The organism is Streptomyces sp. NPDC052043, assembly GCF_044548235.1.
Taxonomy (GTDB): Bacteria; Actinomycetota; Actinomycetes; order Streptomycetales; family Streptomycetaceae; genus Streptomyces.
Window position 1 is genome coordinate 572,968 of sequence record NZ_JBIUBT010000003.1, and the last position, 54,702, is coordinate 627,669.

General features: G+C 70.2%; 60 protein-coding genes (2 of these 60 cut by a window edge). 11 read left to right on the forward strand and 49 right to left on the reverse strand.

Features of this window, described 5'->3' with window-relative positions; all coding sequences use genetic code 11:
* Window positions 1-9 carry the final stretch of a S66 peptidase family protein gene (locus ACIHCX_RS10490; RefSeq protein WP_400028505.1) on the forward strand. The gene continues 1,038 nt to the left of window position 1, outside the view, so 9 of the gene's 1,047 nt are visible here — the last part of the coding sequence; its start codon lies beyond the left edge, outside the window; the stop codon is at window positions 7-9.
* 83 nt (window positions 10-92) lie between these two features.
* On the opposite strand, the gene ACIHCX_RS10495 is transcribed toward ACIHCX_RS10490, so the two are convergent.
* From ACIHCX_RS10495 to ACIHCX_RS10510, 4 genes are all read right to left on the reverse strand, one after another.
* A complete protein-coding gene (locus ACIHCX_RS10495) occupies window positions 93-1,727 on the reverse strand; it encodes an ABC-F family ATP-binding cassette domain-containing protein (RefSeq protein WP_400028506.1) in 1,635 nt (544 codons plus the stop codon).
* A 14-nt stretch (window positions 1,728-1,741) separates the two neighbouring features.
* A complete protein-coding gene (locus ACIHCX_RS10500) occupies window positions 1,742-1,939 on the reverse strand; it encodes a hypothetical protein (protein ID WP_400028507.1) in 198 nt (65 codons plus the stop codon).
* A 94-nt stretch (window positions 1,940-2,033) separates the two neighbouring features.
* Window positions 2,034-2,729, reverse strand: a complete 696-nt coding sequence (locus ACIHCX_RS10505; protein ID WP_400028508.1) for an alpha/beta fold hydrolase — start codon at window positions 2,727-2,729, stop codon at window positions 2,034-2,036.
* A 45-nt stretch (window positions 2,730-2,774) separates the two neighbouring features.
* On the reverse strand, window positions 2,775-4,379 hold the full coding sequence (locus ACIHCX_RS10510; protein WP_400028509.1) for a purine-cytosine permease family protein: 1,605 nt from the start codon (window positions 4,377-4,379) through the stop codon (window positions 2,775-2,777).
* 548 nt (window positions 4,380-4,927) lie between these two features.
* Here ACIHCX_RS10510 and ACIHCX_RS10515 point away from each other — a divergent pair.
* Together ACIHCX_RS10515 and ACIHCX_RS10520 are read left to right on the forward strand one after the other, a co-directional pair.
* On the forward strand, window positions 4,928-5,341 hold the full coding sequence (locus tag ACIHCX_RS10515) for a subtilase-type protease inhibitor (protein WP_400028510.1): 414 nt from the start codon (window positions 4,928-4,930) through the stop codon (window positions 5,339-5,341).
* A gap of 246 nt (window positions 5,342-5,587) precedes the next feature.
* Window positions 5,588-6,115 (forward strand): SRPBCC family protein, encoded by a 528-nt coding sequence (locus ACIHCX_RS10520; RefSeq protein ID WP_400028511.1) that lies wholly within the window; start codon window positions 5,588-5,590, stop codon window positions 6,113-6,115.
* A 97-nt stretch (window positions 6,116-6,212) separates the two neighbouring features.
* Here ACIHCX_RS10520 and ACIHCX_RS10525 read toward each other — a convergent pair whose 3' ends face one another.
* From ACIHCX_RS10525 to ACIHCX_RS10540, 4 genes are all read right to left on the reverse strand, one after another.
* Window positions 6,213-9,029 carry an NHLP bacteriocin export ABC transporter permease/ATPase subunit gene (locus ACIHCX_RS10525; RefSeq protein WP_400028512.1) on the reverse strand — a complete coding sequence of 939 codons (2,817 nt, stop codon included), beginning with the start codon at window positions 9,027-9,029 and terminating at the stop codon, window positions 6,213-6,215.
* 1 nt (window position 9,030) lies between these two features.
* Window positions 9,031-11,253, reverse strand: a complete 2,223-nt coding sequence (locus tag ACIHCX_RS10530; RefSeq protein WP_400028513.1) for an NHLP family bacteriocin export ABC transporter peptidase/permease/ATPase subunit — start codon at window positions 11,251-11,253, stop codon at window positions 9,031-9,033.
* Complete coding sequence (locus ACIHCX_RS10535; RefSeq protein WP_400028514.1) at window positions 11,250-12,056, reverse strand: HlyD family efflux transporter periplasmic adaptor subunit; 807 nt, start codon at window positions 12,054-12,056, stop codon at window positions 11,250-11,252. The genes ACIHCX_RS10530 and ACIHCX_RS10535 overlap by 4 nt, the downstream gene beginning before the upstream one ends.
* A gap of 75 nt (window positions 12,057-12,131) precedes the next feature.
* Window positions 12,132-12,347 carry a type A2 lantipeptide gene (locus tag ACIHCX_RS10540; protein WP_400028515.1) on the reverse strand — a complete coding sequence of 72 codons (216 nt, stop codon included), beginning with the start codon at window positions 12,345-12,347 and terminating at the stop codon, window positions 12,132-12,134.
* A 615-nt stretch (window positions 12,348-12,962) separates the two neighbouring features.
* On the opposite strand from ACIHCX_RS10540, the gene ACIHCX_RS10545 reads away from it, so the two are divergent.
* The 4 genes from ACIHCX_RS10545 (at window position 12,963) to ACIHCX_RS10560 (ending at window position 18,845) form a co-directional block, all read left to right on the forward strand.
* Window positions 12,963-14,228 carry a S1 family peptidase gene (locus tag ACIHCX_RS10545; RefSeq protein WP_400028516.1) on the forward strand — a complete coding sequence of 422 codons (1,266 nt, stop codon included), beginning with the start codon at window positions 12,963-12,965 and terminating at the stop codon, window positions 14,226-14,228.
* Window positions 14,229-14,457: 229 nt separating this feature from the next.
* Window positions 14,458-16,905, forward strand: coding sequence for a SpoIIE family protein phosphatase (locus tag ACIHCX_RS10550; protein ID WP_400028517.1), 2,448 nt, complete (start codon window positions 14,458-14,460; stop codon window positions 16,903-16,905).
* Window positions 16,906-17,004: 99 nt separating this feature from the next.
* A complete protein-coding gene (locus tag ACIHCX_RS10555; RefSeq protein ID WP_400028518.1) occupies window positions 17,005-17,322 on the forward strand; it encodes a hypothetical protein in 318 nt (105 codons plus the stop codon).
* A complete protein-coding gene (locus ACIHCX_RS10560) occupies window positions 17,319-18,845 on the forward strand; it encodes a cytochrome bc complex cytochrome b subunit (protein ID WP_400028519.1) in 1,527 nt (508 codons plus the stop codon). The genes ACIHCX_RS10555 and ACIHCX_RS10560 overlap by 4 nt, the downstream gene beginning before the upstream one ends.
* Here the strand turns inward: ACIHCX_RS10560 and ACIHCX_RS10565 are convergent.
* Both ACIHCX_RS10565 and ctaD read right to left on the reverse strand, forming a co-directional pair.
* Window positions 18,775-19,164: a cytochrome c oxidase subunit 4 gene (locus ACIHCX_RS10565; RefSeq protein WP_400028520.1), complete on the reverse strand. Its 390-nt coding sequence runs from the start codon at window positions 19,162-19,164 to the stop codon at window positions 18,775-18,777. The genes ACIHCX_RS10560 and ACIHCX_RS10565 overlap by 71 nt on opposite strands.
* A complete protein-coding gene (gene ctaD / locus ACIHCX_RS10570; RefSeq protein ID WP_400028682.1) occupies window positions 19,161-20,828 on the reverse strand; it encodes a cytochrome c oxidase subunit I in 1,668 nt (555 codons plus the stop codon). Before ctaD ends, ACIHCX_RS10565 begins: the two co-directional genes overlap by 4 nt.
* Before the next feature lie 236 nt (window positions 20,829-21,064).
* Between ctaD and ACIHCX_RS10575 the strand changes: the two genes are divergently transcribed.
* Window positions 21,065-21,256: a hypothetical protein gene (locus tag ACIHCX_RS10575; RefSeq protein WP_400028521.1), complete on the forward strand. Its 192-nt coding sequence runs from the start codon at window positions 21,065-21,067 to the stop codon at window positions 21,254-21,256.
* 87 nt (window positions 21,257-21,343) lie between these two features.
* On the opposite strand, the gene ACIHCX_RS10580 is transcribed toward ACIHCX_RS10575, so the two are convergent.
* The 5 genes from ACIHCX_RS10580 to ACIHCX_RS10600 form a co-directional block, all read right to left on the reverse strand.
* Entirely contained in the window at window positions 21,344-21,931 is a 588-nt protein-coding gene (locus tag ACIHCX_RS10580; protein ID WP_400028522.1) for a hydrolase, read from the reverse strand.
* 49 nt (window positions 21,932-21,980) lie between these two features.
* Window positions 21,981-22,442 (reverse strand): MarR family winged helix-turn-helix transcriptional regulator, encoded by a 462-nt coding sequence (locus ACIHCX_RS10585; protein WP_400028523.1) that lies wholly within the window; start codon window positions 22,440-22,442, stop codon window positions 21,981-21,983.
* A gap of 443 nt (window positions 22,443-22,885) precedes the next feature.
* Window positions 22,886-23,254 carry an ASCH domain-containing protein gene (locus ACIHCX_RS10590; RefSeq protein ID WP_400028524.1) on the reverse strand — a complete coding sequence of 123 codons (369 nt, stop codon included), beginning with the start codon at window positions 23,252-23,254 and terminating at the stop codon, window positions 22,886-22,888.
* A gap of 350 nt (window positions 23,255-23,604) precedes the next feature.
* Window positions 23,605-23,949, reverse strand: a complete 345-nt coding sequence (locus ACIHCX_RS10595) for a hypothetical protein (RefSeq protein ID WP_400028525.1) — start codon at window positions 23,947-23,949, stop codon at window positions 23,605-23,607.
* Window positions 23,946-24,185 (reverse strand): hypothetical protein, encoded by a 240-nt coding sequence (locus ACIHCX_RS10600; RefSeq protein WP_400028526.1) that lies wholly within the window; start codon window positions 24,183-24,185, stop codon window positions 23,946-23,948. The genes ACIHCX_RS10595 and ACIHCX_RS10600 overlap by 4 nt, the downstream gene beginning before the upstream one ends.
* 104 nt (window positions 24,186-24,289) lie before the next feature.
* Between ACIHCX_RS10600 and ACIHCX_RS10605 the strand changes: the two genes are divergently transcribed.
* The gene (locus ACIHCX_RS10605) at window positions 24,290-25,042 is read left to right on the forward strand and encodes a GntR family transcriptional regulator (protein ID WP_400028527.1); all 753 of its coding nucleotides are present in this window, start codon (window positions 24,290-24,292) and stop codon (window positions 25,040-25,042) included.
* 60 nt (window positions 25,043-25,102) lie between these two features.
* Here ACIHCX_RS10605 and ACIHCX_RS10610 read toward each other — a convergent pair whose 3' ends face one another.
* The 26 genes from ACIHCX_RS10610 to ACIHCX_RS10735 form a co-directional block, all read right to left on the reverse strand.
* Window positions 25,103-25,729 carry a collagen-like protein gene (locus ACIHCX_RS10610; protein WP_400028528.1) on the reverse strand — a complete coding sequence of 209 codons (627 nt, stop codon included), beginning with the start codon at window positions 25,727-25,729 and terminating at the stop codon, window positions 25,103-25,105.
* 59 nt (window positions 25,730-25,788) lie between these two features.
* On the reverse strand, window positions 25,789-26,121 hold the full coding sequence (locus ACIHCX_RS10615; protein ID WP_400028529.1) for a hypothetical protein: 333 nt from the start codon (window positions 26,119-26,121) through the stop codon (window positions 25,789-25,791).
* Between the two features lie 53 nt (window positions 26,122-26,174).
* A complete protein-coding gene (locus ACIHCX_RS10620) occupies window positions 26,175-26,492 on the reverse strand; it encodes a hypothetical protein (protein ID WP_400028530.1) in 318 nt (105 codons plus the stop codon).
* Window positions 26,493-26,553: 61 nt separating this feature from the next.
* Window positions 26,554-27,360 (reverse strand): CHAP domain-containing protein, encoded by an 807-nt coding sequence (locus ACIHCX_RS10625; RefSeq protein ID WP_400028531.1) that lies wholly within the window; start codon window positions 27,358-27,360, stop codon window positions 26,554-26,556.
* Window positions 27,357-27,623 (reverse strand): hypothetical protein, encoded by a 267-nt coding sequence (locus ACIHCX_RS10630; protein WP_400028532.1) that lies wholly within the window; start codon window positions 27,621-27,623, stop codon window positions 27,357-27,359. The genes ACIHCX_RS10625 and ACIHCX_RS10630 overlap by 4 nt, the downstream gene beginning before the upstream one ends.
* Before the next feature lie 70 nt (window positions 27,624-27,693).
* On the reverse strand, window positions 27,694-29,583 hold the full coding sequence (locus ACIHCX_RS10635) for a hypothetical protein (protein WP_400028533.1): 1,890 nt from the start codon (window positions 29,581-29,583) through the stop codon (window positions 27,694-27,696).
* Entirely contained in the window at window positions 29,583-30,521 is a 939-nt protein-coding gene (locus ACIHCX_RS10640; RefSeq protein ID WP_400028534.1) for a hypothetical protein, read from the reverse strand. The genes ACIHCX_RS10635 and ACIHCX_RS10640 overlap by 1 nt, the downstream gene beginning before the upstream one ends.
* Before the next feature lie 11 nt (window positions 30,522-30,532).
* Window positions 30,533-31,693, reverse strand: a complete 1,161-nt coding sequence (locus tag ACIHCX_RS10645; RefSeq protein WP_400028535.1) for a siphovirus ReqiPepy6 Gp37-like family protein — start codon at window positions 31,691-31,693, stop codon at window positions 30,533-30,535.
* A gap of 12 nt (window positions 31,694-31,705) precedes the next feature.
* Complete coding sequence (locus ACIHCX_RS10650) at window positions 31,706-32,521, reverse strand: phage tail protein (protein WP_400028536.1); 816 nt, start codon at window positions 32,519-32,521, stop codon at window positions 31,706-31,708.
* Between the two features lie 183 nt (window positions 32,522-32,704).
* The gene (locus ACIHCX_RS10655; RefSeq protein WP_400028537.1) at window positions 32,705-37,048 is read right to left on the reverse strand and encodes a phage tail tape measure protein; all 4,344 of its coding nucleotides are present in this window, start codon (window positions 37,046-37,048) and stop codon (window positions 32,705-32,707) included.
* A 6-nt stretch (window positions 37,049-37,054) separates the two neighbouring features.
* Entirely contained in the window at window positions 37,055-37,633 is a 579-nt protein-coding gene (locus ACIHCX_RS10660) for a hypothetical protein (RefSeq protein ID WP_400028538.1), read from the reverse strand.
* Window positions 37,519-37,842, reverse strand: coding sequence for a hypothetical protein (locus ACIHCX_RS10665; RefSeq protein WP_400028539.1), 324 nt, complete (start codon window positions 37,840-37,842; stop codon window positions 37,519-37,521). Before ACIHCX_RS10665 ends, ACIHCX_RS10660 begins: the two co-directional genes overlap by 115 nt.
* Before the next feature lie 101 nt (window positions 37,843-37,943).
* Window positions 37,944-38,597, reverse strand: coding sequence for a phage tail protein (locus ACIHCX_RS10670; RefSeq protein ID WP_400028540.1), 654 nt, complete (start codon window positions 38,595-38,597; stop codon window positions 37,944-37,946).
* Between the two features lie 78 nt (window positions 38,598-38,675).
* The gene (locus tag ACIHCX_RS10675; protein WP_400028541.1) at window positions 38,676-39,080 is read right to left on the reverse strand and encodes a hypothetical protein; all 405 of its coding nucleotides are present in this window, start codon (window positions 39,078-39,080) and stop codon (window positions 38,676-38,678) included.
* Window positions 39,080-39,340: a hypothetical protein gene (locus ACIHCX_RS10680; protein ID WP_400028542.1), complete on the reverse strand. Its 261-nt coding sequence runs from the start codon at window positions 39,338-39,340 to the stop codon at window positions 39,080-39,082. Before ACIHCX_RS10680 ends, ACIHCX_RS10675 begins: the two co-directional genes overlap by 1 nt.
* Window positions 39,341-39,364: 24 nt before the next feature.
* Window positions 39,365-39,709 carry a hypothetical protein gene (locus ACIHCX_RS10685; RefSeq protein WP_400028543.1) on the reverse strand — a complete coding sequence of 115 codons (345 nt, stop codon included), beginning with the start codon at window positions 39,707-39,709 and terminating at the stop codon, window positions 39,365-39,367.
* Window positions 39,710-39,720: 11 nt separating this feature from the next.
* Window positions 39,721-40,167: a hypothetical protein gene (locus ACIHCX_RS10690; RefSeq protein WP_400028544.1), complete on the reverse strand. Its 447-nt coding sequence runs from the start codon at window positions 40,165-40,167 to the stop codon at window positions 39,721-39,723.
* Window positions 40,168-40,171: 4 nt separating this feature from the next.
* Window positions 40,172-40,507, reverse strand: coding sequence for a hypothetical protein (locus tag ACIHCX_RS10695; RefSeq protein ID WP_400028545.1), 336 nt, complete (start codon window positions 40,505-40,507; stop codon window positions 40,172-40,174).
* Window positions 40,507-41,562: a major capsid protein gene (locus ACIHCX_RS10700; RefSeq protein ID WP_400028546.1), complete on the reverse strand. Its 1,056-nt coding sequence runs from the start codon at window positions 41,560-41,562 to the stop codon at window positions 40,507-40,509. Before ACIHCX_RS10700 ends, ACIHCX_RS10695 begins: the two co-directional genes overlap by 1 nt.
* Before the next feature lie 17 nt (window positions 41,563-41,579).
* Window positions 41,580-41,969: a head decoration protein gene (locus ACIHCX_RS10705; RefSeq protein ID WP_400028547.1), complete on the reverse strand. Its 390-nt coding sequence runs from the start codon at window positions 41,967-41,969 to the stop codon at window positions 41,580-41,582.
* Between the two features lie 21 nt (window positions 41,970-41,990).
* Complete coding sequence (locus tag ACIHCX_RS10710; RefSeq protein ID WP_400028548.1) at window positions 41,991-42,752, reverse strand: hypothetical protein; 762 nt, start codon at window positions 42,750-42,752, stop codon at window positions 41,991-41,993.
* A gap of 118 nt (window positions 42,753-42,870) precedes the next feature.
* Window positions 42,871-43,668, reverse strand: a complete 798-nt coding sequence (locus tag ACIHCX_RS10715; RefSeq protein ID WP_400028549.1) for a hypothetical protein — start codon at window positions 43,666-43,668, stop codon at window positions 42,871-42,873.
* Window positions 43,661-45,091, reverse strand: coding sequence for a phage portal protein (locus ACIHCX_RS10720; protein ID WP_400028550.1), 1,431 nt, complete (start codon window positions 45,089-45,091; stop codon window positions 43,661-43,663). Before ACIHCX_RS10720 ends, ACIHCX_RS10715 begins: the two co-directional genes overlap by 8 nt.
* A 16-nt stretch (window positions 45,092-45,107) precedes the next feature.
* Entirely contained in the window at window positions 45,108-46,784 is a 1,677-nt protein-coding gene (locus ACIHCX_RS10725; protein WP_400028551.1) for a terminase, read from the reverse strand.
* Between the two features lie 13 nt (window positions 46,785-46,797).
* Window positions 46,798-47,277 carry a hypothetical protein gene (locus ACIHCX_RS10730; protein WP_400028552.1) on the reverse strand — a complete coding sequence of 160 codons (480 nt, stop codon included), beginning with the start codon at window positions 47,275-47,277 and terminating at the stop codon, window positions 46,798-46,800.
* 59 nt (window positions 47,278-47,336) lie between these two features.
* Complete coding sequence (locus ACIHCX_RS10735; protein WP_400028553.1) at window positions 47,337-47,783, reverse strand: hypothetical protein; 447 nt, start codon at window positions 47,781-47,783, stop codon at window positions 47,337-47,339.
* 174 nt (window positions 47,784-47,957) lie between these two features.
* Between ACIHCX_RS10735 and ACIHCX_RS10740 the strand changes: the two genes are divergently transcribed.
* On the forward strand, window positions 47,958-48,494 hold the full coding sequence (locus ACIHCX_RS10740; protein WP_400028554.1) for a hypothetical protein: 537 nt from the start codon (window positions 47,958-47,960) through the stop codon (window positions 48,492-48,494).
* Here ACIHCX_RS10740 and ACIHCX_RS10745 read toward each other — a convergent pair.
* The 7 genes from ACIHCX_RS10745 to ACIHCX_RS10775 form a co-directional block, all read right to left on the reverse strand.
* Window positions 48,475-49,065, reverse strand: coding sequence for a bifunctional DNA primase/polymerase (locus ACIHCX_RS10745; RefSeq protein WP_400028555.1), 591 nt, complete (start codon window positions 49,063-49,065; stop codon window positions 48,475-48,477). The genes ACIHCX_RS10740 and ACIHCX_RS10745 overlap by 20 nt on opposite strands.
* A gap of 287 nt (window positions 49,066-49,352) precedes the next feature.
* Window positions 49,353-49,652 (reverse strand): HNH endonuclease, encoded by a 300-nt coding sequence (locus tag ACIHCX_RS10750; protein ID WP_400028556.1) that lies wholly within the window; start codon window positions 49,650-49,652, stop codon window positions 49,353-49,355.
* Window positions 49,649-49,903: a hypothetical protein gene (locus ACIHCX_RS10755; protein ID WP_400028557.1), complete on the reverse strand. Its 255-nt coding sequence runs from the start codon at window positions 49,901-49,903 to the stop codon at window positions 49,649-49,651. Before ACIHCX_RS10755 ends, ACIHCX_RS10750 begins: the two co-directional genes overlap by 4 nt.
* A gap of 134 nt (window positions 49,904-50,037) precedes the next feature.
* Entirely contained in the window at window positions 50,038-50,409 is a 372-nt protein-coding gene (locus tag ACIHCX_RS10760) for a hypothetical protein (RefSeq protein ID WP_400028558.1), read from the reverse strand.
* Window positions 50,410-51,449: 1,040 nt separating this feature from the next.
* Window positions 51,450-52,817: a hypothetical protein gene (locus tag ACIHCX_RS10765; RefSeq protein ID WP_400028559.1), complete on the reverse strand. Its 1,368-nt coding sequence runs from the start codon at window positions 52,815-52,817 to the stop codon at window positions 51,450-51,452.
* Between the two features lie 174 nt (window positions 52,818-52,991).
* Window positions 52,992-53,195, reverse strand: coding sequence for a hypothetical protein (locus ACIHCX_RS10770; RefSeq protein ID WP_400028560.1), 204 nt, complete (start codon window positions 53,193-53,195; stop codon window positions 52,992-52,994).
* Window positions 53,196-53,264: 69 nt separating this feature from the next.
* Window positions 53,265-53,519, reverse strand: coding sequence for a hypothetical protein (locus ACIHCX_RS10775; protein WP_400028561.1), 255 nt, complete (start codon window positions 53,517-53,519; stop codon window positions 53,265-53,267).
* A 160-nt stretch (window positions 53,520-53,679) separates the two neighbouring features.
* On the opposite strand from ACIHCX_RS10775, the gene ACIHCX_RS10780 reads away from it, so the two are divergent.
* Window positions 53,680-54,555, forward strand: a complete 876-nt coding sequence (locus tag ACIHCX_RS10780; protein WP_400028562.1) for a hypothetical protein — start codon at window positions 53,680-53,682, stop codon at window positions 54,553-54,555.
* A 9-nt stretch (window positions 54,556-54,564) separates the two neighbouring features.
* Here the strand turns inward: ACIHCX_RS10780 and ACIHCX_RS10785 are convergent, their stop codons facing one another.
* A protein-coding gene (locus ACIHCX_RS10785; RefSeq protein ID WP_400028563.1) for a hypothetical protein crosses the window boundary here: on the reverse strand, window positions 54,565-54,702 show its end. 330 nt of this gene lie beyond the right edge of the window; the window shows 138 of its 468 coding nt (coding positions 331-468); the start codon falls outside the window, past its right edge; it ends in the stop codon at window positions 54,565-54,567.

Genomic DNA, 54,702 nt, shown 5'->3' on the forward strand with positions numbered 1-54,702 from the left:
ACGTACTGACAGCTCCCGGCAGCACTTCGGCCGTGTGGAGCGTCACCGCCGAGTTGAACGTCCGGGTCGCCAGAAGTCGGCGCGGCAGCAGCTCACGGTTGCCGGTAGTCGCTGACGTGGAGGGTGCGGTCGACGCGGACGGCGTCGGCCAGGCGCCGATCGTGTGTCACCAGCAGCAGTGTGCCGGCGAACGAGGTCAAGGCCTGTTCGAGCTGTTCCACCGCTTCGATGTCCAGGTGGTTGGTGGGCTCGTCGAGGACGAGACAGTTGACACCGCGTGCCTGCAGCAGTGCGAGTCCGGCTCGGGTGCGTTCACCGGGGGACAGCAACGATGCCGGTCGCAGGGCAAGGTCCTTGCCGAGTCGGAACTTGGCCAGCAGGGTGCGGGCCTGGGCGGTTTCCATGTCGGCTGCCTCGCCGACGATGTCGGCGGTGGACCGCTCGGAGTCCAGCAGGGCCCGTGTCTGGTCCACCTCGCCCAGTTGCGCAGCGGCGCTGGTGTGCTGCCTGCCCTGGGCAAGCGGCAGGCGGCCGAGCAGGGCGCTCAGCAGCGTGGTCTTGCCGCTGCCGTTGGGGCCGGCGATCCGCACACGTTCACCGAAGCCGACCTCGAGATCCAAGGGCCCGAGGTGACACGATCCGCGCCGCACGACTGCCCCGTGCAGGGAGAGTGCCGTACCGGACGGGGTGCCGGCCTCAGCGATCGTGAACTGCAGCCGCCACGCTTCCCTTACCTGCTCGGGGGCCGCGGCATCAAGGCGGTGCACGGCACGCTCTGCCTTGGCGGCAGCTGCACCCGTGTTCTGCGCGCCGGCGAGCCGCGAGGCTTTGCGGAACTTGTCCCCGTCGGGCTGCCGGCGCGGATTGACGGCGCGGGCCGCACCCTGACGCGCCCACTCCCGCTGGGCCCGGGCCGTATGGGTCAGCTGCTGCCGGGTGGTCTCGTAGGTGGCATAGGCGTCCACTGCGCGCTGCCGGGCGGCGGCGCGCTCGACGACGAAACTGTCCCAGCCGCCGCCGTACTCGCTGGTGCGGCGGGTGAACTCGTCCAGTTCCACGATCGTGTCCACCGTCGCCGCCAGGAAGGCGCGGTCGTGGCTGATCAGCGCGATACCTGCCCGACTGTGCGTGACATGGTGTTCCAGCCGGGCCAGACCGTCGTCGTCAAGGTCGTTGGTCGGCTCGTCCAGCAGCAGGATGTCCGGCTGCGCCAACAGCACGGCGGCAAGCGCCAGCCGTGCGTGTTGCCCGCCGGACAGCTCCGCGGTGGCTCGGGCATCCAGCCGTAACCCCAGGTCGGCCGCCACATCGGCGGCACGCTCGGGAAGGTCGGCACCACCCAACGCGAGCCACCTGTCCCACGCTTCGGCATAGGCGTCGTCCGCGCCGGGCAGCTGCCGCTCCAGCAACCGGGTGGCGGCGTCGAGCTCCTGCTGCGCCCGCGCGACGCCGGTGCGGCGGGCGAGGTAGTCGCCTACCGCCTCGCCGTCGTGCGAGTCCCGTTCCTGGGCCAGGCGGACAACGGTGGTGGACACCGGTGCGCGGGTCACGGTCCCGCTGTCCGGCAGCAGGTCACCGCCGGCTATCCGCAGCAGGGTCGACTTTCCCGTTCCATTCGGGGCGACGATGCCCACGCGTTCTCCGGCCGAGATCGACAGATCCGCACCGTCCAGAACGGTGAGACTGCCGTACGCGTAAGCGATATCGGTACAGCGAAGCTGAGCCACGTCCTGGGCGCTCCTCACGAAGTAGCGGTCAGTGCCGACTGGTCGAGGCGGTCCTTCACCGTGGGCAGATGGGTTGAGGGTGCCAGCACGCAGCGATCCGCGAAACTCATTTCGTGCGCCATGCCGAAGCGGTGAGGCTCTCCGGCCGCAGCGGCAGCACTCGGCCATGAACCAGCGATCTCGTACTGGAAGTCCGCCCAGTGCTTTGCCATCCGTACGCTCCCGAAGTCGTTCGTCCCGCGCGTCACCCGACGACACTGGCCGGTAGGCGCGGGTCGGCACCTCCGGGAGCGGACGGCCGGCTCGTCAGTCCTGGGCCGCGGCCTCGACCAGGACCTGGGCCAGTTCGCGGGGCCGGGAGAACATCGGCCAGTGGCCGGTGTCCATGTCGACCAGCTCCCAGTGCTCGCTCTTCAGCACTTCGGCCACGGCGGGCATTGGCTCGGTCCCGTCCAGCAGGCACTTGACGTACGTCGCCGGCAGCTCGCCCAGCGGGCGTTCGAGCACGGCCGGTTCGGTGAGCGAGGCGCCGGGGTGCGGGGTGCCCTCGGTGAGGATGCGCTGGATCTGCTCGTCGGTCAGCTCCTGGCCGGCGTACTCGTCCGGGGGCAGGGGCGGCCAGGAGCCGTTGTTCGCGGCGAGCTCCCGCCGGACGTGGTCGCCGCCGATGCCCGACACGAACGCCTCGCCGTCCACCGGGATGTTGGAATCGACGAACACCACACGCCGCAGCCGGCCGCCGATCCGCTCGGCCGCCTGGCCGATCGGGATGCCCGAGTAGCTGTGCCCGACCAGGACGACGTCCCGCAGGTCGTGGCGCTCCACGTGGCCGACGATGTCCTCGACGTGCGTCTGCTGCCCGGCCGGCAGGTCCTTCTTCTCTGCGAGGCCGCTGAGGGTGAGGGGGTGGACGTCGTGCCCGGCCTCCCGCAGGGCCGGCGTCACCTCGTCCCACGCCCACGCACCCAGCCACGCGCCCGCCACCATTACGAAGTTGGTCATGCCGCCAACGTAGCGGTGGGGTCTGACAACGCCGCGGCCGTCGGCTCAGCCGGCCTTCGCGGGCACCGCCGCCGCACCGCCGTCCCGCACGCCCGGTCCGGTGACCGGGGGCACCGGGACGTCGACCGCTCGGGCCAGCCGCGGCCCTTCGGGACCGTAGACCGCCCGGGGCTCCGGGAACAGCCACAGCAGCGCCAGGAACAGCACCGCGGCCGACGCCAGGGACAGCGGCAGGCTGATGTCGACGCCGTTCGCCAGGTCGCCCAGGGGGCCGACGAACTGCCCCGGGATGTTGGTGAACAGCACCCCGACGAGCGCCGACACCCACCAGGCGGTCAGGCCGCGCCAGTTCCAGCCGTGGGTGAACCAGTACCGGCCGCCGCGCTGACGCCGGTTGAAGACCTGGAGTGCGTCCGGGTCGTACCAGCCGCGGCGGGTGTAGAAGCCGAGCATCATCACGACCATCCACGGCGTGGTGCAGGTGACGATCATCGTGGCGAACGTCGAGATCGACTGCACCAGGTTCAGCGCGAACCGCCCGACGAAGATGAACGCGAAGGCCAGCAGGCCGACCAGCACGGTCGCCCGCACCCGGGACAGCCACGGGACCACCGAGGCGAAGTCAAGTCCGGTGCCGTACAGGGAGGTCGTGCCGGTCGACATGCCGCCGATCAGCGCGAGCAGGCACACCGGCAGGAAGAACCAGCTCGGCGAGATCGCGAGCAGCCCGCCCACGAAGTCGGGGGCCGCGGGGTCGACGTACGCGGGGGCCTTGGTGGCGATGATGCTGGCCGCCGCCAGACCGAACACGAACGGCAGCAGGGTGGCGATCTGCGCGAGGAACGCGGCGCCCACCACCCGGCGGCGCGGGGCGTCGGCCGGGATGTAGCGCGACCAGTCGCCGAGGAACGCGCCGAAGGACACCGGGTTGGACAGCACGATCAGGGCCGCGCCGATGAACGACGGCCAGAACATGGACCGCGTGGCCGCGTCCGCCGAGGCGGTGAACACACCGGCGTACCCCGGGTCGAAGTCACCGGCGAACGCGATCGCGCCGAGCAGGAACAGCACGCTCGCCGAGGTCACCGCGATCTTGTTGACGAACAGCATGAAGCGGAAGCCGTAGACGCAGACCACGAGGACCAGCGCGGCGAACAGCGCGTAGGCGACGGCGTACGACGCGGTGCCGCGCGGCAGGCCGAAGAGCCGGTGCGCGCCGCCGACCAGGGCGTCGCCTGAGCTCCACACCGAGATGGAGAAGAACGCGGTGGCGGTCAGCAGCGACAGGAACGAGCCGACCACACGGCCGTGGACACCCAGGTGCGCCGAGGACGAGACCGCGTTGTTGGTGCCGTTGACGGGCCCGAACACCGCCATCGGGCACAGGATCAGCGCGCCCGCGACCACCCCGAGGACGGTGGCCGTGAGGCCCTGCCAGAAGGAGAGGCCGAACAGGATCGGGAAGGCGCCCAGGACGCAGGTGGCGAAGGTGTTCGCGCCGCCGAAGGCGATGCGGAACAGGTCCAGGGGCCGGGCGGAGCGGTCGGCGTCGGGGATGCGCTCGATGCCGTGGGTCTCGACCTCGGTGAGGGACGGCGCGGCGGAGGAGGGGGCGGGCGGCTGGGCCTGCGGTGACTGCTGCGGGGACATGGGGGCTCCATCGGAGGACGGCGGTGGAGCGCGTGGTGGCGCGGCGGGTGGACGGGGGCTCGCCGGCGCGGGGTGTGCGGCGGGAAGGGCACCGTCCTCGGGGGTTCGCTGACGCTAAGGCGCCGCGCGTGCACCGCACCAGAGGACGGTTCGTCCATCTTTGACGTCAGCGGTGGATGAATCCTCCATCCTCCGCCCAGCCCTTCCCGCCTTCCCGGCGGGAGTGGAGCGGAGTGGGCGGGAGTGGAGTGGAGTGGGAGGGGAACGGGAGTGTTTCAGGACGATCGACGAGCGCGGGAAACAGGCCATTCGGCCGGATTCGATGATCGGCAGGCCCGTGGGAAAAGGGTTGTAGCCACTGCCTTCTGTGACTTCACGCCACTGATTCAATACGCAAGGTTACCGAAACCCGCGGGTTCGACGTGAGTTTCCGTCGCGGACTCGGCAGACTCCCGCACGGGCTCCGGCACCGAACCGGCCGGTCCCGCACCTGACGACTTGCACCTGACGACTTGCACCCGACGACTTCCAGCGGAAGGAAGCACGCGATGCGGAACACCGCGCGCTGGGCAGTGACCCTCGGCCTGACGGCCACCGCCGTCTGCGGGCCCCTCACCGTGCCGGCCACCGCCGCGCTCCGCGCTCCCTCGGCCCTGGTGCTCACCGTGGGCCACGGCGTCGGCGCGGCGCATGCCGTACCGGAGCGCGCCGTCACCCTGAGCTGCGCGCCGATGCCCTTCGGCACCCACCCGGCCGCGCGCGAAGCGTGCGCGGAACTCCGCGGCGCGGACGGTGACTTCGGCGCGCTGACGCCGAGTGACCGGGTGGCGTGCACCAGGGAGTACAACCCCGTCGTGGTCACGGCCCAGGGCGTTTGGCAGGGCAGGCGTGTCACCTACGAGCGCACCTACGCCAACGAGTGCGTGAAGAACGCTTCGGCGACGAGCGTCTTCGCGTTCTGAGAGCCGGGATCGCGCGTTCCCCACGCACACCTGACGGGTCCCGTCGCTGGGGAGTGCGGGCCCTGCCGCGGGGACCGGGCGATTCCGCACGAGGGACCGGCGGGCGGAGTGGGGCCGCCCGCCGGCCCCTGGCACACCGCGGCGCCGCACCGTCGACGCCCCCTCGACGCCCCGGGCGCGGCACCCGGACACGGCGCCGGATGACCCCGAGGACCCCTCCGAGCAGACCCCGAAGGACTGATCTCCATGCCCACCGAACTCACCGGCACCTTCCTGCGGCTCACCGACGGCCGCCCCGCCCTGCGCTTCACCCGCGCCTACGGCCACCCCGTGGAACGCGTCTGGCACCTGGTGACCGATCCCGACGAACTCGCGCGGTGGTTCCCGTTCCGCGCCGAGGCGGACCTGCGGCCCGGCGGCACCGTGGCCTTCCGCGGGGAGTCGGGCGCGGAGGAGTTCACCGGCACGGTGCTCGCCGTCGACCCGCCCCGGCACCTGTCCTTCGAGTGGGGCGGCAGCGAACTCCACTTCGACCTCGACGAACCCGAGGAAGGGCACACTCGGTTCACCCTCACCGACGTCCTCGCCGCCGAGAACACCGCCGCACGCACCGGCGCCGGCTGGGAGGTCTGCCTGGCCGCCCTGGACGCCAGGGCGCGCGGTGAGCGCTTCGAGGGACCGCACGGCGGGGCCCACATCTCGTGGAAGGCCTGCTACGAGGCGTACATCGCCGCCGGAGTCCCCTCCGGGGCGCCCGTCCCGGGCCAGGACTGAACGGCCTGGGCCAGGGCTGAACCACCCGGGTCAGGAGCAGACCGTGCGGGCCGGGACCAGACCGTCCGGGCCGGGACCGGACCGGCTTCACCGGCCCTCACGCCATCTGCCGCCGGACCAGTTCGTGCAGCCGCCCCTCCGTGTCCGCGAGCAGGTCGGTGGGCGGTCCCTGCTGGATGACCTTGCCGTCCTCCATCACCACGACCCGGTCGGCGTCCAGCACCGTCGACAGCCGGTGCGCGATGACGACACGGGTGGCGTTGAGCTTGCGGGTGCTCTCGATCACCGTGCGCTGCGTGTCGTTGTCCAGCGCGCTGGTCGCCTCGTCGAAGAAGAGGATCCGCGGCCGGCGCACCAGGGCCTGCGCGATCATCAGCCGCTGCCGCTGACCGCCGGAGACCGCGCCGCCTCCCGAGACGAGCGTGTGCAGGCCCATCGGCATCCGCTCGATTTCCCGGGCCAGCCCCGCCAGTTCGGCCGCCGCCATCGCCTCCTCGGCCGTGCACGGCTCCGTGCCGCGGATGACGTCGAGGATCGAACCGGTGAACGGCTGCGCGTGCTGGAGCACGACCCCGCACTGCCGGCGCACGGCCGACTGGTCCAGGGCCGCCAGGTCCTGGCCGTCGTACAGCACACTGCCGGACAGCGGCCGGTCGAACCCGATCAGCAGCCTCAGCAGCGTCGACTTGCCGCAGCCGCTGGGCCCGACGACCGCCACGAACTCGCCAGGCCGCACCTGGAAGGACACGTCGTCGAGGACCAGTGGCCCGTCGTCGGTGTAGCGGAACGACAGCCGCCGCGCCTCGATCGCCCCGGACAGCGGCCCGGGCCGGGTACTGGCGGTGCGCACCTCCGGCGTGGCGTCGAGCACCGGCCTGATCTCCTCCAGCAGCGGCAGCGCGGCCACCGCCGAGACGAAGGCGCCGGTCAGCTGGGTGACCGAGGTCAGCAGCATCGTCACCGAGGTGGTGAACGCCAGGAAGGCCGCCGCCGACATCGAGCCGCGCGCCGGGCCCGCCAGCAGCACGAACATCAGCAGCGTGCACACCGGCAGGTACACCGCGCCCAGCACCGTGCTGAGGTTCTTGATCCGGCCGACCTTCCGCTGCAGCTCACGGCTGCGCGCGAACTGGGACGCCCAGGCGGCGTACGCGTAGTTCTCGGCCGCCGCCACCCGCAGTTTCGGCAGCCCGCGCAGCGTCTGGAAGGCCTGGTTGTTCAGCTTGTTGGTGAGCACCACAAGACGCCGCTGCCACCGCGCCTGCCACAGCCCGAGCCCCAGGAACAGGGCACCGATCACCACGAGCATGCCGAGCGCCGCCAGCGCCATGGGGGCGCTGTACCAGAACAGCAGCCCCAGGTTCACCGCGCCCACGGTCACCGACTGGACGACCACCGGGCCGACCCCCGCAAGGAGCCGGCGGATCGCGCTGACCCCCATGGCCGCGCTCGCCAGCTCGCCGGTGGAGCGCTCGGTGAAGAACGTTGTCGGCAGCCGCAGCAGCCGGTCCCACACCGCCGACTGGAGGGTGGCCTCGATACGGCCCTCGAGACGCAGGACGGTGAGGTTCTGCAGGAGCATGAAGGCCGCCGCCACCACGCTGCTGACGATCACGGCCAGACACACCCGCACGATCGGGCCCTGCTCGGCCCTGGGCACGTACTGACCGAGCACCTTGCCGGTCGCGAGGGGCACCAGCGCCCCGAGGGCGACCGTCACCAGCCCGGCGGACAGCAGGTTCAGCAGATCACCGCCGGTACCGCGCAGGCTGAACCGCAGCAGCCCGAGCGGGCCGAGCCGGCGGTCGGGCAGCGGGCGGTAGAACATCACCGCGCGCGGCTCGAACTCCTCAGCGTTCGCCTTTTCCACCGGGCTCTCCCGCCCGGTGGCCGGGTGCACGGCGACGTATCCGCCGCGCCGCCACAGCAGCGCGACCGGCGCCCCGGACAGCGCCCGGTGGCCCACCAGCGGACCGATGTCCTCCCGCCACCAGCGGCCCTGAAGACGTACGGCCCTGGTGCGCACCCGGGAGGCCAGGGCGACCCGCTCCACCGGGTCGAGCCGGTCGCTCCCGGTACCGGCCTGCGGCGGAGCGGCCAACGTGATCCCGGCGGCCCGGGCGACCCGTTCGCAGGCCGCGTACGTGGCGTCGGCGTCGGCGGCCGTGGGCCGCGCCGCCGAGGACCGGCCGATGGACGCCAGCAGCGTCCGGTCGGCCTGGTCGCGCACCGCCTCACCGGCCCTGATGCCGGCCGCCGTCCGGGTCTCGTGGGTGCGCTCCAGCTGTTCGATCCAGCGGTCCAGGGCGGTCAGCAGCCGGTACTGCTGATCGACCATGCTCTGCCACAGGGCGGGGTCCATCAGCAGGTCGGCCGCGGCGTCGGCGCCGTACAGCGAGCCGTACTGCACGCTGCCCGGAGGGACCTGCATCCAGAACACGTCGTCGTCGGTGGGCGCCGACGTCCGCTCCTCGGCCGTCGGCGCCTGGAAGAGCACGGACAGGCCGCGACCGACGCCGAGCGCGAGGGCGTACTCCAGCGGGCTGGTCCGCGGCGGCACGTACTGGGGGTTGCCGTACGCGTCGTACGACCAGGTCTCGGTGCTCGCCGGCTGGTACAGCTCGCGCAGCCCGATACGCCGCACCACGCAGTCCCGCAGCGGACGCGCGACCAGGGTGTGCCGCGGGCCCGCGACGGGACCGAGCAGCAGCGCGCCCGCCTCCAGCCGGCCCAGGTGGTGCCAGTGGCCCTGCTGCGCCGCGTCGACCGCGAACAGGTCCACCGCTCCGGCCGCGACCAGCCACAGCACCTGCGGCCCCGCCAGGTCGAGCCGGCTGAGGCCCGAGCAGTCGATCGGTGTGCCCAGGGAGCCGAGCGCGCCGAGTACGAGGTCCGGCTCGTCCGCTGCCGTCATCTCACCGCTCCCTGACCAGCGCCGCGTACGCGCCGCCGCGCGCCACCAGTTCCCCGTGCCGGCCGCGTTCGACGACCGTGCCGTGCTGGAGCACGACGATCTCGTCGCTGTCCCGCACGGTGGACAGCCGGTGCGCGATCACCACACAGGCGCAGCCGCGCCGCCGCAGGTTGTCCATCACGACCTGCTCGGTCTCGGCGTCCAGGGCGCTGGTGACCTCGTCGAGCACGAGGATGCTGGGCCGGCGCACCAACGCGCGGGCGATCTCCAGGCGTTGGCGCTGCCCGCCGGAGAAGTTGCGGCCGTCCTGCTCGACCCTGCTGCGGATGCCGCCGGGGCGGCGGGTCACGACGTCGTAGAGGGCCGCGTCGCGCAGCGCCTCCACCACGGCGTCGTCCGGGATCGACGGGTCCCACAGGGCCACGTTGTCGCGGACGGTGCCCTCGAAGAGGAACACGTCCTGGTCGACGAAGGAGACGGAGGCCGCCAGGGCTCCGCGCGGGATGTCCTCCAGGCGCTGCCCGTCGATGCGGATCACTCCGTCCCAGGGCGTGTACAGGCCCGAGATCAGGCGGGAGACCGTCGACTTGCCGCTGCCCGAGCCGCCGACGAGCGCCACCTGCCGGCCTGGTCCGACGGTCAGGTCGAAGCCGGTCAGCAGCGGTTTGTCCAGCGGGCTGTAGCCGAAGGAGATGTTCTCCAGTTCCACGTGTCCGCGCAGCCGGCGGGTGGAGTCGGCGCCGTCGGGGCGGGCGTACCGGGGGTCGGTCCGGAAGTTCTCCACGTCCTTGAGCCGGGCCACGTCCGCCGCGAAGTCCTGGATGCGGCCAGCGACGCCGTTGAGCCGGGTCAGCGGCGCGGTGAACCGGGTCACCAGCGCCTGGAAGGCGACCAGCAGTCCGACCGAGATGTGCCCCTCGACGGCCCGCATGCCACCGATCCACAGGATCAGCGCGCTGTTGAGGGTGGCGAGCGCTGGCGCGACCACGCCCAGCCAGGCGGTCGGCACCCCGAGCCGCTGCTGCTCCTCCAACGTGGCGGCGTGCTGCCCCGCCCACGTGCGGAAGTAGCCGTCCTCGCCGCCGGTCGCCTTCATCGTCTCGATCAACTGGAGGCCGGTGTAGGCGGTGTTGGTCAGCCGGGCGTTGTCCGCGCGCAGCTTCGCCGTGCGGGTGGCGCGCAGCCGTACGACGACCCGCATCGCCACGACGTTCAGCAGGGCCACGCCGATGCCGACGACCGTCAGCTGCGGGTCGTAGGTGTAGAGCAGGAGCGCGTACAGCACCACGACCACCGCGTCGACGCCGGCCGCCGCCAGATCGCGGGCGAGGGTCTCGGCCACCTGGTCGTTGGAGGCGAGCCGCTGCACCAGGTCGGCCGGGCCGCGCTGGGCGAAGAAGGTGACCGGCAGCCGCAGCAGATGCCGCAGGAAGCGGGCGCCGGCGAGCGTGGAGGAGATGATGCGCCCGTGCAGCAGGTTGGCCTGCTGCAGCCAGGTCAGCACGACGGTGAGCAGCACGCACGCGCCCATCGACGCGAACAGCACGCCCAGCAGGGAGGTCTGGCCGCCGATCAGGTAGGTGTCGATGTAGGTCCGGCTGAGCGCGGGCAGTGCCGCGCCCACCGCGACCAGCAGCAGACTGGCCAGCACCGCCGCCGGCATCGTCCCCGCGGTGCCCCGCAGCCGGGCCGGCAGGGCGCCGAGCACTCCGGGCCTGCGGCCGCCCCGCTCGAAGTCCGGTCCCGGCTCCATCACCAGCACGACACCGGTGTAGCTGGTGTCGAAGTCCTCCATGGGCACGAAACGGCGGCCCTTGCCGGGGTCGTTGACGAACACCCCGCGCCGGCCGAGGCGGCGGCCCATGCCGTCGTAGACGACGTAGTGGTTGAACTCCCAGAACAGGACGGCCGGTGCCGTCACCCCGGCGAGGGCGGCGGTGTCCATCTGCATGCCCTTGGCCGTCAGGCCGTAACTGCGGGCCGCCTTCAGCAGGTTGCTCGCCCGCGAGCCGTCCCGGGAGACACCGCAGGCGATGCGCAGCTCCTCCAGCGGGACATGGCGGCCGTGGTGGCCGAGCACCATGGCGAGCGAGGCGGCGCCGCACTCCACGGCCTCCATCTGGAGCACGGTGGGCGTGCGGACGGTCCTGCCCCGCGCCTTGGGTACGGGCCGTCCGGTCCGGGCGGCGCGCCGGCGGCCGCGGGTCTCCTGGGTGGTGGTCACGGCAGCAGCCAATCGAGGGGACGCTGGTCGGCCAGCCGGATCGAGGCGGTGGCCGGGGTCATGGAGTCGGGCCGGTACGGCGGACCGCCGGCGGACGACCAGGTGAGGCCGCTCTTCGTCGCGGAGGAGGTGTCGAGCCGTACGAGGACGGCCACGGGCCTTCCGTCGCGGGTGAACTGCTGGCCCAGCTGGGCGTCCCCGAGGTAGGCGGCGATCCGCTGGGCCGACTGGGCCGACCGGTCCACCGCCTGCACATGGCCGCGCAGCACGCCGTAGCGCTGGGCGGGCACCGAGGAGACGGTCAGGTCGACCGGGGCGCCGGAAGGAACGGCGGCGGCGTTCTCGGCGGGCACGTACACGGTCGCGTAGAGCGGGTCGGAGGCGTGGGCGACCTTCTCCACGGCGGCGACGTTCGCACCGGTGGAGACGATCTGGCCGAGGGTGGCGGCGAGCGCGGTGATCCGGCCGGCGGCCACCGTGCGCACGACCTCCTCGCCCTGCTCGGTCCGCACCTTCAGCACGGGCGAGTGCGCCGGCAGTCGCTCGCCCTCCGTGGCGAGGACCGCGGTGACCTGTCCGGCGACCGGGCTCTGCAGGACGTAACTGCCCTGCCCGTACGTGAGGATGGCGGGCGCGCCGACGGTGGAGGCCACCGATCCCGTCACGGCCCACAGGGACGCGGCCGCCATGGCGAGGAGGGTGACGGACAGGACGAGCCATCCCTGGGGGCGGGCGAGCCGCATCGGGAGGTCGAGTTCTTCCGGTGACCGGAGCTTGTCGAGGGCCTGTTGTCGGAACTGCACGTGAGAGCTTCCTGCGGCAACCGCGGGCCCCGGAACCGGCGTGCGGTTCCGGGACCCGGCGGCGACGAGGTGCGGTCAGAGACCGGCGACCAGGCCGGCGACCGGCGCGGCGCTCAGACCGGTGGCGCCCTCGACCGTGCCGACGGCGGTGTTCACCACGCCGGACACCGGGGCAACGCTGTCCACCAGGCCGGTGGCGGTGCCCAGAGCGTTCACGGACAGACCGCCGGAGACGTTGTCGAGCTCGGCGTCCGAGATCTCGGCGGTCTCAACCTGGGGGGTGGAGTTCATGATGGAACGTCCCTTCATGTGGATGTCTTACAAGGGGGAGCGGCCAACTCTGGGGACAGACGGCCGCGAGAGCGGGTACCGGGCCCGGTCTCCCGAGCGCCCGGCCGGGGTCCCGCGCTGCGATGGATGTAAGCACGGCGCGGCCCGCCGCTTCCACCCAACCAGGCATCCCACCAGGGGAGTTGTCGGTAGCGCCGGACAACCGTGCAGGCCCGGCAACGGCATGGCGGCGACTTCTTCACACACCGCACCGCATCGGTGCAAGGCCTCCCTTGCCCACGCGCCGGTGCATCCGGCGCCGGACGCCGAACGCCTCGTGAGGGGCGCGCGGTTGTGCGGATCCTCCGACCGCGGTGACCTCACTGGGCATTCGATGTGCAGATTCGCTGAAGTCCGGATTCCGCTTCCCGTTCGCGACCGACCGTCGCCGCGCGATCACGAGGTGTGTCAACGGATCCTGCCGGGCCGGTGAGTTGACGGATTCCACATGACCCGAGGGCAGTTGGCGAACGGGATTGAACGCGGCGCCCGCCTCCTGCGTACCAACAGCCGTCCAGGCGTCCCCCAACCGCCACGGACGGCGGCACGGGCCCCGTCCCCAGGAGGTCGAGAAGTTTGAGTCACAAGCGAATTCCGAAGCGCAGGGCCGCGATAGCGGCGGGCGGCGCGGTGGCGCTCGGCGCGGCGGCGATGCTGCTTCCGAACGCCAACGCCTCCCAGGACGGCGCGGCGGACGACGCCACTCCCAGGACCCTCGCGGCCGCGGACGCCTCCGGCCTTTCCGTACGGCTCGCCACGACGCTCGGCGACTCCTTCGCCGGCTCCTACTACGACAGTGCCGAACGGCGGCTCGTCGTCAACGTGGTGGGCGGCGACGCCGACGCCGTCCTCCGGGCGAGGAAGGCGGGCGCGGCCGTCCGCAAGGTCGGCAACAGCACCGCCGCCCTGCAGTCCGCGGCGCGGACCCTGAAGGCCGACGCCTCCATCCCCGGCACCTCCTGGGCCGTCGACCCGCGCACCAACAAGGTCGTCGTCACCGCCGACAGCACGGTCACCGGCGCCGACTGGGACAGGCTCCAGTCCACCGTCCGCGTCCTCGGCTCCGGCATGGCGACGCTGAAGAAGTCCGCCGGCACCTTCCAGACCTTCGCCGCCGGCGGCGACGCCCTCTTCGCCCGCACGCAGGGCGGCACCGTCCGCTGCTCCCTCGGCTTCAACGTCACCGCGGGCGACGGCAGCCCCGCCTTCCTGACCGCCGGGCACTGCGGCGTCGCGGCCGGGCAGTGGTCCGACTCCCAGAACGGCGCGCCGGTGGCCACGGTGGACCAGGCCACCTTCCCCGGCAGCGACCTCGCCCTGGTCACGTACGACGATCCGAACACGCGGGCGCCGGGCACGGTCGACGTCGGCAACGGGCAGAGCGTCGAGATCACCGGGGCGGCCGAGGCCACCGTCGGCGCGACGGTGTTCCGCATGGGCAGCACCACCGGACTGCACAACGGCACGGTCACCGGCCTCGACGCCACCGTCAACTTCCAGAGCGAGACCGGCGGTGTCGACACCGTCACCGGCCTCATCCAGACCGACGTCTGCGCCGAGCCCGGCGACAGCGGCGGCCCCCTGTTCACCCAGGACGGCGGCGCGGTCGGCCTCACCTCGGGCGGCAGCGGCGACTGCACCCGGGGCGGCGAGACCTTCTTCCAGCCGGTCACCACCGCCCTTGGGGCGACGGGCGCGACGCTCGGCGCGAGCGACGGCGGCGGTGCCGCGGCCGACGCGGGTGCCGCCGACGGTCAGCGGTCCGGCGGCGACGACCAGTCCGGCGCCGGCACCCACAACCCCGGCGCGTCGTACGGCGCCGGGCGCACCCGGACCCACTGAACGGCCACTGAACGGCCCGCCGAGCGGCTATCCCCTGAGCCGCTCGCCCGGGTCGCTGACCGGCTCCCCCCACGCCACCGACCGGCCTGCCGGCCGGCGGCACCGGCCGGTCAGCGGATCGGTCCGGCCCTCCCCGTGAAGGGCCGGACCGATCGTCCCCCCCAGAACTTCCGGAACAGAACTCCCGGAACTGTCCCAGGGGCTGCGTAACCGGCCGATACGCGCTGTAATGACCAACGTGGTCAGTGAGGGCGCTACAGCACGAAGAACGGGAACCCCGCGCGCCGAACTCGCTCTCAGGACGCTCACCTCCGCACCGGCCTCCCCCGACCGGCTGCGTCGCGTGCTGGAGCAGGCCCTGGTCTTCACCGGGGCCGCGTTCGCCGGCGTCTACGTCCGCGCCGCCACGGGCGAGGCCCTGTGCCTGTCCGAGTCGGCCGGCGTGCCCCGGACCCTGTACGGGCTGCGGGACAGCTACCGCCTGGCCGGCCGCTCCCCGGTGGCCGACGCCTGCCGCACCGGGCAGGCCGTGTGGCCGGAACCCGAGGAACTCGCCGGCTCCGCCGACTTCCGGCGGATGCCGGCCCAGGACTCCTTCTTCCTGGCCGCGCTGCCCCTGCGCGGGCCGGACGGCGGCGCGCTGCTCGCCGTCACCGGCAGGCCGGGCGGCTTCGGCGGCGAGGACCGCGCCACCCTCGCACTGATCGCCGAGGCCGTCGCGTGCCCCGCCGCCGCGGAGGCCGCCCAGGACGGGGAACTGCCGCCGGACGCCTTCAGCCTCGCCATGGACAGCGGGAGAGTGGACGTCGGCGAGCACATCCTGGACCTGTTCGGCATCGTCCGGTCCGGCTTCGACGGCAAGGTGGAGACGCTGCTCGCACGGACCGAGCCGGAGGACCTGCCGTCCCTGATGTCCGTGGTCGAGGCCGACCACATGTCCATCGGCGAGCGTGAACTGGAGTTCCGCGCCCTGCGACCGGGCGGCCCGCCCAGGTGGCTGCGGCTGCGCGGACGGCTGCTGCCCGGCGGCGAGGGCCACCCGGCCCGCCTGGTCGGCACCGTCGCCGACGCCTCCACGCTGCGCCCCGGCGTCACCGACGTCGCCCGCGTCCAGCGGCTCGCCGCCGCCCTGGCGACCGCCGGCACCGTCCGGGACGTCGGCCGGGCGGTGGTGGCCGCGCTGCGCGCACCCCTGGGGGCCGACCGGATCGCCCTGGCCGAGCTGGAGAACGACCGGTTGGTCGTCACCGTCCTCGACCCGCCCGCACCGGAGGCCTGGCCCGAGCTGTGGCGCCTCCAGTGGCGCACCGAGTGGCCGGACGCGCCGGTGCGGACCATGCCCACCCTGGCCGCCGCCCTGCGCGAGGGCCGCCCCCAGATCTGGCCCGCCGGGACCGCCCTCGAACCGGCCCTCGCCGATGTCGGCCCGGGCGGCCTCGCGGTGCTGCCGCTGCCCGCGGCGGGCCGCATGGCGGGCGCCTGCCTGATCGGCTGGGACCGCCCGCACGACTTCGGCCCCGACGAGCGCGCCCTGCTCACCGCCTCGGCCGGCCTGGCCGGGCAGGCCCTGCTGCGCGCCCGCGCCTTCGACGCCGAGCACGAACTCGTCGGCATGCTCCAGCGCACCCTGCTGCCCCGCCGCCTGCCGGACCTGCCCGGTGCCGAGGCCGTGGCCCGCTATCTGCCGGCCACGGCCGGACTGGAGGTCGGCGGCGACTGGTACGACGTAATCCCGCTGCCCGACCACCACGTGGCCCTCGTCATCGGCGACGTGCAGGGCCACAACGCGGGCGCCGCCACCCTGATGGGCCAGATGCGCACCGCCCTGCGCGCCTACGCCGCCGAGGGCCACCCGCCGGACGTGGTCGTCTCGCACGCCAACCGCCTCCTGCTGGAGATGGAGACCGACCTGTTCGCCACCTGCGCCTACGTCGAGGTCGACATGGAGCAGGGCTCCGCCTGGTGCGTACGCGCCGGGCACCCTCCGCCCGTGCTGCGCCACCCCGACGGCCGTACCGAGATCGCGGAGGGCGAGGGCGGGCCCCCGCTCGGCGTACTGGCGCAGGCCGACTTCCCGATGACGCCGCTGCGCCTGCAACCCGGCACGGTGCTCGCCCTGACGACCGACGGCCTGGTCGAGTCCGCGGACGCCGACATCGACGAGGGCCTGGCGCGGCTCGCCCACGGCCTGGCCGCCGCCGACCCCTCCCGTCTCGGCCCGGTCGCCGACCTCCTGCTGACCGGCGCCGGCCGCGACGACGACATCGCGCTGCTGCTGATGCGCTACGACGGCATGGCCGTACGCCCGCTCAGGGAGAGCTGGTCGGTGTGGCGGGTGCCCGAAGCCGTCCGGCACGCCCGCCGCTTCACCCGGCGCACCCTGCGCTCCTGGGGTGTCACGGAGGACACCGACGCCGTGCTGCTCGTCGTGTCCGAACTGGTCACCAACGCCCTCGTGCACACCGACGGCCAGGTCCGCCTGGACCTCACCCTCGTCGACCGGCGGCTGCGCGTGGCCGTCGCCGACGCCTCTCCCCGCACCCCGGTCAAGCCGACCAGCATCGGCTGGCAGGCCACCGGCGGCCGCGGCATCCTCCTCGTCGAGGCCGTGTCGGCGGCCTGGGGCGCCGTGCCGGCCGGCGGCGGCAAGCAGGTGTGGAGCGAACTGGTGCTGTGAGACCGCCCGCGGGCCCCCGACCCGCCACACGGGTGCGCCGCGTCCCCGCCCGGCAGGTCGGGCCCGCCGCGCGTGCCGGTCGTGCTTAGGGTCCGGGCTGTGTCACACACCTTCGAAGAGCTCGTGGCCAAGCAGCGGGCGGCCGACGAGGCACACGCCCGGGTCGAGCAGCTGCGGCTGAACTACGGACCGCCCGCGCAGGCACAGTGGACCGGAACGCAGAGCGAGACGTACGAGACGGCGTGGCGGGCCTGGCGCGACCTGGCCCGTGATCTCCAGGCCGCCCTGGGCGAGTACGCGAGCGACGAGGGCAAGCCGCGCACCGAGATCGAGGCCGACGTGGAGAGGGCCGCGCGATCGGTCCCGGAGCCGGGCGAGGGCGGCCGGGACGAGGGCGGCGGAGCGGGGCGGACATGAGCCCGGCACGGCGCGGGCGCACCGCGCGCGGCGCCGGGGCCGGTGAGCGGCTCACCGGCTACCTGGACGCCCGGCTTCCGGTGTCCGAGGGCGGCGGCCTGATGCGCAAGGCGTTCCCCGAGCACTGGTCGTTCCTGCTCGGCGAACTCGCCCTGTACAGCCTGCTCGTGCTGGTCCTGACCGGTGTGTGGCTGACCCTGTTCTTCCAGCCGGGGATGAGCGAGGTCGCCTACACGGGCTCGTACGCGCCGCTGCGCGGGGTGCTCATGTCGGAGGCGTTCGACTCCACCCTGCGCATCAGCTTCGACATCCGCGGCGGGCTGCTGCTGCGCCAGGCCCACCACTGGGCGGCGCTCGTCTTCGTCGCCGCGATCGGCGCGCACCTGCTGCGGATCTTCTTCACCGGCGCCTTCCGCAGGCCCAGGGAGATCAACTGGGTCATCGGGGTGACGCTGTTCGCCCTCGCCGTCGCCGAGGGCTTCGCGGGCTACTCCCTGCCCGACGACCTGCTCTCCGGCACCGGGCTGCGCATCGCCCAGGCGATCATGCTGTCCCTGCCGGTGATCGGCACCTACGCCAGCTTCTTCGTGTTCGGCGGCCAGTTCCCCGGGCAGGTGATCATCCCCCGGCTGTACAGCCTGCACATCCTGCTGCTGCCCGGTGCCCTGATCGCGCTGGTCGTCGTGCACCTGATCCTCGTCTTCTACCTCAAGCACACCCACTGGCGAGGCCCGGGCCGCGGCAACCGCAACGTACGGGGCAAACCGCTCTACCCCCAGTTCACGGCCTCCTCGCTGGGCCTTCAGTTCACCGTCTTCGGCGTGCTGGTCCTGCTCGCCGGGATCGCCCAGATCAACCCGGTGTGGACGTACGGCCCCTACCGGCCGGACCAGGCGTCCACGGGCTCCCAGCCGGACTGGTACGTCGGGTTCCTGGAGGGCTCGCTGCGGCTGATGCCGGCCTGGGAGACGAACGTGGCCGGGCACACGATCATGTGGAACGCCCTCCTGCCGGCGGTCGTCCTGCCGGCACTGCTGTTCGCCTTCCTGTACGCGTACCCGTTCGCCGAGCAGCGGCTGACGGGGGAGTGGCGCGAGGAACACCACCTGTGCGACCGGCCGCGGGAGCGTCCCGTGCGCACCGGCCTCGGCGTCGCCGGGATCGTCTTCTACGGCGTGCTGCTGCTGGAGGGCGGCAACGACGTCATCGCCGCCACCTTCCGGGTCTCCGTGAACACGATCACCTGGGTGCTGCGGATCGCGTTCGTGCTGGCCCCCGTCGTCGCCTTCCTGGTCACCCGGGCCCTGTGCCACGCCCTGCTGGCCAAGGAGCGGGAGACCCTCGCGGAGGGCGAGGAGACCGGCGAGGTGCGCCAGTCCGTCACCGGGGGCTACGAGAGCGGCCACCGCCCCGTCGAGTCCCGCCGCCCCGGGGCCCCGGCCGGGCCGGTCGTCACTCGCCCCGGTGCACGTACTGGAAAGCCATCCCCGCAACCCCCCGCGCGAGCACCCCGAGACCGATGAGGAACAGCCACAGCCCGTAGACCACGCCCAGCGCGCTGACCGAGAAGCCCAGCGCGGTGACGATCGGCCAGGTGCTCTCGGGCGGGAAGAACTCCAGCGGCCCGGTCGCGTCGGCGACCTCGGCCTCACGGCGGTCCTGCGGGCGCACCCCCTTGCGCCGGTACTGGATCAGGCAGAAGAAGGAGACCAGCGCCGCCATCCCGCACGCGATGACCAGCGCCGCGGTGCCGGCCGGCTCGCCCGACCAGACGCCGTACAGGGCGGCGCTGCCACCGAAGAAGAGCGCGACGCCGCCGAAGAGCAGGGACTCCACCTTCATCGGTGTCCCTCCAGTTCCGCCCGCTGCACGATGTCGGGGTGGTGCAGGTCGAAGGCGGGGGCCTCCGAGCGGATCCGGGGCAGCGCGTCGAAGTTGTGCCGCGGCGGCGGGCAGGAGGTCGCCCACTCCAGGGCGCGCCCGTACCCCCAGGGGTCGTTCACGGTGACCTTCCGTCCGTACCGCGAGGTGTGCCAGACGTTGTAGAGGAAGGGCAGGGTGGACGCGCCGAGCAGGAACGCCCCCGCCGAGGAGAGGGTGTTCAGGAGGGTGAAGCCGTCGGCGGGCAGGTAGTCGGCGTACCGGCGGGGCATCCCCTCCGCGCCGAGCCAGTGCTGTACCAGGAAGGTCAGCTGGAAGCCGGGGAACAGCAGCCAGAAATGGATGGTGCCGAGGCGTTCGTCCAGCATCTTCCCGGTCAGTTTGGGCCACCAGAAGTAGAAGCCGGCGAACATCGCGAACACCACGGTGCCGAACAGCACGTAGTGCAGGTGCGCCACGATGAAGTACGAGTCGGTCACGTGGAAGTCCAGCGGCGGCGAGGCGATCAGCACCCCGCTGAGCCCGCCCAGCAGGAACGACACCAGGAAGCCGAACGACCACAGCATCGGCGTCTCGAACGACAGCGAGCCGCCCCGCATCGTCCCGATCCAGGCGAAGAACTTGATCCCGGTGGGCACCGCGATCAGGAACGACATGATCGAGAAGAACGGCAGCAGCACCGCGCCGGTGGCGAACATGTGGTGCGCCCACACCACCGCGGACAGCATGGTGATCGCGATGGTCGCCCCGATCATCGGCAGGTACCCGAACTGCGGCTTGCGGGAGAAGACCGGGATGATCTCACTGACGATCCCGAAGAACGGCAGCGCGACGATGTAGACCTCCGGGTGGCCGAAGAACCAGAACAGGTGCTGCCACAGCAGCGCCCCGCCGTTGGTCGCGTCGAAGACGTGCGCCCCGAACTTCCGGTCCGCCTCCAGGGCGAGCAGCGCGGCGGTCAGCACCGGGAAGGCGGGCAGCACCAGGACCGAGGTGAACAGCACGTTCCAGGTGAAGATCGGCATCCGGAACATCGTCATCCCCGGTGCGCGCAGGGTGATGATCGTGGTGATGAAGTTGACCGCGCCGAGCGTCGTCGACACACCCGTCACCACCAGCCCCATCACCCACAGGTCGCCGCCCGCGCCGGGGGAGTAGTACGCGCTGTTGAGCGGCGCGTAGGCGAACCAGCCGAAGGCCGCCGAGCCGCCGGGCACGAGGAACCCCGACACGACCATGAGCCCGCCGAAGAGGTACATCCAGTACGACAGGGCGTTCAGGCGGGGGAAGGCCACGTCGGGGGCGCCGATCTGCAGCGGCATCACCGCGTTGGTGAAGCCCGCGAACATGGGCGTGGCGAAGAGCAGCATCATGATCGTGCCGTGGATCGTGAAGAGCTCGTTGTAGGTCTGCTCGTTCATGAACTGGAGGCCCGGCCGCGCGAGCTCGGCGCGCATCCCCATCGCCAGCAGACCGGCCAGCAGGAAGAAGCAGAACGCGGTGACCATGTAGAGCCTGCCGATCACCTTGTGATCGGTCGTCGAGGCCCACTCCAGCAGTTTCCGGCCGAACGGGCGCGCGCGGGCGGCGGGCCGCTCGGTGGCGGATGCGGATGCTTCGGACATGTCGGTCATCGGCGGCGAGGCTACCGTCCTGCCCCGCGACCGGGCCTGCGCCACGCCCTCTTCCGCCCGGCGTGCGTCGGTCCGCGTGCGTCGGGGGCTTCGGCGGCAGGTGAACTGGGGGGCGGGTGCCGGTCGGGGTTTGCCGGGGCCGTCTCCGGGGGACCCGGCCGCCTGGAGTGCGATGTCCCGGAGGGAACCGCTCCACAGCACCCGACGCGGAAGGAAGATGAGGCGTCGTGACCGCGCGCACCAGTGGGAAACACCTTGTCCGGCACCCCGAGACGGGGTGGGCGCAGGCCCGCCGTAGGCGGGAGGAGGGCGTGCGCACCTGTATTCCCGCGCGCGAGGACCGCGGCGGCCCCCGGAAGGACCGCACGGGGGCCGAGCCGAACAGCGTCGAGTCGAACATCGTGCGGGGTGAGGACTGAGCCCCGGGCCCGGGGCGGGTGCCGGGGCGCCGGGGCCCGGGGAGGCCGTCGGAGAGGGGCGCGGCGCGGGGCGCGCCCTCCGCCGCGTCAGCCGTGCGTCTTGGCCAGCAGTTCGAGGACCTCGGCGGTGGTGCCGGTCTCGCCCAGGCGCGGGAAGATCCGCTCCACGCTGCCCCGGTGGGCCTCGGCGTCCATGTCGCTCATGGCGTCGGTGGCCAGGGTGACGTGGTAGCCGTGCTCGTGGGCGGCGCGGGCGGTGGACTCCACGCCGATGCTGGTGGCGACGCCGGCCAGCACGATCTGCGTCACACCGCGGCGGCGCAGCTGCACGTCGAGGTCGGTGCCGTGGAAGGCGCCCCAGTTGTGCTTGGTGACGGTGATGTCGCCGAGGTGTCCCGCCAGTTCGGGAACGATCACGTCCCAGCCCTCGGGACGCGCGCCGCCGCCCGGCCGTACCGCCTCGGTGCGGCCGGGCGGGACGTCGGCGAAGTCGTCGGCGAAGGAGACCCGGACCAGCACGACGGGCAGGTCCTTGGCGCGGAACGCGTCGGCGAGCGCGACCGCGCGGGAGACCACCTCGGTGCCGGAGTGCGGGACGGTCGGCGCGGCGACGATGCCGGCCTGGAGGTCGATCACGACGAGCGCGGTGCGCGGGTCGAGTGCGGTGAGTGCCATGGGGGGCAGGCCTTTCGGGGGTGCGCTGTTCGGGGTGGTGGGGTGCTTGTCAGGGCTGGATCAGCCGCTCCAGCAGGGCGAGCGCCTCGAGGAGCCTTTCCCGCTCGGCCTCGGTGTAACGGTCCTGCAGGGCCCGGGTCAGCCACTCCTCGCGGGTCTGCCGGTCGCCCGCGATGCGCTCACGGCCCCCCTCGGTCAGGGTGACGAGCTGGCGCCGCCCGTCCTCGGGGTCGGGGCTGCGCAGGATGAGCCCGTGCCGCTCCAGGGCGGCGAGCGTGGCGGCCATGGACTGCGGGCGGACCCCCTCGGCGGCGGCCAGGGCGCTGGCCGTGGCGGCGCCGTGCTTGCCGACCAGGGTGAGCGCCGACACCTGGGGCGGGGTCAGGTCCTCGTCCCGCGCGACCTCGCGGATCCGGCGCCGCAGCCGGCTGAACACCACGCGCAGGTCGCGGGCCGCCCGCGCGGCGGAGACGGAGATGCCCGGCGGTACCTCGCCGGCCTGGTGATCCATGACAGCACCGTAGAACCGCTCGAACCGAACTGTCCAGTCTGGACTGAACAGTCTTGACTGAAGATTTGTACCGCGCCGGATGTGTGCCGTGCCTCCGTGACCAGGTACCCCGCAGTACGCTCACCCCGTGCGTCTGCTGCTGATGTCTGACACTCACTCATAGACCCCCATCGCGCCCTGCAAACGCGCGAGTGCCCCGGTCCTGTCTTTGCGGAGACGAGAGGACCGGGGCACTGTTGTCGCGCGCCCAGTGGGGGCGGGCGGCGACTGCTGTGACGCTACGAACCGAGCGAATCACGCGTGCACTAAATGCATCAAGAGCATATGCCGAGAGTCACTCGAACGCATGAACGATGGATGGGAAGATCGCCCGGCGGGTACAGGGCGACCCCGGTCGGTGAGGCTGACACCGGCCGGGGTCGCGTCGTTCGCGGAGTGGAGCGCTACGCGCCGAGCAGCTCGATCTCGATCGCGAGGGCGCCGAGCCGCTCTTTCTCGGGCGGGTAGATCGAGCGAATGTTCGCGAGCTGCTGCTCGCGGGTGCTGGTCGGGTTCACGTTCGCCGGTCCCTCGCTGTCGAGCAGCGCCTCGAAGTCGTCGTACTGCACGACCCGCAGCACGCGGACGTCGCATGTCTCGTCGGTGCCCTTGATCCGGAACCGGATGGTGTCGCCCGCAGCCATGTCGGCGAGGTGCGGGTACCGCACCCGTACCTCGATCCGCTTGCGGCCGGCGGCGGCGAGATCGAAGTACCTGCGGAAGAGGTTGAGCTCGTGCCTGCGGGCCCTGCGGGCGATGGCGCTGTCGGTCATGGTGCGGTGACACTCCTCGTCTGGCCCCCTCCGATACGTGCGGGGCGCACGGCGGGACGTCGGGGGAGCGTCGACCGCCGTGCGCCCCTGTCTATGGGTGAGCCGGTAGCGGGTGGCCACCCCCGACGGGGGGCGGGGGCGGCCACCCTTCCCGCTGCCAGCGCGGCCGGCGCTTGCACGCGCTGGAAACGGGAGTCAGTAGCGCCGGCCGGCCGGCGTCGTCTGCCTCGGAACCGCCGGGCGGCATGGGTTCGGGCATACGTACACAGTGGCGCCGGCCAATGAGGCGCCGGGGATCTGGTATGTCTTGGGCTTGCCCTTGATGGGCTTGTCGCAGTGTGCGCAGAACATCAGCGGTGCCCCCTGATGGCGAGGCGACGCAGGGCGCTGCCGATCTCGCAGCCCGCAGCGTCCGTGCGGCATCCGTCGGCGCACAGCGAAGTGTGAGTGAACATGGCGACGTACGCCCGTTCGCCGGTACAGCGGCGGCACCCTCGCGGGAACCACTGCGACGCCGGGTCCTCGTGCCGCCGACGGCGCGGCCCGAGGTCGATTGCTGTCTCGGGGGTCAGGGCTACGCCGTCCCACACGCACGTGATGCCGCGCACCTGCTGCTCGGTGAGGTCGGCGGGATTGGGGAGCGGGATGAGCGCCGTCGCTTTCCTGGTCGGATCCTGCGCGCCGGTCGTGGTCATCGCTGCCCCTCGTTGACGTTGGCCCAAATCTCGGGGGTGCCGCTCGTGTCCGTACTGCCCCACCGGTCGGCGGTGCTGAGTGCCGCGATGACGCGCTGCCAGACGACTAGGTTGCCGCCGGCGGGGGCGGGTGCCCGTAGTTGCGTCGCGCGTTCGTTGGTCGTCAGACGCACGGGTTCGCCGAGGGCGTTTTCGAGTGCGGCACGTAACTCGACGGCACGCGGGCTAACCGGCACGGCGGCATCCCCCCACTCTCGTGCGAGACTTTGGCTCTCGCATGAGAGTAGACCCGGGCTGGCTAGTCTGTCACGCAAGTCACACGATCGGGAGGCGGACAGTAGTGAGCGAGACGCCGCTGTATCTGCGGGTCGCCGAGGAACTGCGCGGCCGCATCGAGTCTGGTGAGCTGCAGCCCGGAACTCGTCTCCCGTCGGTCGCTGAAATCTCCGCTCAGTACGGCGGCAGCAACAGCATTGCGAGCAGCGCGTACCGGCTGCTCGTCGACGAGGGGCTCGTCATCTCCCGTCACGGCGCCGGGCATTACGTGCGCGGCCGCGACGCCGCCGAGGTGCTCGTGCGGCAGCATCGCGAGGGGAGCGACGACAGCCCGTTCGCGCGCGGCGCGGCCGAGCAAGGGGTGTCGGGTACGTGGCGGCACGAGTCGACGACCGAGCAAGCGAGCGACGTCGTCGCCGAGCGTCTCGGCCTGCAGCCCGGCGCCCCGGTGATGCACACCTCGTACGTCTACCTCGCCGACGAGGTACCGGTGCAGCTCGCCGAATCGTGGGAACCGCTCGAGCTCACCGGGCAGTCACTCGTCGCGCTGCCCGAGGTCGGCCCGCACGCGGGCGTCGGCGTCGCCGCGCGTATGCGGGTCCTCGGCATCGAGGTCGGCGAGCCCGTCGAGCGGGTGCGCGCCCGTATGGCCACGCGCGCCGAGGCGCAGGCGCTCGGCATGAATCCGCTCGGCCCGGTGCTCGACGTCGAACGCACGTATTACGACCAGGGGTCGGGGCGTCCGGTCGAGACCGCCGACGTCGTCATGCGGGGCGACCGATGGGTCGCGATGTACGGGCAGCCGCCGGCGGTGTAGCGCGCCCGAACGCACGAAAGCGCCCCTGCCCGGCCGTTAGGCCAGACAGGGGCGCAAGTCTCATGCGATACGGCGGCGTTCGGCGGGCAGCCCGAGCAGCGGCTGCGACGAGTTCGACGGGTCACTCGGCTGTGGGGCGCCATCGCGGCGGCAGACGAGCGCATCGGGGTCCCATGGCGGCGCCTGCAGGCTGTACCCCGACGGGCAGGTCTGCCCGTCGCGCCCGTTCGTGCCGTCCTTGCCCGCCGGGCCGGCCGGACCCGTCGGACCCGTCGGACCGGTCACCGTGGCGCCGGGCACGCCCGCTGCGCCCGGCTCGCCCGGTGCGCCGGACGGACCGGGCCGACCGGCACGGCCGGGCGATCCCGTTACAGCCGGCCCCGGACTACCCGGCTCGCCCGGCTCGCCCGGCGCACCCTTCGGACCGCGCGGGCCGGCCGGACCGGGCATCGGCACGGGCACCTCGGTACGCGAGGGCAAGTCGGACACCGCCCGCGCCGGATCCGGAACTTTCGGCGTTTGACCCTCGGCCTTGATCTGCTCGCGCAGCACCCGCACGTCGGTCGCGAGTGTCGACACCGCCTCGCCGCGCAGGTTCGCCTCGGCGGCGAGTGCGTCGGCTCGGCGTGACTCGCCGTCGATCCGCAGCCACACCAGGACTACGGCGCCGAACAGCACGAGCAGCACGGCGGCGACCGCGAACGACCGCCACCGCTGCGCGAGGATCGGCTGAGCATGACGCCCTCTCACGTCGGTTGTCCTCCCAGCTCGACAATCTGTGCGCGCAGCCGCTCGCCCTCGGCTGTGAGCTCGGTGATCCGGCCCTGCAGCGCCGCCTTATTCGCGCGCTCGGCCGCGAGTTCGGCGTACGCCGCGGCGAGCTTCACCTCGTTCTCGGCGAGCTGCCGGCCGAGCTTGTCTCGCTCTTCCTGCAGGTTGTCGACGAGTGTGCTGTAGCCACCGAGCACGGCGCCGGACTGCGAGGCGCGGTTCGCGCCCCGCTGCCCGATCACCGCGGCGGCGGCCGCTGCGAGCCCGACGACGATGGTTCCGACGGCGCCGAGCTGCGCTGCGTCCACGCGCTTGCCTCCGGTTGTGCAGTGGGGGTGTGTCCGCGGCGGTAACGCCGGCGTCACCTGTTGCCGGTCGGGCCGGCGTACGAGCTCGGGTCGACCGGCGCGAGCTCGGGAACCGTCGGGTACGACGGCGGCCGCGCCCACCCGAGCAGCACGCCCGCGATGTTCTGCAGGGCGTTGCCGCGCAGCCGCTCGCCGAGCAGCTCGAGCAGCCGGAACGCGAGGTAATAGACGACGCCGAGTGCGACGGTCACGACGCCCTCGACGGTCGCCGAGGTGATCTCGACGCCGGCGCGCACGGCGAGGGTGAGCAGCCACCCCGCGACGAACGGCACGGCCGTGCGCATGAACGAGACGAACAGAGCAGCAGGCATGAGCCGGCCCCCCCTTCTGATGATGGGTGAGCCCGACCGCCGGGCGGCGGCCGGGCAGTGGTCAGGCGACGACGTCGAACCCGTGCGCCTTGCCGAGCCGCTTGAGCGACGTCATGCCGGGGATGCCGTCCGCGTCGGCGCCGCGGTACCCGTAGCGTTCCTGCAGCAGCGTGTACGCGCTGCGGGTGGCCGTGCCCGCGTGCCCGTCGGCGTACCGCTTCGCGAGCAGCCGCTCGGCGACGAGGGCGTTCTCGACGACCTCGACGAGCGGGTACGAGACCGGCGTTCCCTTCTTCGGCGGGTCCGTCTTGAACGCCTTGATCAGCTTCGCGAGGGACACCTGCGGCCGCTTCGAGGTCGACGAACTGCCGCTCGCGGTCGTCGTCTTCGGCGCCGCCTTGTACTTCGGCCGCCCGAACCCGGCGATCTCGTGCACCGTGCGGACACGCCTCGCGCACAGGCGCGCCGTGTTGCCCTCGATGGTGTAGACGTATCGGTGATCGCTCGACACCCCGGTGACGATGCCGACGTGATCGATCGTGCCGATCTCCGACGAGCCGCCCCAGTCGAAGAACACGACGTCGCCGCGACGGATCCCGCTCGCCTTGATCCCGTTCGTCATCGCGTGCCACTGCCCGGCCGCCTTGAACCTTGCCGCGTGCGCCACGGTGTACGCGTAGTCGGTGCCGAAGCACACCGCCTCGTACTCGCCGGCGTCGACAGCGGCCCGCGTGATCGTGGCGTTGCACCATGGGAAGTTGTAGGCGTACGCCGAGCCGTTGCGGTCGCGGTACCACTGCTGAATGAGGTTCGGCTCGCCGGTGCCGAGCCAGCGTTCCATTTGCGCGATCATGCTGTCGACGCTCATGCGGACTCGCCCCCCTCGGCGGTGTCCGCGGCCGGGGCGTCACCCTCGTCGGCCGGCTCGTCGGCGGCCGCCTCGGGCTCGTCGTCCTGGTCGACGAGCTCGGGCCCGGTGTAGACCCCGGACATGTCCGGGGCGCCGAACTGCTCGGCGAGCAGCCGCTGCTCGTCGTCGACGGTCGGCCCGTTGCCGGTGCTCGTGAGGTGCTGCGCTTGCTCGTGCTGATCGCCGAGCCGGTCGGGGATCGGCCGTGCCGTGTCTCCCATGGGTGAGCCTCCTTTGGGCATGAGAAATGCCCCGGCCGGTCGGCTCGGGGCATTGCAGGGTGATGGGCTGTTAGTCGATCTTGCGTACGTTGAAGTAGGCGCCGGGCTGCAGCGTGAGAGTCCCGGCCGCGGCCGCGCGCCAACGCATCCTGAGCATGCCCGCCGTGGACACGACGACGGCGCCGCGGATCCGCACGAGGACGGGTGCGCTCACCGCCGAGATCGACGTGTTCCCCGAGACGCTGTCCACTGCCGCGGCCCGGGCGATGGCGACCGCGGTCGGACTGGTGCCGACTTCGATCGTGACGGCACTACCGGCGCCCCAGACTGCGGACCCTCCCAGTGCCATCACGGGATAGGCGCCGACGGCGGACGTCGACACGAAACCCTCGATGTCGACCAGGTACGTGCCCTTGTGCACCCAGTGACCCATACCCGACACGTCGGCCAACGTGGTGGACGTTGTCGTCTTAGCGGCCGTGGCCAACATCGGCACCGGGTTCGACTGCGGTAGCTGCAGCAGCCCGGCTTGGATGGTGCCTTCATTGAAGGCGACGATATCCCGGAAAATGGACGTGTCGGCCGACGACCAGGTGACGTTTCCGCTCTTGTTGTTCTCGATACGGATGCGCTCGAAGAAGTTCGGCAGGTCGTCCGTCTCGTTGTTGTCCTCGATGATTTTGAGCTGGCCGTTCGAGGCGACGTTGACCCACATAGCGCTGAGCCGGTTATTGTACGAGTTCGCACCGAACACGAACGCCTTGTTACCCGCGTTCCCGTTGCGGCACGTCACATAGTTGAGGTCGAACACGTTGCTCTCGCCGTGGGCGACGTTGATCAACGTGTCGAATTGTTCGAGGTTCGTACCCCAAAACCGCTGCGAGGCGCCGCCCGCTGCGCCGTCGATCAGGATGCCCGTGGTCCCTGTTGCCCCGGCCCCCGCCCCGGCCTCGACCATCGAGAAATTGTTTTGGTTCATGTTGCCGTTGGCGGATTCCACGTGAATGGCGGCGCCGCCCGCACCAACGATCTCAATGAACATTCGAGTGAACGTGCAGTCGCCCGCATTCTGAATACTCGAATTGTTGTAGAGGTGAATCCCCTTCCGCGTTCCCTCGATCTCGATGTTCGTGAAGTCGGACCGGAACGGCATGTCAAGGTCCATCGCCCAACCGCTATTGGTGGACGTATAGGAACCGTTGATGCGCAGATTCCGGAAACTCGAATCCCAGAACGAGCGGGTGTCGGCGCCGGGCACGGTGACGGACTTAGACACGATGCCGGACCCGGAACCTTGAATCACGATCCCGAAGTCTCTCAAGTGGCACTGCGCCCAGTTCGAAATGAGGATCCCGTCAACGTTCGTGGCCGGTTTCAGAACGGTCGCGAACTCGCCGCAGCCGACGAGGGTGACGGTCAACGGGTTGTCCTCGTTCGCGGTTCCGTTGATCGTCACGGGGGCAGTCAGGTTGAACGTTCCGACGGAGAGTTGAACGACGCCGCCGCCCTCGGACTGCGCGGCGTTGATCGCCGCCTGAATCACGGTCTGATCGGCGACGCCCGTGCACACGTAGGACGCGGCCGCGCGCACGTCCTCGGGCGCGGTCGCCGAGGCGACGACCCGTGCGAGGGAGGTGTACCCGCCGCCCTTTCCGCCGCCACCGCCGCCGCCCCCGCCGGCGATGCCGTGAGCGTCCATCCATGCGCGACGACTGCCGCCGGCGTCCGCCCACATGCCGATCACGCCGTCGGGACCCTGAAAGCGAGGCAGCGCGCCGTACTCGTCGGTGACGACCGACGCGATCGGGTCGCCGCTCTCGTCCTGCAGATCGGTGTACCGATTGCCGTCGGCCATCGAGTCCCAGAACGTGACCTCGACGCCAGTCGCAACGCCCCACAGACCATCTGAGGGAGTCACAGCGAAGTCGCCGACACCCGCGCCGAATGTCTGCCGTGCCATCAGCCAACCACCCAACTCAAGCCGCTCTGCGGGATCACGTTCTGCCCCTTGTTGATCTGCGGGTGGTTCAACAGCCACACCTGCCCGGCCCTGTCCCCGTTCGAGTAGATGACCAGACGGCTGATCTCCACACCAGTGGTGTAAGCCATGACGCTATGGTCACGGTTGGGATGCCGGTACGCCGCGGGGATCAGCACGGGCAGGCGGGATTCGGTGCCCGCGGCGAGGTTGGCGCCCGTGCGGTTGAAGTTCCCGAGCCGCATATAGACGACGCCGTTGTGTTTCTGCAGGACGCTGCCGGACGTCGCCGACCAGCCCGACACCGCGGCGTCAACGACGATCGTGCCGCTGTCCTCATACACGATCTTCCATGCCGTGCCGGTCCATACCCGCACGATGCCGGTGTCGGTCTCGAAACACATCTCGCCGCGGGCCGGGCTCGGGTTGCGGCTCGACGAGGTACACGACCTCACGCGCGAGCCGACGTACAGCTCTTCGCGGGCGACCGACACCGCCGAGGCGCCATTGAGGACCGTCACCCGCGCGAGGGGGATCTCGTAGGTGCCGGTGTCGCCGGTCTGCTGCGCCAGCGTCGGCGCGCTGCCGCCGGGCGTGCCCGGCTTGACTGCGGCTCGTACGGTCCATGTCGAGCGGTCGAGGCGCAGCACGACGCGGTCGGTACGTGTCTGCCCGGCCGTGTTCGAGCCGACCGGCAGAGACACCGTTGACGTGCCCGACGTCCACGCGTGCCCGCGCACCGACGCGTACACGTCGGCGCGAATGTTCACCGCGAGACCGGCGCCGGCCGCGACGACGGCGGCGTCGCTCGGGCTGCCGTACACGCCGTCGTCGCTGAAACGTGCGGCGATCTTTTCGTACTCGGTGTCAGTGACCCCGCGGGCGTTGTGAGCCGGGCTCGGCCAGGAATCTTGAGCCACGCGCGCACCTCCTATCGTGTTTCGAGTCGGCCGAGTCGTCGGCCGAGGGTGCGAAGTGCTTTGACCATCTGCGGGTCGGTAGTCGCCTCGGGGGACCCGACCAGGGTCGTCACGTACTCGCCGGAATCCGGCGTCGCCTGCAGATGGATCGAGCGCACGAGGTCGGCGACCTCGACGCCGTACGGAAGAGCCACGGTGACTTTGTCGCCGAGATCGAAGTCGCGGCCCGCCTTGAGATCCGGCGTATCAACCGTGACAGTGGCGAGTTCGACCGGGGCGGCGCCGCCGGCGATCTCTTCTTTACCCGCCTGCGTGAGCTCGCCGTTCACGTCGTTCGCCGCCGAGCCGTCGACGTACTGCTCGACGCGCCACCATGCGGCGGCCGCCGCGGTGTCGGCGACCTGCAGGTGCGTACGCCCCGTCGTGCCCATTGACGGCTCGGTGCCGGCGATCAGAGCGTGCGTGACGGTCGGCGCCGACTGTTTCGCTTGGATTGAGCGCAGGTTGCCGAGACCGATACTGAATCGCGCGGTCGACGTACGGTCACGGGGCGCGTAGCAGCCGAACTTGATCTGCCCGAGGTCCTGCCGCGTGCGGAACCCGATCCGGCCGCCGTCGACTGCGATGCGCCTGCAGGTGTCGAGCAGTGGCTCGAACCGCGTATTGACGGTCGTTGCGGTGCCGGCGCCGGCGACGCTGTCGAGGACGAACGCGGGAATGCGGCGCTCTGCGAGGGCGCCCGGCCCGCAGTTCTCATTGATCAGGCTACGGATGATCGTTTCCGCGTTCGTGCCGGTGATCTGCCGGTGCGTGTTGGCGGGCTGCGCCGTCCACGCGCTTGCCGGGGCAGGCCACGTGATGTAGCCGGCGACGGTCGCGAGGTCGTCAGAGAAACTGATCGTGACCCGTCCCCACCCCGGCTCTTCGGTGACAGACCACGTGAAGTCGGCGGGTATCTCCATCGGGCCTGCCATCCACACGGCGCCGTCACGGATGACGACGACCCGGTTTCCGGGCTGCAGTTGGGCCATGACGTCCGGCCGCGCGGGCAGATCGACGCTGCCCGAGCCGGGCTCGTTGAACCGCTTTGTCGCGTCGAGGTTCGTCCAGCCGTCGAGGGGGTCGCCCTGCACGACGAGGTTCCTATCGGTGATGAGCAGCTGCACAGCCACCCGCCCGCCCCCTCACGCTGTCTCGTACCGAGGGCTAAACGACAGATCGACCGCGCTGCCCGGACCGCTGCCGTCGAGTTGGAACGTCACCGCGTTGTCACCGGGGTCGAGTCCCCACAGAACGGCGCTCGGCCAGTTGAGCCCGCCGACCCAGTTCGACCCGTCCTGATAGCGCACGGTCGGCGGGTCGGTGGAAATGGTGACCCGCTGCCCGGCGAGCAGTGCGCCGTGCCCGACCGCCGGCGCCGTCGGGTTGAGCGCGAACGATTCCTTGACTGTCTTCCCGTCGACCTGCCGCGTGCGGGTGAAAGTGATCAGCGACGCGGGACCGGTGACGGTCCACGTTGGCCACACGACCACATCGCCGGGATTGGTCACGGTGGTCGCGCCGAGCACCTGCGACGACGAGACCGTCGGGTAAGGCACAAAGAAGTCGCTGAGGCTGCCCGCCTCGCGGTGCACGGCGATCACGGTCGGGTCGATCCAATACGGATCTTCGCACCACAGCGTGATCGCCGCGGCGTCCGAGACGATCCCGGACCCCTTCGAGCCGCGCCCCTCGAACCCTTCCTGGTAGTAGACCGCGATCCGCCGACGGGACCCGTCCGGCCGGGCGATCTCCAGCCAGCCGGGCCCGTCGCGCAGGGTCCGAGTGAACGCCGTCGCGAGCGCCCGCCACCGCTCGACGAACTGCAGGTGCGTGTCGCCGTAGACGTACAGCGGCCACACGATCGCCCGCGGCTGTGGTTGGGCGTAGCGCAGCCGTGCGCCGCCGCGCGGGTGCGTGTCCGTTGTCAGTGCGTACCCGGCCGCGCCGAGCCCGGACACGCCGTCGGCGACCGTGAACCAACCCGCGTCCTCGTCGGTGAGTGGCCACACGACGCCCGTCGGGTCGGTGTACGTGGCGGTCGCGAACCCGACCTCGGGAAGCTGTACCGGACCGCCCCCGCCCCCGCCGGGCGGTTGCCCGGTGTCGGGCGGGGTGATGACCGGCGCGGTAATCAGCGGCATTTAGCGTGGCCTCCCCACTCGAGCTAGAGCGTCCTGCCGGCGCTGTAGCAGCTCCAGATCGCGCACGGTCATGTCGAGCGTGCGCGGATAGAAGTTGTACGTATGGCCGGACTGCGCCGGCTGCTGCCCGCCCGCGCGCACCGCTTCCGCGGTCGGCACGACGGTCGGAATCGCCGCCTTACTGAGCCGCTGCGCGCTCGCCCGCACCGCGGCGAGCGACTTGTCGGCGCCGACGACCAGACCGGCGCCGACCTGCGCGCCGACTTCGCGGGTGACCCGCGACGGCGACTTGATCTTGAGCTCGCGTTTGATGCTCTTGACCATGCTCGCGCCGAGCTTGTTCATCTGCTTTTGCAGCGCCGCCTCTTGAGCCTGCAGACCGGCGAGGAACCCTTTACCCGCCATGGCGCCCGAGTCGTACATCGCGTCGGCCATGGTCCGGCCGTACGACGTCGACAGTTTCTCGCCGCTCGCCGCGAGCGCGTTGATCTTCTTAATGTCGCCCGCCGACGCAGTCGACACGAGGCGCGCGAAGTCGGATTCGGGTCCGAGCGCGACGAGTTGAGCGATGACGCTCTGAGACACTCCCTTCTTTTCCGCGGCCTTGATCTGATCTTGGAACGTGCTGAGCGTCTTCTGCCGCTCCTGCATGCCCAGGATGATCCCCTCGACGCTCATGACGCCGGACAGGTTCGACAGACTCATGTAGTCCGATGCCGACTTGCTCTGATCGGCCGCTGCCTGCCTGCCCGCCTCGATCCTCGACGTGATCTTGTTGCGCTGCTTCGAGAGCGACTGCAGCCGCGCCGACGTCGCCCCGACCTGCGCGCCGAGACCGCGGCCGGCCTTGCCGGTCTTCCCGAGGTCGCCGGCGAGACTCTTCGCCGCTTTCGCGATCGTGCTCGCCGAGCCGGTGAGACTCTTCGTGAACGCCGACAGATCGCCGGGCACTTTCTTGCGCGCTTTCTCCTCGGCAGCCGACCGGTACGTTCCGGTGAGCGGCGTGCCCTTTGCGAACCCGCGCAGCGCGCCGAGCCCGGCCGCCATGCCGAGCGAAGTGCGGTGATCGTAGACCGTCTCGCCGCCCTTGAACCGCACGAGCTCGGGACCCCGCTCGCCGACCCACGCGAGCTCGCCCGGCTTCGGCCGGCCGCCCGAGGCGTACCCGCCGGGGCGGTTGTACGCCGAGGCGAGCGAGCCGTACCTCGACAGGGCGTACCGCATCGAGGCGTACAGGTTGGCGAGCGGGTCCCACACGCCACGTGAACGCAGCTTGCCGGCGTACGCGTTGAACGTCGGATCGATGACCTGCATCAGGCCCTTCGAGGGCGTGCCGTTCTTCGCGTTGATGTCCCAATTGTTGATCGCGCGCGGGTTCCCGCCCGACTCCTGGTTCATCCTGCGCAACACGGTCGGCAGCAGTGACGCGGGCTGCCCGACGAGCTTGAGCGCCTGCAGCACGACCGACGACCAACGCTTGACGCCCGAGCCGCCGATGTCTCCCGACGAGCCGCCGAACATGCTCGTCGCCGCCTCGACGACCTTGTCTTTCAGGCTCGACAGCATCTTGATCGGGACTTTCCCGATCATCTGCGCGTACTGAGACTGACCGATCGCCGCGATCTTGTCGCGGACGAACCCGGTTGCCTTGTCCCACAGCTTGCCGGGATTGGCGAGGAAGTCGACGCCGTCCATCACGGCGCCGCCGATCCTCTTTGCCTTGTCGCCGAGCCACCCGGCGACGTCGCCCACGATGCCGCCGCCGGCGAACTTCTGTACCGGCAGCTCGCCGTGATCGTTGATGTACTGCAGCGTGCCGAACCCGACCTTGCGCGCCGACGACCGCTTGACGACGAACTCGTCGGCCATCATCAGCGCCGGAATCGAATCCTTGCCCGGCGTGCCGCCGCGGGTGCGGCCGCCCTCGGCGAACTTCGCCTCGGGCAGCTTGCCGAGCCCGACGAACCCGGCCACGCCGTCCCAGACCTTTTTGATCCCGTTGTTGTACACCGTGTTCACGACGAACGCGACGGGCTTACGGGTAGCGTCTCGTACCTTGTCGAACGCCTTGCCGATGCCCTTCTGCGCCGTCTCGAACGCGTCCGCGAAGAGCCCGACCGCCGACTTTCCGGCGTCGAACGCAGGCTTGAGCGCCTTGTTCCACAGCCACGACGCGGCCGAGCCGATCCCGTCGAATGCCGGTTTGATCGCGTTACGCCACAGCCACGTGCCGGCCGCGCCGAGCGCCTGCACTCCGGCCTTGACGTACCCGAAATACAGCTTGACGCCCGACCACCACCAGCCGGCGGCCGTGACGATCCCTCGGAACGCGGGCTGAATGGCGTTGCGGTACAGCCACATGCCGGCGGCGCCGAGGGCGGACAACGCGGCCTTGACGTATCCGAAATACAGCTTGACGCCCGACCACCACCACGAGAACAGCGTGACGATCCCGCGGACAGCGGGACCGATCGCGTTGTTCCACAGCCACATCGCGCCGGCGGCGATCCCCTGGAACGCCGGCTGCAGGGCGTTGGTCCATAGCCACTTGCCGACCGCGCCGAGCACCTTGAACGCGAGCACCCACGGCCCGATCACGACAACCGCGAGGACCGTGAACAGCACCTTCGCGCCGAGCGCGATCGCTGAGAACACGGGCGACAGCACGTTCGACCACAGCCACGACGCGGCGTCGCCGATCGCCCGCAGCCCGGTCATGAGGTAGCCGAACCCGGTCTGCAGGGCGCCCCACAGGTAATCCCACCCGGTTTTGATCCCGGACCATGCCGCCTGCACGATGCTGCGGAACGTCTCGCTCTTCTTGTAGGCGACGACCAGGGCGGCGCCGAGCGCGAGAATCCCGACGATGATCAACCCGACCGGGTTCGCGCTCATCACGGCATTGAGCACACCCTGCGCGACCGCCCACCCGCGCGTGACGGCCGACGCCGTGAGGATCACCCCGCGGTACACCGTGAACGCGGCGGTCATACCCCACGTGGCGAGCGTCGAGGCGCCCGCGACGATCGCGATACCGCCGATCGCGATGCCGAACGGGATGAGCCACGCGCCGTAGTCCTTGACCCACTGCACGCCGCCGGCGAACGCGTCGCTCGTGTTCTTCACGGCCGGCACGAGGTAGGTGAGCAGCGCCCCGCCGATCTCCCGCGCGGGCGGCAGCACCTCGTCGCGGAGGTACCCGCCGAACTCGCGCAGTGCGGGCAGAGCGTACTTGCTCGTGACGTTGGCGAGCCCTTGCAGCGCCTGCCGCTTGAATACCTCGAGGTCTTTCGAGGCGGTGCCCTGCAGCGTCTTGCCCATACGGTCCGCAGCGCCGCCGACCTTGCCGAGCCCGGCGGCCGCCTTGCTCGGGTCGAGGGCGAGCAAACTCGCCCCGAGGTCCTCGGCTTGGGTGCCGAAAAGGTTGACCGCGGCCTGCGACTGCTCGACGGGATCCTTTATGCCGCGCAGCTTGTCGAGGGTGAGCTGCAGTACCCCGTTCGCGGTGCTGCCGCCCTTGGCGAACTTCGCTGCCATGTTGTCGGCGTTGAGCCCGAGCGCCTTGAACCCGTCGGCGGTCGACTTCGAGCCGTCGACGGCACGGATCGAGAATTCCTTGATCGCGTCGGCGACGACGTCGCCGTCGCGGGCGCCCGCCTTCAATCCCTGATTGATCAGACCGATCGCGGTCGCCCCGGACAAACCTGCCTTGCGCCATTGCGTGCCGTACTCGTTGACCGTGTCGATCAGGTCGTCGGCCTTGTCGGCGCCCGACTGGTATCCGCGGGTCAGTAGGTCGAACCCTTCCTTGGCGTTCTTGACCAGGCCCGTGCGGATCATCTGCCCGACGGCCCTCGTCGACTCGCCGACGTCGGCGTCGAACACCTCGGAGAGATTGAGCGCCGCTTTACTCAGCCCGGCGAGTTCCTTCTGTGGAGCCTTGAGCGAGGCGACGCCGTTCTGCTGCAGGCTCTTGAGGCTGTCGTTTACCTGGTCGATCGACTCGCCGTAGCCGGACGCGTAGACCTTGCCCGCGATCTTTCCGGCGCGCGCCGATTCCTTCTCACTGAGCCCGAGCGACGCACCCAACTTCGCGTTGCTCTTATCCCGGTCGATCGCCTCGGCGAACCCGACCGCGAACAGCGCGCCCGCGCCCGCGGCGACGCCGACGACGCCCTTTTTCAGCGCGCCGCCGATGCCGCCGAGGAACCCGCGGCCGGCGTCCTGCCCGGCGGCCGTGCCGACGCGGGCACTCTCGCCGCTGATCTGCTGATTGAGTAGCCGGCCGAACCCGCGCGTCTCGGGAACGACACTGACGTACCCGACGCCGACCTCGACCGGCATGCCGAATCACCCCGTTCCGGGTAGCACTTGAGCGGTGATGTGTTCGTACGCGGCCCGCGCTTTCGCCCGGTCCCGTTCGGCCGTGGCCTCGGATTCCTCGGGCAGCGGATCGCCCGGCCGCCACCCCGGCTCGGGGTAGGCCATCGGCGGTTTCTTCGGGTCGCGGTTGGCGTTCACGAACGCTGTGAAGAGCAGCGACAGCAGATCGCGGGTGTCGGCGGCCGCGTAGTCGAGCGGCTGCCACGCGTGCCCGTTGACGGCGCGGGCGGTCGCCCCGTCGGGTGGCAGGTGCTCGACCATGACCCGCAGCAGTCGCAGGCTGATCTCGCCACGCCAGTACGCCGCGAGCGGCCCGCCCCGGCCGTAACCGGGGTAGTGGTGGGCGAGATCCGCCTCGACCGCCTCGGCGTGCTCGCCGAGGACGTCGAGGACGGTGTACGAGTAGGTCTCGACGTCGTCGTCGCCGTCGCCTACCCCCTCGTAGGGCGGTGCTTCTGTACCGTGTCGGTCGCCTCGTTGCGCACCGCGACGTACAGCAGCATGAGCGAGTTCGCCTCGCCGCCGGCGTCGACGAACGCGGCCCACTGGTCGCCGAGCAGGATGCGCGCGCCGGCCTCGTCGCCCTTGGCCGAGTCGAGCTCGCGCTGCATGTGGTCGGGCGTGAAGATCGGGTGCGGGAAGGTGAACACCTGCCCGTCGCCGACCTCGAACTCGACGCGGTCGCCGCCGACGGCGTCGGCGTACGAGGCGCGTACGGATTCCAGCTTGTACCGTGCCTTGCCGGGCTTGCTCATGATCGTGCCTCTTTCTCGGGTGAGCTGCGGGTGAGCATGTGAGGGCGAGGGGCGGTCGGGGCTCACCCAGAACCGCCGCCCCTCGCCCGATCAGGGGGGTGTCAGCCGCCGGCCGGCGCGAGTGCGCGCCATCCCGGCCCATCAACCCAGTTCCGGCAGGACGTGCCGAGCGCCGAGTCGCGGTACGCGTTGAACGTGACCGGCCGCTGCGTCTCGGTGCTGCGCGCCCACTGCTCGTCGTCCTTCGAGGTGAGTCGGGCGCGCGGGAAGAACTTGACGACGTAGATTTCGCCGCCGTTGTCGCCGTAGTCGAGCCCGATGAACAGCAGCCTGCGCCACGGGTTGAGGGGCACGCCGGGGCGCTCCCACTGCCACGCCGCACCCATGGCGGGCAGCGCGCCCGCCCCGGACAGCGGCAGTCCCTCGTACAGGGCGAGGGTCGCGGGGTTCGTCTCCTGCGGCGCGAACTGCGCCGACAGCGCGTCCGATTCGACGTCCGAGCGGGTCGGCTCGACCGACTGCGACGAGGTGACGTCGGCTGTGGACAGATCGGACGTGAAGGTGAGCCCGTCGTCGGTGGTGTAGCCGACCGGCACGTAACCGGTCGGGATCGTGGCGAGGGCGCCGTCGGTCCCGAACGGGTCCGTGATCGCCGCGGTCGCATAGTCCGCGGCGAACACAGCCTGCACGAGCTGCTTACGGATGTACTCGGTGTGCAGCCCGGATTCGAGCGACACCGGGGGCGGTGTGGACATGCCGTGTCCCTTCATGGGGAACCCCCGGCCGCGTCGCGGTCCGGGGGCGAGTGGTCAGTGTTGGCGGGTGAGCCGTTGTCAGGGGGCGAGCCGGGCGCCTCGCAGCGACACCTCGACGGCGAACGAGCTGCGTTCCTGCCCGCTCACCGAGTCGGGCGAGGTATTCGGCCCGCCGACGTCGATGACGTCGTACGCCACGACGCCCCGCCACCCGGGGATCGCGAACACGAGCGCCCGCGCGACCTTGACCAGGTCGGCGACCGCGCCCTCGTCCGGTCCCCAGCACTCGAAGTCGAGGCGAGGGCGGTCCGTGACGCGGTCGAGCCGGCCGCCGCCGACCCGCTCGATCCGCACGAACCTCGGCGGCCGCGAGGGCGGCACACGCGTGACGACCGGAACGTCGACGCCCCGCTCGACGAGCGCGGCCCGCAGGTACCGGCGCACGATCTCGACGCCGTCGGGGAACTCGACCGGCGCCGCCATCACTCGACCGCCCGCGCGGCGTCCAGACCTCGCAGCAGCGCCCGCCGCGACACCTCGGGGTAGCGGGTCGAGTAGTCGCCGATCACGGCGCCGCGCACCCGGCGGTCGCCGGTCTCGACGTCCGTGCGGAACTCGCCGCGCCACCCCTCGGCCCGCGCGGCGCTGCTCGCCGCCGACTCGATCGCGCGCGTCTTCCGCTCGATCAGCGCGCGCGTCTGTGGCGTGCGGAGAAACGACGCGATGTTCCGGCGATTGGGCACGAACCGGTTTCCGGGCACGGCCGATCACCCCTCGACTGTCTTGAGCCTGATCTCGTAGTGGTGGTGCTCGGTCGGGGTGTACGCCGGTCCGGGCGGCCCGATCACCTCGAACGTGAGCCCTTGCCAGTGCACGCGCGCCGTCCCGTGCACCGTGAGCGGGCTGCCCTCGGTGTCGATCGGGTTGCACACCATCAGCCATTCGCCGATCTGCGCCGACCGCTGGTCGGTGTCCTCGGCGCCCGTGCTCTGCTGCAGCCACGCGTCGACCTCGGCGTGCGTCGTCGCGCCCGGCGACCAGTCGTCGACCGTGTTGTCGTACCGGTCGGTGCGCTTGCCGGGGTGCTCGACGTCGACGAGGTGCGGCAGCATGTCGCCGGGGATCACCACACACCGCCCGCCCACAGTCCGGGCGACGGGTCGTACGGGCTGAGCGGGTACGGGTCCTGTCGCCACCCCGGCAGCCCGTCGTCGCGCACACCGACCGAGTACGCCGCGTCGGCGTCCGGGTCGGTCACGTCCTCGGGCTGCAGTTGCGCGATCTCGTCCTCGGTCAGGTACAGCCCGCCATCTTCGCCGAGCGACTCGCTGTACTGCCCGATCGTGCGCTGCCTGTATCCGCCGGGGTTGGCCATGACCCGACGGACGACCGCGACGCAGATCGCGCGCAGCGTCGCCTCGTCGGGTGTGTGCCCGGCGGGAATGTGCCGCCGCATGATCGCCGACGCGTCGTCGAGGTACGCCTCGACCTGCGCCCGCCGCGGGCTGCCCTCGGCGAGGGTGACGGCGGCGCGCGCCTCGTAGTCTGCGACCGTTGCGAACGCCGCCACGCCCCTACTCCTCTCGCTCGACGACGCCGGCCGCCTCGCACGCCGCGATGATGTCCTCGCGGCTCGCGTCGGCGGCGACCTCGACCTCGTGCTGCTCGGCGAACCTGCGCCATGCGTCGATGCCCGAGCCGCGGCCCGAGCGGGGCGGCGCTTCACCCGTGCTCGTGGGCGACGTGCGCGGGTCGTCGTAGCCGACGCGGGTCGGCTCGTCGCCGGCCTCGCCGCTGTCGTCCTCCCACGCGTGCTCGCCGATCTGCTCGGCGACCTCGGGCGGCACCTCGTCATCGGGCCCGTACGGGTTCCCGCCGACGTGAACGAACGTCTTGAGCCTGCGCGCCATCAGCGAACCACCGCCTTGAGGGTGAGGTTCGGCGTACGCAGAACCGGCATGCCGATTCCCGCGACGTGCGTCCACAGCCGGATCGGGTTCCGCGTCTTGTACGTGGCAGCGACGATGCCCGCCCGCCCGTCGACCGCCGCGTACTCCGGTTCGAGCGCCTCGGCGGTCGTGCCGAGCAGGAACCCGCCGAGGTCGCTGGGCTGCGCCGCGTCGGTCGGGCCCGGTGCGGGCACGAACACGATCGCGTTCGCCGGCAGGATGCGAGTCGCCGTGCCGTCGACGGACACCCGCGCGTCGTTGATCTCGATCGGCGGCAGGTCCATCGAGGCAAGCACGGTGTTGATCTGCTCGACCGACACCATCGGCGCCGACCCGGCCGGCGCGAGCGGGAACACCTGCCTCACGACCTGGTCGCACTGCCGCATGTCGGCGAGGACCGTGCGCGGCATCAGCATGCGGTCGGGCGGCATGCCGTTCGTGTCGATGTACGTCTGCACCCACGACTCAAGGTCGGTGAGCGGCTTCGCGGTCGCGTGATTCGTCCACAGCACGGCCGCGGTCACGCTGTGCTCGGGCTTGCGGCCGAAGTCGACCGGCGGCAGGTTCACGCCGTTCTCGTTGATCGTGAACCGCGCGTCGGCGAGCGCCTCACCCTTGCCGACCTCGAACCGTGCGGCGATCTTCGCGGCGAGCCGGTTCGCGTCTCGCGCGATGAGTCGACGCATCGGGTCGTTGTCGTCCATGTTGCGGACGCGCAGGCTGTCGTACTCGTTGAGCGGGATCGCCTCGGAGATCGGGGGCAGTTCGCCCATGACGTCCGAGACGCCCTCGCGGCGTCCGATACGCGACTCGGCGTCCCACGACCGGTAGACCGCGGTCTCGGTCAGACCGCCCTCGCCGCCCTTGCTGTACCGGTACGTGATGTCGTCGAGCGCGACGTTCGGCAGCCACCTGCCGAGCGTGAACGCGTTCACCTGCTGCTCGCCGAGCGCAACCCGCGTGAGCGGGGTGAGCTCTTCGGGGGCGATGTACGTGTCGTCGAAAACCCAGCTCATCTAGGTCACGTCCTCTCTCAGATGAACCGGATACGGCCGGCGACGTCGGCCTTACCGGCGGCGTCGACGGGGACGGGCAGGCGGGATTCGCGCACCTTGCCGTGCACGAACAGCGCGCCCGAGACGTCGATCGCGTTGTCGGTGGGGGCGCCGACGGCGGCGAACAGGAACCCGACGAGCACCTCGCGCCCGTCGCTCGCCGCGCTGTCGTACGGCCCGAACTTCTTCGTCGCCGTGATCTGCCCGAGCGGAATGCCGCTCTTGAAGTACCCCGCGGGGTAGTGGGGTGCCGGGGTGAACGTCGAGGTGTCGAGGGTGCACGACTCGGTCGCCTGCGTCCCGTGCTCGCTGCCGAGCCACGACTGATCGTCCATCCCGAACGTGCGAACCGTCTGCTGCAGGTTCATGGTTCGGTCTCTCCTTGGGTGTCAGCTCTTCGCAGAGCGCCGCGGCCCGATGTACTGCTCGTACAGCTCTTCGCCGCTTGCTGCCCCGCGCTTGCTCTTGCTGCGGCCGCTCCCGTTACGGGCGCCCTGGTAACCGCTGCTGCGACGACGGCGGCGCGTGTCGCGCTCGTCCTGGTCGTCGTCTTCCTCGTCGTCCTTGCCGGACCGCTTGGGGGCGAGCTTGTCGACGAGCGCGGCGATCGCCTCGTCGTCGACGTCGCCCTCGTCGTCGACGTACTTCTTCAGGTTGATGTCCTCGACGACCTCGCTCGGGTTCGGAATCCGACCCTTTGCCGCCGCGAGGAACGCCGAGCGCGCGATACGCTCGCCGCCCTTCACTCGTTCCTCGGCGCGTGCCGCGGCGACCGCCGCCTCGGACTCGCTCATGCCCTCACGCTTGAGCCGGGCGAGCTCGGCCGCGGCGTCGCCGTTCTTCTTCGCGCGGCTCTCCCACTTGCGCGACGCCTTGAGCCGCTCGGCGATCTGCTGCGGCTTCAGACCATCGGCCTTCCACTGCTTGACGACCGCCGACCACTCGTCGCCGTCGTCCGTGTCGGACTCGTCGCCGTCGTCGTCCTGGTCGTCGTCCTCGTCGCCGTCGTCGTCCTCGTCGTCGTCCTCGGCGCCGCCGCGGATCGGCCACACCGGATACAGCTCGTTCGGGTCCTCGCCGGGGCGCGGCTTACGCCAGCCGACGGCGAGCAGCCCGGTACGGGCGTGACGAGGCAGAGTGCGCGCGTGCATGGTTGTGTCTCCCGTGTCGGGGTGGGGTGAGCCTGTAGGGGTGCGCCGTGTCGGCGCGGTAATCACGAGCCCGTCGAATCCTCGAGACGCGTAGCGAACGCTATGAGGCTCGAGGGTGCTACTTGATGTCGTCCGGACCCGTGAAGTTGTTTCGACGGACCGCGAGCAGCGGCCCGTATTCGCCGTGTTGGCGCGTGATGATCACGTTGCGATAGTCGGGGGCGCGGCCGCCCGCATCCGACTGCCCGACGCCCTTTGCGACGGCGTCGTGCGCCTCGCGCAGCAGCGCCTCGTCGATCACGTGCCCCGGATCCCGGTTGCCGACGAGCGGCTCGGGCTTGCAGTGGCAGCCGGGATGAATCGGCATGAGGTTCTCGACCCGGTACCGCTGCGTCGACGCGATCGTGCACAGCGCGCAGTTCTTCGAGCCGGTGAGCCGGCGCCGGAAGAACCGCACGCCGCCCCGCTGCATCGACTGCTGAGCGGCGTGCGTACGGGCGAGCTGCAGGTCGGTCTCGGTGATCGACAGCAGCCGCGTACGCCCCTCGGCGACCGCCTGCGCGTACGGCTTGCCCTTGCTGAGCGCCGTCCACGTGGTGACGAACGGACGCGCGTACACCTCGGCCGGGTTGACCCCGCGCAGCGCCTCGCCGAGCTGCACACCCGCGGGCGCCCCGGCGCCGCCGAGCATGTCGGCGATCATCGCGGACAGGTACGCGTCGGTGATCTGCCCCATCTGCGCCTGCGCCGCGAGCACGGTCGGCAGCACGTTCTCGATGAACGCCGCGGCGTCGCCGTCGCGGTACGAGCCGAGGCTGTCGAACGCATCGAGCACGAACGAGATCACACGGGCGCGCAGCGACGTCGACAGCGCGTCGTACCGATCGGTGAGCGCCGTCTGCAGTGCCTCACCCACCGGTCACCCCCTGGTCGGGCAGGTTGCCCGCGGTCGGCGCCGGGTTCGCCGGCAGCAGCGACGCGGCGAGCAGCGCCTGCGAGGCTGCGCCCGCCGTGATCCTGCGTACCTGTTGGGGCGTCTCGCCGAGCCGCTCGGCGAGGACGTCGAGCGGATACCCGACCGCCTTGAGCTTGGTCGCCGCGTCCGCCTGCACGGCCGGTGACAGGTACTGCGGGTCGGCCCACCGCACGGTGGCCTCGGTGTAGTCCTCGGGCACGCCGGCCTGCGCCGCGGCGAGGCTCATCACGTCTTCGAGCCCCTCACCGAAACTCGCGATGTGTTCGCGGCACTTCGCGACATGCATGATGTCCAACCCGGCGACCGTGTCGGCGCTGATGTTGACCAGGTCGCCGGCGTAGTAGTACGCGGGTGTCTGACTGATGATCAGCATGTCGCGCACGTCACTCGCGTGCTCTTCGAGGAACGGGCGCAGGTCGGTCGCTTCGAACTGCCCGAACTGCGCTTGCTCGCCCTCGCTCACCCATATGTTGTCGGGTCCGGGTACGAACGGCTGCTCGACCGTGATGAGCCCGGTCTCGGGGTCGCGCTTTTTCGCGAACTTGTGACCCTTGATCCACTTCTGACGGAACCCGGTGTACCGCGACGCTCCCATGCGGTTGAGCACGCCGAGGTTTACCCGATCCTGCCCGTCCATGACGCACGCGAACTCGGGCTCGGGATCCTCGCCGAGATCCGGCATGCGAGCGAACTCGACGAGCGGCATCCTGCCGAGGTCGTGCGGCTCGCCGTCGTCGCTGCGACCGAGGTACACCCACGAATCCGGGCCCCACGGCAGTCGGCCGCCGCTGCGTTCCTTCGTCCGGTACGGAAAGCTGCGGTCGTCGTAGAACACCCGCGCATACCCGTAGCCGTCGAGGTCGTTGTGCCACGCCTTCAACCCGACGACCGGCTCGCCGGTCTCGGGGTCGTACTCGACGACGCACTCGCTCGGATGCTCAGGAGTGATCAGCGGGCTCGGCCGCCCGTTGTCCTCGGTGCGGGTCGGGTGCGGACCGACGAGCATGTACCCCGTCGACTGCGCCATCGCCAGTCGCCAAACGAGTTTCTGCCTGCTGTCGATCCGGTTCATCTGCCACCATCGCGACGCTTGCTCGTCGGGCTCGCCGTCCGGGCCGATGACACCGAGCGCGAACAATCGGTGCACCGTGGCGTTCGCGATCACGACGCACAGGTTCGTGCGTGCTTTCTTCTGGAACTCGACGAACGCCTCTTGCGCGTTCTTCGGCAGCATCGGCAGCGGCGGCCGGCCGCGGTAGTACCGCCACCACTCGTCGAGCACACCCGCGCGCTTCCGCATGCGCCGCCCGAGGCGCAGCAGCATGAAATCGGGATTGTCGAGATCCGGCGTCTCGTCGAGCACGGTCGCCCCCTTCCTGTCAGAACGTGCCGCCGAACATTTCCTCGTCCTCGACCGCGACGCCCTTCGCGATCGCGTCGAGGCGGCACTGCCACGCGAGCACCGCGGCGACCGCGGCGTCGATCTTGTGCGGCGAGTCGGGGTGCGCCTTGCCGATCTGCAGGCCCGAACGGCTCGGCCGCCGCCGCGCGTTGACCAGGTGTCGCACGAGCGCCGACGAGCCGTCGTGCGTGAGCTCGCCCTCGGTGAGCGCCGTGTGAAACTTCTCCAGCGCCCGGACGATCAGCGTCGACCGGCCGCCGGTCATCCACCACTCGACGGGATGGTTCCGGGTCGCCTGCACCTGCAGCCGCGGCCCGTACGCCGCCTCCCAATCCGCGACGTGCGATTCCCACTTGGCGGGGTCGGCGTAGAAACCCACGACGTCGTACGTCTCGAACGCCTCGTGCACCGCGGCGAGCACCTCGACGACCGGCACCTGCCACTCGATCGGTTTGCCGTCCGGCCCGATCAGCCGCCGCTCGGGCTGCTCCCACACACCGATCGTGAACAGGTGCCCGTCGCTGAGCCTGCAGCCGATCAGCGCGGTCGCGTCGGTCACGCCGCGCGAGCGCTTCCGCGAGCCGTCGAACCCGAGCACGATCCGGTCGCCGGGCTGCAGGCTCTTGCCGAGGTCGGACGACGCGCGCACCTCGGGCTCGGTCAACCATGCATCCGACGCGTGCGTGATCTGGTTGAGCAAGTCGGACCGAAGATCCTGCGGCTCGTTCGACGTGTCGTAGAACTCGCTCGTGAGCCGCTCGATCGGCGACCACCCCGGCTCGCACGGCGGGTCGTGCAGCACGCACCCGTCGGCGTGATCCGAGCTGCAGCCGTACGCGTACCGCAGCCCGGCGACGATCGACCGCTCGTCGGTCATGTCCGTGTCCGGCGGCGCCTCGCGATGGTCGGCGAGGATGCCCCGCGCCCGCGACCGCCCGTCGATGATCGCCTGATAGTCGGCCGCCGACTGCTCAGCGACGCTGCCCTCGCCGGGCGTGTACGCGTTCGGCGTCTCGATCAGGCTGCCGCCCAGCTTCGCGGCGTTGAACCTCATGACTTTGGCCAACTTGACGCCGCCGTTCGACGCCTTCCATTCCTCGGTCTGGTCGAGCGACGCGAAGCACGCCGGGTCACCCTTTGCCGAGGTCGCGCTCGACGTGATCGGGCTGATCTCGCCGCGCGGTAGATAGATCACGGTGTCGAGGACGTCGAGCCCGTAGTCGGTCGACAGCGACCGGCCGCGCGCCATCTCCAGTAGCGGAATCCACGTGTTGTCGGTCTGGTCCTCGGTCACCGCGGCGATACGCACGAGCGGCGTACGCAGCGAATGCCACGGCCGGCCGACCGGCTCGCCGTCGGCGTCGAACCCGTCGGCGACGACGTCGGCGCACGCCTCGGCGAGCGCGATCGCCCCAACAAACGGGCTCTTGCCCCACCCTCGCGGCCGCGACAACAGCGCGCGGTGAATGACCCGCCGACCGGTGACGGGGTGCACCTCGTAGAACTTGAGTAGGAACTCGGCTTGCTCCTGCGTCGGGATGAACTCGGCGCCGTCGTCGCGACCAGGCTGCGCAAGGTTCTCGATCATCCAGTCGAGGACGTAGTACCCGAGCGTCGGCCGCTCGCCGTCGTATTCGGGACCCCGCCACGGCATGACGAACCCCCGACTACCCCTTGCCCTGGTCGGCCTTACCGCCCGGCATCATGCGCAGGTTCCCGTACCGCTCACGCGCCGACGGACCGCCCGAACTGCCGCGCCCCTGGTCGGCGCCGTCCGCCTCGGCGAACACCATGCGCAGCCGTGCCCGGTCCGCGGGCGTCGCGCCGAACGCGGCGACGCGCAGCCGCAGTTCGGCCGCCGCCGACAGCTCACCTCGCCACAGCCGCGCGTGAATCAGGGCGGTGTCGAGTAGGTACTGCCAGTCGGACGACCCGAAATGGTCGGACTGCGGCGAGTCGATCCACATCTGCCACCACTCGCGCGTGCGCTCGGGCCACACGAACTCGACGAGCTCGCCGTCGCGCTCGATGCGGAACTCGGGCAGCTCGGGCGCCTCGGCGCGCTCCCACCTGAGCACGGTCTGCGCGACCGGGTCGGCGTTGCGCCGCACCTTACGCGCCTTCGGGGGCGGTCCGTTGCCTGCCATGTGGTGTACCTCCCGTGTCGGGTGCGCCGCAGCACACCCGTGTCGGGAGGCAGCGGGCATCAGTACTGATCGAGCTTGAGCCAGGGATCGACGTGCAGTTTCGCGGCTTCGGCGTCCATGGCTTTGGCTGAGAGACGAATGTTCAAAATGGCTGCTGCGCTGGTCGACTCGTCGACCCGTTCGAGGATCGCCGTACGCGACGTCAGCACCGCTTTTGACCACAACTCGGCCGCATCCGCAAAGTCTTGCGTTTCAGCGGGCGCCCGCTGTGCGAGCTTGGCAAGCCGTTCATGCTCGACCTGCGCGACCAACTGCACGTTTTCGATCTCGTCGTGCGCGTTGCCAGTCTTGACGGCTGCCGTCTCTTCCTTCATGGCGTCCTGCAGAACGCGTACAGCCTGTGCTACGTCGGACGCCGACTTGTCGCGCTCAGCGTTACCGCCGCCGCACCCGGCCAACGTCGCTGCAGCGACCACACCGACGAACGCTATCCGTACCTTCTTCACGGCTCCCCCCAGAGCAACACACGTCGCGAGAGGGCAGTTTAGCGTCGCAGCGCAGGCAACAGCGCGTCGAGGACGGGCTGCAATGGGTACGGTACCTCTGTGGAACTACCGGGGGCAGCGGCGCTTTGGACAGTTGGGTCATTCCTGCTTGGGCAAGGTGTTGTGTTCGGAGGCGTGCTGATCAACAACGCGTCCCAAGCGCGGCGCGAGCGAGCAGCGCGGGAGGCCGAGCGGCAGCGGGTCCACGCGGAACGACGAGAAGCCTTCGAGCTCGCGCACCTGCAAGATCTTCATGCAGAGCTCACTGAACTGCTGCTCGTCGCCGAAACCCGCGTCCTCCGGTCGTGTTCCTGGCACCGGCTGCTCGACACCCCTGAGAGGCGCGCGGACCAAAATGGCCGGGAACGATTCGAGCGACTGGAAGCCTCGGCGACCGAGTTGAAGCGCACCACGAATCAGCATGTCGAAAAGATCAACCGGCTCACGGGGCTTGTGATCCCCGATCGCCTGCGCACCCTCGTGGGCAACGCCTGCGGGCGGTACGAGTACCTGGCAGAGATGATTGCCGACGATGGGCCCGACAGGACCGAGGCGGCCCTGCCTGGTGTGATTGACCAGCTTCACGGCGCGCAGGGCCATGTCGCCGCGCGGATCAGGGACATCTACGTATCGGCCGAGAACCTGCACGGCTCTACAACAGTGCGTCGATGACGTGCTGCAGGTCGCCGAGCCGGCGAGGCGTGGCGCCCCACGTCCGACCCGTGACCGCGATGTACCGGCCGATCGCGTACATCTCGACCGACCCTGAACCGACCGTCAGTCGGCGGCCGCTGCTCGGTAGCGCGCCGCGGCCCCACACGTGCAGGCCCGTACCGGACGCCGACACCTCGACCCACGTCGCGCCGGCCGCCTCGACGAGGCGCTGCGCCCACGGCAGTAGTTCGCCGTCGACGAGCGCGTGATCGAGGTCGAGGCAGACGACGCCGTCGCCGTCGAGGACGAACCCAAGCCCGGCGCCAGCGGTCGACGCCGCGGCGTAGGCGTACCGCGACCAGGTCGACGGGTCCGTGCTGCTCGCGACGTCGCCGTGCACTGTAAGCGGCACCTTGCGCGAGGTGCGCCGGACCCATCGCGGCCGGCTCGTGAGCTCGGCCGGGATCGTCTTCCGTGCGCGGCACGCCGCGGTGCGGCAGCGGCCCGAGCAGTACCGGGCATCGCGCCGGGCAGTGATCGGCAGCGGCTCGCGGCACGGCTCGTGCTGGCAGCGGGGCGTCGTCGACATGCCCCCATCGTACCGGCTGTAACGGCTATAGCGCTCTGACCTGCATGTATCAGGTTCGTATCGGGAGTGCGACCGGCTGAGAGGCGATCTGCGGCACCCCTACCGCGCGCCATCAAATCAGCCGGCCGCATCCCTGCCCGCCCGCCAGCGGACCGCCCACGCCCCGCAGCGTGGCCGTTTTCCCCAGACCCGTACAGGGCCAGAGCCCCAGCACCTCCCGGAGCCCAGACCGGGGGCGGGGGGAGTCACCCCCCAGGGGGGCGGGGCGATCTCGGCTCGGGCTCTGGTCAGATCAGACCGGGGTGACGTTCCTTCGGCCGCTGCATGCGGACCGCCCACCGTGCCGCGTTGCCCTCGCGGCTGCTCTTGATCGCATGGTGGTCGCGGCATAGCGCCTGCAGGTTCTCGTACCGGTGATCGTCGCCGGGCGTGATGTGGTCGACGTCGGTCGCCGTGCGGCCGCAGATGGTGCGCTGCTCGCGCCACCTGCACCGGTACTCGTCGCGTGCGAGGACGTATGCCCGGCGCTCGGGCCAGTCGGCGGGCAGCTCGTGCCGTCTGTTGCTGCCTTCCCATCGGCCGCTCATGCGTCGTCGTCCTCGTCGTCCTGGTCGCGTCCGTCGTCGTACGGCTCGGCTCGTTCGGTGCTGCTGTCGAGGCTGACGCCGTCGAGGTCGCGGCCGAACCCGAACGGCTGCTGCTGCTCGGTCTGTTCGTCGGCTGTCGTGCCGCGCAGTCGGTCGAGCAGTCGGCCGGCTGTGGCCTCGACGTCGGGCAGCTGTACGCCGCGTGCGTCGATCTCGATCTCGTGTGTGCCGTCGGTGAGGTGTACGCGCATGGGGCGGTGTCCTCTCGACGGGGGTCGACCGAGGGGGGTGTCGACGAGGGGGGGTGTCGGTCGACGGGGGGTGTCGACCGAGGGGGGTGTCGCTGTGGGGCGGGGGATCTGCGTGCCGCCCCGGTCGGTGTGGGCTAGTTGATGCCGGTCGCCTCGCCGTTGACGAGGGTCGCGAACACGCGCGCCTGCGGTTCCTTCTTCGCCGCTACCGGATAGAGGATCACGCCGTCGGGGTGCTCGACCGTGATGTACAGCTTCTGCTCATCCTTCTTCAGCCACAGCGCGAAGATCCCGGTAAGCGCGACCCGCGTCGCGGTGATCCGCTTCTTCGCCGTCTCGCCGAGTTCGATGGTCACCTTCGATCCCTCGACGGGGATCGACGCTTGCCCGGCCTGATGGAACTTGCCGCCGATGACGGTTACGCCGGCTGCTGCGGCTGCAACGCGTATGCGGCTGAGCCGCTTTGCTGCTGCCTTCTCCTCGTCGGTCTTCTTCCTGCCGAACATGGTGTGCGCCCCTTCGTGGTGGTTCTGGGTGAAGGGTCCATGGTGCCGCGTGAGTTCGGCGGGGCGGTAGTGCCCGCGCAGTGCAGGGTCGCAGCCAGCAACCCGCACTTGTCTCGTGTGTGTCCTGCACTGCGCGGAGTGGGGGTGGCGCCGCCTCGGGCTGGTGAGGCGGCGCCGTGTCCTGCCCACGGGGGGAAGGTGGGCCGGACAGGTGGGGGAATGAGCAGCGCCCCCGGCCGGTGTCGGCGTCGGGGGCGCTGTGGTGTCTGTGGCGACTTCGGCGGGTGGGCAGCCGTCGTCTGCGGTCTCAGAGTGCGACAGCCGCGGGGGTTTTGCAAGCGGTTCGAGGCGGGGTGGTGGCAGAGAGAGCTCGATTGCGCGCCCGCCCACTACCGGTAGTTGCTCTCTCTACAGCCACCACAGACCGGAGGGGAGGGGAGGGGAACACGCGCGCGCGTAGGGACCGGGGAGTCCCCTCGGGACAGATCGCGTTGACCTGCGAGGACGTGATTTTTTTGACGATAGATGTACGCTGCATTTCATCTCATTTTGCGTCGCGTTTCTCTTCAAAATGAGTTCGGAATGCGCGCGGAATGCCTCGCGCCAGGGTCGGACGGGGCGTCAGAGCACCGCTCTTACCGCCCGGTAGAAATGTGTCGGGATTCACATTCAAGGTGTGTCCGAATCGCCCTGATTACTAGAGTCGGGACACAGCGACGCCCTGCCCGGCAGGTGCCGAACGGGGCGTCGGATGGTTCGTCAAGAGGTGTGCAGTCATGGCTCGTCGGGCCAGACGGCGAGCGTCTCGCCGCTTTCCTCGTCGACGAGGGCGATACGGGCGCCGGGCCGGCCGTGCTCGCCAACTCATGCCGTGAACTTGCGGCGCGCGGTCGCCTCACTTTGCCACCAGCCGTGCACCATGGCGCCGCTGGCCAGGGGCAGGCCGAGGTGGAAGCGGCCCGGCTCAGCCATGGTCCGATCCTCCCCTCGATCCGGTTGCCACGGGGTGTTACAGCCCCTCCGGTGTCATCGTCGCTAGTTTATTCCTTCTTCTTTTGTTGACTTGTTTCCTCGATGATCCGCGTGGCTGTGCTGATACGTTCGCTCGCGTGCGGGTCCACTGCTGCCGCAAGCAAGGTGGCGAGGAGTGCAATTGGAAATTGCAACCCACCTTCCTGAAGAGCGGTGGGGGTACCTGGAATGCTTCCTTTCAGGAAAGCGATCATCGTTATGATGATTGCGATGGCAGTGATTGTTCGCAGAGCTCTAATGAGCTTTTTCCTTAGGCGGGTACGAGGAGTGGCGCCTTCCATTGCCATTGCGCGCCAGTTGCCGTCTGTTGCATTAACCAAAGCCGAGGAGAATGCCTCCCTGGCGTCGCTGGAAGCGGATATTCCCTGCGTTCGAACGTGCAGCATCCAGTTTCGTGCTGCGGCTGCCATTCCGTCGGCCATGATGTCCATTTTGGAATCAGTGACCTTGTCTCCGATATGCATAGATCGGCGCCATGGTCCTTCAAAGATGCGCGCTAGCGACTGCAGACGGTAGGTGATCTCATTCTTGAAGTGTGCTGCGACGTAGAGATCGCGTGGCTCGATTGTGCCTGATTGACGCCTGCCTGTGGTTTCCACGAGACGGCAGAGCTGATTTATGCGTAGAAGTTCATCGACGACGACCGACTGATATTCGTCACCATCCGCGACTATGATGGAAGTCGTGAAAGCGGCCAGGCCGAAGCGTCCTAGGCCATAAAACACCGCCATTCCGACTGCCGGTTTCAGCAGAGAGACGACTCTTGATATGGACTGCATCTCGTCGATTCGAGCGACGTTGGAATCCCATTGCTGCCAACCCGTAGTTACTGGTAGCTGGATCGCCGCCTCGATCTCCGTAGGCCATGCCGAGTGTGCGCCATTAATGGCGTAGGAGCACAGTGTGAGCCCGAACGCCACGACAAAAATGGCGTAATTGCTTCGCATCGCGAGGGCCTTGTGAGTCTTGCGAATCAGGACCATGACTGCGATCAGAAGGGCACCCCTGAAGGCTAGTGTCGCGCCGTTTGGTGAATTCAGGAAGTCGTACGCCGGTGGAATAAAGGCCAAGCCGAGCAAGGGCACAAATATCGTCCACAGGAAAACTCGACGTTCGCTAATGATGTCGCGTATGGCTTGGGGAGTTGCCTTCTTAGTTGCAGTTATGGTGACGTGCGCTTCTACTTGAGGTGTGATTCGCTCGCGCTCATCTGGGGTCAGGGCTTCTATGAAGGTCACATGCAAGACGCGTTGAGATACGTAGTCATCTATTATCTCGGTGCACCGGTGATCGAATTCTTGAATGGCCACTCTGACGGCGGTGAGTTCAGAACGAAACCACCTCGCGAATGAACGTAATAGCAGCCATATCGTCATCGTGGGCTCCCCCTGCCGAGTACCGGATGTGCTGGTTACGAGAGCAGCCTAAGGTTCTGGCTCGCTTCGATGGGCTCCAATGGCCAGTCGAGGGTGGTTTTCGTGGGCGCATAGGTGCACCCAGCCCGGCAGGTGCCGAACGGGGCGTCGGATGGTTCGTCAAGAGGTGTGCAGTCATGGCTCGTCGGGCCAGACGGCGAGCGTCTCGCCGCTTTCCTCGTCGACGAGGGCGATACGGGCGCCGGGCCGGCCGTGCTCGCCAACCCATGCCGTGAACTTGCGGCGCGCGGTCGGCTCACTTGACCACCAACCATGAACCGTGCCGCCACCCGTCGCCGGGGTGAGGGTGAGGTGATAGCGGCCGGGCTCATCAGTCATGGGGCGATCCTCTTACGACGACGCCCCGCCCGGCGAGTGCCGGACGGGGCGTCAAGGGGTGCGCAATAGCTACTCGGCAGCGTCCTCGCGTGCCGTACGCAACGCGGCGCCGAGGTCGCGTACGCCGCGGGCGCCGAGCGGGTACTCGATACCTGCCTCGACGAGCGCCTCGTCGACGGCTGCGAGTTCGGCGCGCAGCCGGGCGAGCTCGTCGTCGCGTGCCTCGGGCGTGCGCAGCGCGTCGACCAGGTGCACGAACACGTCGATGTTCTCGTCGGCGATGTCGAGCCGTTCGGCCGCCTCGTACGGGGTGAGCTTAGGCATGGGGTGATTCTCCTACGACTGCGCCCCGCCCGGTGAGGTGTTGAATGGGGCGTTGACGGATCGTCAAGAGCCGTGCGGGCTGCTCGCCGCTCTCCGTAGAATCGTGGGCTGGTCCGCTGCCCGCGCCGGCACGGTTGGGTCGGGCGCATAGGGGGTTTGCATGCTGTCATGGTGGGACGGCGTCTTTGTGCCGCTTCTCTGCTTCGCTGGGGGCTTGGCCCTTGAATGGGGCCTGCGCACCTTGCGGGCAATCTTGGAGCAGTCGTTCGAGCGTGAGCGCGTTGCCGTCGCGCAACGTATGCAGGATGCGTACAGCGAGTGGCGGCTACGGCGAAGCCCCCAACCTACCGGGGAGGGGTTGGTTATTACCCAACGCCGCGTTACCCAACACGCAAGAGGCGGCGGGTTCATCTCTCAAACTGATGAACCGGAAGCGGATGGCGATGCAGAGCCGCGACCGGTTCCTCCGCCCCCTCCCCGCGCGGAGCAACCGGCAGCGTCTTCGCCGCCTCCTACTGATCCAAACAGTACTTCTCCGGCGCCAAGAGCGGTCGCTGCGGACGATGAGGATCAATTTGCGACGGTCCTGATCGAGTACTACTCATACGGACTTACACAGGCCAAACGCAGCTTCAACACAAGCCAGTTCATCTCGGCTATTGGCGTCGCAGTGATCCTTTTCGGTGTCGTTCTAGCCATCTGGCGCGCTGAAACGACGGGCGGCATGTTCGCGTCGATCGTGACGAGCGGCGCTGGTGTCATTTCGACCGTGATCGGTCAGTTGGTGCACCGTCGGGCGGATATAGCTCTGAAACACATGGCTGATCAAACCGAGTCTCTGCGGGCCGACATGCGCGCCGAGCGGTCTGGAGATCAAGCGATTGCGCTGCTCGACCAGGTGACGGACCCGGAGGTGAAGACTCGACTGCAGGCGGGGTTGATCATGAAGCTGTCAGGGGCGAAGATGCCTGACACCGGCGCGCCTTCGCCTAACAGCGTGGTCCGTGCGCCCCATGGAGAGGTGGCAGAGCGGTGAGTTTGGCTGCTACCTGCGCGGCCCGTTCTGCGACTTCCAACCGGCCAGTAACCCGCGATTGTTCGTGATGTACGTCGGTGCCTCGCGCATCGCTCGGCGGCCGGTCGGCAGTGCCCACACGAGCGCGAAGATCGCGGCCGCGGCGAG

What these genes read in the sequence shown, in the direction of transcription:
- ACIHCX_RS10500 (WP_400028507.1), bottom strand. Translation starts at nt 1,939, where the DNA reads ATGGCAAAGCACTGGGCGGACTTCCAGTACGAGATCGCTGGTTCATGG.
- ACIHCX_RS10505 (WP_400028508.1), bottom strand. Translation starts at nt 2,729, where the DNA reads ATGACCAACTTCGTAATGGTGGCGGGCGCGTGGCTGGGTGCGTGGGCG.
- ACIHCX_RS10510 (WP_400028509.1), bottom strand. Translation starts at nt 4,379, where the DNA reads ATGTCCCCGCAGCAGTCACCGCAGGCCCAGCCGCCCGCCCCCTCCTCC.
- ACIHCX_RS10515 (WP_400028510.1), top strand. Translation starts at nt 4,928, where the DNA reads ATGCGGAACACCGCGCGCTGGGCAGTGACCCTCGGCCTGACGGCCACC.
- ACIHCX_RS10520 (WP_400028511.1), top strand. Translation starts at nt 5,588, where the DNA reads ATGCCCACCGAACTCACCGGCACCTTCCTGCGGCTCACCGACGGCCGC.
- ACIHCX_RS10525 (WP_400028512.1), bottom strand. Translation starts at nt 9,029, where the DNA reads ATGACGGCAGCGGACGAGCCGGACCTCGTACTCGGCGCGCTCGGCTCC.
- ACIHCX_RS10540 (WP_400028515.1), bottom strand. Translation starts at nt 12,347, where the DNA reads ATGAACTCCACCCCCCAGGTTGAGACCGCCGAGATCTCGGACGCCGAG.
- ACIHCX_RS10550 (WP_400028517.1), top strand. Translation starts at nt 14,458, where the DNA reads ATGACCAACGTGGTCAGTGAGGGCGCTACAGCACGAAGAACGGGAACC.
- ACIHCX_RS10560 (WP_400028519.1), top strand. Translation starts at nt 17,319, where the DNA reads ATGAGCCCGGCACGGCGCGGGCGCACCGCGCGCGGCGCCGGGGCCGGT.
- ACIHCX_RS10565 (WP_400028520.1), bottom strand. Translation starts at nt 19,164, where the DNA reads ATGAAGGTGGAGTCCCTGCTCTTCGGCGGCGTCGCGCTCTTCTTCGGT.
- ctaD (WP_400028682.1), bottom strand. Translation starts at nt 20,828, where the DNA reads ATGTCCGAAGCATCCGCATCCGCCACCGAGCGGCCCGCCGCCCGCGCG.
- ACIHCX_RS10580 (WP_400028522.1), bottom strand. Translation starts at nt 21,931, where the DNA reads ATGGCACTCACCGCACTCGACCCGCGCACCGCGCTCGTCGTGATCGAC.
- ACIHCX_RS10585 (WP_400028523.1), bottom strand. Translation starts at nt 22,442, where the DNA reads ATGGATCACCAGGCCGGCGAGGTACCGCCGGGCATCTCCGTCTCCGCC.
- ACIHCX_RS10590 (WP_400028524.1), bottom strand. Translation starts at nt 23,254, where the DNA reads ATGACCGACAGCGCCATCGCCCGCAGGGCCCGCAGGCACGAGCTCAAC.
- ACIHCX_RS10595 (WP_400028525.1), bottom strand. Translation starts at nt 23,949, where the DNA reads ATGACCACGACCGGCGCGCAGGATCCGACCAGGAAAGCGACGGCGCTC.
- ACIHCX_RS10620 (WP_400028530.1), bottom strand. Translation starts at nt 26,492, where the DNA reads ATGCCTGCTGCTCTGTTCGTCTCGTTCATGCGCACGGCCGTGCCGTTC.
- ACIHCX_RS10625 (WP_400028531.1), bottom strand. Translation starts at nt 27,360, where the DNA reads ATGAGCGTCGACAGCATGATCGCGCAAATGGAACGCTGGCTCGGCACC.
- ACIHCX_RS10630 (WP_400028532.1), bottom strand. Translation starts at nt 27,623, where the DNA reads ATGGGAGACACGGCACGGCCGATCCCCGACCGGCTCGGCGATCAGCAC.
- ACIHCX_RS10635 (WP_400028533.1), bottom strand. Translation starts at nt 29,583, where the DNA reads ATGGCACGGCAGACATTCGGCGCGGGTGTCGGCGACTTCGCTGTGACT.
- ACIHCX_RS10655 (WP_400028537.1), bottom strand. Translation starts at nt 37,048, where the DNA reads ATGCCGGTCGAGGTCGGCGTCGGGTACGTCAGTGTCGTTCCCGAGACG.
- ACIHCX_RS10665 (WP_400028539.1), bottom strand. Translation starts at nt 37,842, where the DNA reads ATGAGCAAGCCCGGCAAGGCACGGTACAAGCTGGAATCCGTACGCGCC.
- ACIHCX_RS10670 (WP_400028540.1), bottom strand. Translation starts at nt 38,597, where the DNA reads ATGTCCACACCGCCCCCGGTGTCGCTCGAATCCGGGCTGCACACCGAG.
- ACIHCX_RS10675 (WP_400028541.1), bottom strand. Translation starts at nt 39,080, where the DNA reads ATGGCGGCGCCGGTCGAGTTCCCCGACGGCGTCGAGATCGTGCGCCGG.
- ACIHCX_RS10685 (WP_400028543.1), bottom strand. Translation starts at nt 39,709, where the DNA reads ATGCTGCCGCACCTCGTCGACGTCGAGCACCCCGGCAAGCGCACCGAC.
- ACIHCX_RS10695 (WP_400028545.1), bottom strand. Translation starts at nt 40,507, where the DNA reads ATGGCGCGCAGGCTCAAGACGTTCGTTCACGTCGGCGGGAACCCGTAC.
- ACIHCX_RS10700 (WP_400028546.1), bottom strand. Translation starts at nt 41,562, where the DNA reads ATGAGCTGGGTTTTCGACGACACGTACATCGCCCCCGAAGAGCTCACC.
- ACIHCX_RS10705 (WP_400028547.1), bottom strand. Translation starts at nt 41,969, where the DNA reads ATGAACCTGCAGCAGACGGTTCGCACGTTCGGGATGGACGATCAGTCG.
- ACIHCX_RS10710 (WP_400028548.1), bottom strand. Translation starts at nt 42,752, where the DNA reads ATGCACGCGCGCACTCTGCCTCGTCACGCCCGTACCGGGCTGCTCGCC.
- ACIHCX_RS10725 (WP_400028551.1), bottom strand. Translation starts at nt 46,784, where the DNA reads ATGCCGTGGCGGGGTCCCGAATACGACGGCGAGCGGCCGACGCTCGGG.
- ACIHCX_RS10730 (WP_400028552.1), bottom strand. Translation starts at nt 47,277, where the DNA reads ATGGCAGGCAACGGACCGCCCCCGAAGGCGCGTAAGGTGCGGCGCAAC.
- ACIHCX_RS10745 (WP_400028555.1), bottom strand. Translation starts at nt 49,065, where the DNA reads ATGTCGACGACGCCCCGCTGCCAGCACGAGCCGTGCCGCGAGCCGCTG.
- ACIHCX_RS10750 (WP_400028556.1), bottom strand. Translation starts at nt 49,652, where the DNA reads ATGAGCGGCCGATGGGAAGGCAGCAACAGACGGCACGAGCTGCCCGCC.
- ACIHCX_RS10755 (WP_400028557.1), bottom strand. Translation starts at nt 49,903, where the DNA reads ATGCGCGTACACCTCACCGACGGCACACACGAGATCGAGATCGACGCA.
- ACIHCX_RS10760 (WP_400028558.1), bottom strand. Translation starts at nt 50,409, where the DNA reads ATGTTCGGCAGGAAGAAGACCGACGAGGAGAAGGCAGCAGCAAAGCGG.
- ACIHCX_RS10765 (WP_400028559.1), bottom strand. Translation starts at nt 52,817, where the DNA reads ATGACGATATGGCTGCTATTACGTTCATTCGCGAGGTGGTTTCGTTCT.
- ACIHCX_RS10770 (WP_400028560.1), bottom strand. Translation starts at nt 53,195, where the DNA reads ATGACTGATGAGCCCGGCCGCTATCACCTCACCCTCACCCCGGCGACG.
- ACIHCX_RS10775 (WP_400028561.1), bottom strand. Translation starts at nt 53,519, where the DNA reads ATGCCTAAGCTCACCCCGTACGAGGCGGCCGAACGGCTCGACATCGCC.
- ACIHCX_RS10780 (WP_400028562.1), top strand. Translation starts at nt 53,680, where the DNA reads ATGCTGTCATGGTGGGACGGCGTCTTTGTGCCGCTTCTCTGCTTCGCT.